This is a genomic window from Streptomyces sp. NPDC045695, assembly GCF_056432025.1.
Window position 1 is genome coordinate 170747 of sequence record NZ_JBWKJU010000011.1, and the last position, 46174, is coordinate 216920.

Here is a 46174-nt window from a genome sequence, read left to right on the forward strand (position 1 = left end):
GCGCCCACCTGCCCGCTGATCAACAGCGGGGCGGCGGCGCGCTGTTCGCCGTAACTGGGCGCGGTCAGGGCCCGGGCCTGCTGGATCAGCTCGCCGCGGCCCACCAAGGGGTGCGGCTCCATGGGCAGTTGCGCCGGAGGGGGCAGCAGGGCACGTACGTCGGCGGCGCGCAGTTCGTTCTCCTGGTGCTGCTGGACGGCCTTGGCCGCCGGGCGGGTGGTGCCGTCGTCCCCTTCGGCGCGCGCGGCCTCGTGCCAGCGGCGCTCCCAGGTGGCGCGGTCCCCACCGCAGGCCTCCGCGAAGGCGAGGGCCACTTGGAGGGTCGGGAGGCGGTAGCCGGCGGCCGCGTCGGAGAGCACCGACGCGGAGAACATGGCCCGGGTGGCCATGTCGCGGTAGCCGGGACTGCCGGCCGCGGTCCGCAGCCTGCGCAACTCCCGGGCGAACGCGGTGACTGGTCCGGCATCGGGGGCCAGCGGTCTCTCCAGTCTTCCCACACTCTGCTCCTTTGGCACTCGCTCTGTGTGCTGGCTGCTGTGGCCTGCCCGTGAACTGTCCGCCCGGCCCTTCCCGATCTGCTACCGGATGCTTACCGCGCGCGAGGGGAAGCCCCTATGATCCGATTGACATGGCCTGGCCAGGGGCCTTGTTTATTGGGGGTGGATGTCCGATGCCGGGGGCGGATACGGAATCCGGGGAGAGACGCAGGGTGGTTCCAGTGGGAGGTCACCTGCGCTTCAACGTCCTCGGATCTCTTGAGGGATGGGTGGACCAGTCGAGGCTCAGGCTGGGGGGAGCGATTCAGGAACGCGTCCTCTGCATGCTGCTGCTCGAATCGGGCCGGGTGGTGCCCGTCGCCCGGCTGGTGGAGGCGACCTGGGAGAAGGACCCGCCGGCGACCGCGGCGCACCAGGTGCGCAAGGCCGTCGCGGACCTGCGCCGGCGGATGCCGGCCGGCAGCGCGGTGATCGCCACCGACGGGCCCGGATACCGCGTGGTGGTGGCGGACGACCAGGTTGACCTCCTGGAGTTCGACGCCCTGACCAAGGCGGCCGCGCAGGCCGTGCGGGAGGGCCGGCCGGCCGAGGCCGCCGACGCCCTGCGGACCGCCCTCGCGCTGTGGCGCGGCTCCGTCCTGTCGGGCGCGGGGGGACCGGTGATCGAGGCAGCGGCGACCGCGCTGGAGGAGCGCCGGCTGGCCGCGGCCGAGCAGCTCTTCGACCTGTGCCTGTCCCTGGGCGAGAGCGGCGAGCTCATTTCCGGCCTGCGCGAACTGATCACCCAGCACCCGCTGCGGGAGACGCTGCGCGGCCAGCTGATGCTCGCCCTCTACCGCTCGGGACGGCAGGCCGAGGCCCTCAAGGAGTACGGGGAGGTGCGCGAGCTGCTCGTCGACGAGCTCGGCATCGACCCGGGGCCGCGGCTGGCCAGGCTGTACGAGGCGATCCTGCGGGACAGCCCCGAGCTGGCGGCTCCCGAGCGGCCGGCCGCCGTACACGCGACGCCTGTGGGAGCGGCGCCCGTACACCCGGCGCCGGCCGGACCGGCGCCCGTGCGTACGGCGTTCGCGGGCCCGGCGCCCGCAGGACCGGCGCCCGTGCGTACGGCACCCCGGCCCGGGACCCCCGTACGGCCGGCGCCCGGGCCCGGTGTTCCCGTACGGGAAGGGGGCGAGGGCGAGGATCCCGCGTCCTTCACCCAAGCCGTTCCCGGGCCGCCGCAGCGCGAGCGGCAGGAGCAGCGGGAGCCGGAGGCGTCGCAGCCGGCGGAGCCGCGGGCCGCGGCGGCCGCGCCGGCCGAGGCTCCGTGCACCCTGCCGTACGACCTGCCCGACTTCACCGGCCGCGCCAAGGAACTGGCCGAACTGTTCGACTACGTCCAGGACGAGAGCCGGGCCGGCGACCGGTACTCGCGGATCGTGGCCATCGACGGCATGGGCGGCATGGGCAAGACCACCCTCGCGGTGCGGGCCGCCCACCGGCTGGCCGGCTGGTATCCCGACGGCCAGCTCCACATCGACCTGCACGGGTTCACGCCGGGCGGCATGCCCGTCTCGCCCGCCGGCGCGCTCGACAGCCTGCTGCGGACCATGGGCACCCCCGGCGACCGCATCCCGGAGGACCTGGAGGGACGCACGGCCCTGTGGCGGGCGAAGCTGGACGGCCGGCGGGTGCTGCTCCTGCTCGACAACGCCGTCGACGCCGCGCAGATCCGGCCGCTGCTGCCGGCCTCCCCCGGCTGCCTCGTGCTGATCACGAGCCGGGGAAGGCTGCTGGACCTCGACGGCGTCGAGTGGGTGTCCATCGGGATGATGGAGCCCGAGGACAGCACCAGCCTGATGACCGAGACCCTCGGCCTGAACCGGGTGGCCGCCGAGCCGGCGGCGTCCGCCGAACTGGCCGAGCTGTGCGGTCACCTGCCGCTGGCCCTGCGGATCGCGACGGCCCGGCTGCGCAACCGGCCGCGCTGGACCGTCCGGTACCTGGTCGAGCGGCTGCGCGACGAGACGCGCCGGATGGACGAGCTGAGCTCGGGCGAGCGCAGCGTCGCGGCGACCCTGCGGCTGTCCTACCTGGCGATGGACGAGGAGTACCGCACCGCGTTCCGCATCCTGAGCCTGTACCCGTGCGCCGGTACCGACGTGTACGCGGCGGCCGCGCTCCTCGGCACCCCCCTGCGGGACGCCGAGGACGCCCTGGAGTTCCTGCTCGACGTCCACCTGGTCCAGCAGCCCGACATCGGCCTGTACACCTTCCACGACCTGGTGCGCAGTTTCGCCCAGAGCCTGCGGGGACCGGCGACGGCGGACGACGACGCGGCGGCGGTCGAACGGCTGCTCAGCTACTACATGACGACCTCGGACGAGGCGTGCGAGGTGCTGTTCCCCGGCCGCGAGCGCCGCCCCACCGGCATCTCGCGCTACCAGGGCGAACGGCCGTCCTTCAGGGACGCCGACCAGGCCGTGAGCTGGTTCGACCGGGAGCAGGCCGGGCTGCTGGCCGCGGTGTCCCTCGCCGAGCGCTGCGGCCACGACCGGTACGCGGCCTGCCTCAGCCGCAATCTCGGCTTCCACCTGCACGCGCAGGGACAGCTCGACGAGTTCTGGAGCGTGGGGCACCTCGCCGTCGCCGCCTCCCGCCGCCTCGACGATCCGGCCCTCCTCGGCATCAGCCTGGCCAATCTGGGCGCCGCCTGCTGGAAGCTCGGACGCTTCGAGGAGGGACTGGGGGTGGCCAGGGAGGCGCGGGACACGGCGATACGCGCCGGGGACCGCCACACCGAGGCGAACAGCGAATCGACCATCGGGCTGCTGCTGTCGATGCTCGGGCGGTACGGGGAGGCGCTCCCGCTCCTCCAGCGGTCCGTCGCCATGGCCAGGGAACTGGGCAACCCCCGTGCGGAGGCCGAGACCCTGACCACGCTCAGCACGTTGTACGAGCGGTGGGGGCGCTATCCGGAAGCGGCCGCCGCCGCCCGCCAGGCGCTGGAGATCGACCGCGACCTCGGCTACCGCAGCAACGAGATCGCGGCCCTGACCGACCTGGCCTTCGCCCAAGTCGGCCTCGGGGAGTTCACCGAGGCCCACGAGAGCCTCCAGCGCGCCCGTGTCCTGTGCGACGAGACCAGGTCGCCGGGGGACGTCGCCCTGGTCCTGGCCCTGTCCGCCCGGGTCGCGGAGCAGCGGGGCGACAGCGCGCAGGCGCGCGCGTTGGCGGAGCGGGCCCTGGCGCTGGGCCGTACGAGCGGCGCCCCGATCCGGCTCGCGAAGGTCGTGAACGTCCTCGGCCAACTCCACATGACCTGGGGGGAACACGAGGCGGCGCTGAACCTGCACGCCCACGCCTACAAGGTCGCGGCGCCGATGAGTTTCCGTGCCGAGGAGGCGTGCGCGCTGGTGGGGCTCGGCTGGGCGGCCGAAGCGCTCGGCGATGTGCAGGCGGCCGCCGGTCACCGCCGTGCGGCGGAGACGTTATTCGACTTCATGGGCCTGCCGGCGCACCGCCGGACGTACTGACCCGCCAACGCCACGTGCCCCGCACCGGACGGACGGTGCGGGGCACGTGCGCGTGGGTGCGCGGCGAGCAGCCGGACTACTGGGCGGTGGCCGGGGACGGGGCCGGGGAGGGGAGTCCCGGGCCCTTGTCGTCCGCGACCACCTGGTACCCGGCGGGCTGACCGGCGTCCGGCGCCTGGACCGTCACACCGACCCCGATCGCCAGGGCCGCCGCGACAATCCCAATCAGTCCAGCCAGCTTGCTGCGCATTGTGTGGAACCCCCTGGTCGTGTTTCCGCTGTGCGGCCCCGTGTGGTGCGGCGGCCGCTCTCGACAAGACACAGACTGGCCGAGGCCCTTACCGGACCGTTCCCCTCTCGATCCCGTCCGCGATCCCGCGGGTGTCGGGGGTGCCGGGGGTGGGGGAAGCGCCGCGGGCGTGCCGTTCCCGGTCCGGTTCCGTGGCCGCCGCGATCCGCGATCCCCGCGCGCTGACCAGCACGTCCGTCCGCGTGGTCCCCGACTTGTACCCGGCCAGATCCAGCAGGGCCCGCACCGTCGCACGGATCTGGGCCCGGTCCGCCTCGGGAAGCGGCGCCGCGTCCCGCTCGGGGGTGATGTCGGCCACCAGGTGCATGCCGTCGACCGTCAGCGTCTCCACACGGAACTTGGCTCCCGTCAAAAGCTCTTCGACGAGATAGGGGGCCGCGTGCCGGGCGGCGGCCACCTGGTGCGCCCACCGTTCGAGACCGGGACGGTCGTGCACGGGTACGGTCCACCAACAGCCCGTCGCGTCAGCCGACTTGATGACGACGGGCAAGGGGAAGTCCGCCGCCACCGCGAGCGCCTCCGCGACGGACCGCGCCTCCCGGGCGCGCACGGCCGAGGTCCGGCTCTCGTTGAGGATGCGCCGTACCGCCACCGCGTCCGGCAGCCGGCCCGCCGGCTCGTCGCCGCCCGGGGAGAGCTCCCGCAGCACCTCCTCGGCGGCCGCCGCCGCCCCTCTGCCGAGGCCCCTCCCGAGGTCCCGCGCGAGGTAGAGGACGTGCCCGATCCCGTGCCGGACGACCGTGTCCGTCAGCAGGGCGCGCAGCGCCGCCGCGTCGTCGAACTCCACCCGCAGGAGCCGCTGCGCGGGCAGCTCGGGGGGAAGCCGCGCCTCCGGCGGCCACCCGGCGGGATCGGACACCACCCAGACGTCCAGGCCCGCCACCACCGCGGCTCGTACGAGCCCGGGTCCGGGCCTGACCAGCACGACCCGCTCCGCGGCCTGTCTGATGTTCACAGCACTCTCCTCCATCGTGTCCCACGATGCTCGCGCCGCGCCTTCCCGGTTCCTTCCCGGCGCGATACCGGAAAGATGTACGGTCCCGGCATCCCCCGGATGGCCCGGTCGCGGGGCCGCCCGGCGCCCCGTGTCAGACAGTGGGGGAAGGCACCAGCCCAGGGGGGCGAGATCACGCCGGAGGCGCACTGACATGGGACTCTTCGACTTCCTGAAGTCCGACAAGAAGTCCGACAAGAAGAAGGCATACGAGGCCGCCGAGAAGGCGAAGGAGGAGATGCAGCAGCAGGCCGGAGGCGGGCGCACCGCCGCCTCGGCCCCCCGCGGCGCCGGCGAACGCGCGGCCGCCGCAGCCCCGCCGAGGCCCGCGAGTCCGACGCCCCGATCGGCCGCGCACAAGGCCGTGCCGGTGGCACCCAAGACCGCCCCCGGGCCGCCCAAGCCCGCCGCGGCCTCCCCGACGCCCGTCCTGCCGCACACCCCGTCCCCGGCGTCGGCCGCGCACAAGGCCGTTCCGGCGGCGCCGGCCCCCGGGCCCGGCGCCGCGGCCAAGAAGCGTACGTACAAGGTCAGGGCCGGCGACACGCTCGCCGCGATCGCGCGCAGCGAGCTGGGCAACGAGGCCCGCTGGCGGGAGCTCTACGCCGTCAACAGGCGCCTCATCGGCTCCAACCCCAACCTCATCCGGCCGGGCATGGTCCTGACCCTCCCGGGCTGAGCCGGCCTCACCGCACGCGAAGGGCCCGGATCCTGCCGGATCCGGGCCCTTCGCGCGGCGACGCGGGCGCGCCGCGTGCCGGGTCGCTCAATGGCGCGTCGCTCAGTGCGGCGTGCCGTCCGAAGAAGACGGACCGGGCTTCGGCTCGGCCTCGCGCTCCTTCTCCTCCAGCTCGTCCTCGAAGCTCGCCGGCGCGGCGTCGCGCGAGGACAGCTCCGTGGCCGCCGGCGGTTCGACCAGCCAGTCCGGGTTCGACTGCCGGTCCCACCACTTCCACGCCGCGAAGGCCGCGCCCGCCATCACGCCGACCACCGCGGTACCGCGCAGCACCCGGCCGAGGCGTGCGCGCCGCTCATGGCGCCGCACCAGCTTCTGGATCTCCTTGGCCGACACCTGGCCGCGCAGCGCGGCCAGCGCCGCGGCGGACCGCGACGCGGCCTCCCCCGCCATCGGGGTGGCGGCCGCGATCGCGCTCTCGATCCGCGGCTGCGTGTACTCGGCGGCCTGCCGCGCCGCCTGGCGCGTCTGCCTGACCGCCTTCGTCGCCGCACGGTCCACGTTCGGAGGCACGTGCGTGCGCGCGGCCCTGAGCCGCGGATGCAGGTGGCTGTCGTAGGTCGTACGGGCCTGGCGCGCGGCCTCGTTGGCCGCGTGCGAGAGCTTGGGGGCGAGCAGTCCGTTCATCTCGTGCGCGTAGTGCGCCATGGCGTCCTTGGCGGTCCCTGCGTACGGTGCCACCACTTCCGACGCGTGCCGCGCGGTCTCCTTGGCGCTTTCGGCTGCCGCGAGCACGCTGTCCTTGCGGGTCACAGGATTCCTCCTTCTCGGTGGCGGACACAGTTCACCTTTCCACCCTTTGTCGGATCATGCCTGCCACCGCGCTGAGCGGCATGCGTGACAGGGCATACGGGTGGACGATTTCTGTGCTGTGGAGCGCTCCGTGCGACCATCTGGACCGACAGTGATGACTATGGAAGGCAGATCCGTGGCCGAGAAGCTCTACGCCACCCTGAAGACGAGCCGAGGCGACATCCAGATCGAGCTTCTGGAGAACTTCGCTCCGAAGACCGTCCGGAACTTCGTCGAGCTCGCCACCGGCGCCCGCGAGTGGACCCGTCCCACCGACGGCCAGAAGACCACGGACCCGCTGTACGACGGCACCGTCTTCCACCGTGTCATCAGCGGCTTCATGATCCAGGGCGGCGACCCGCTCGGCAACGGCACCGGCGGTCCCGGCTACCGGTTCGCGGACGAGTTCCACCCCGACCTGGCCTTCACCAAGCCCTACCTGCTGGCCATGGCCAACGCCGGGCCGGGCACCAACGGCTCGCAGTTCTTCATCACCGTCGCCCCCACCGCCTGGCTGACGCGCAAGCACACCATCTTCGGCGAGGTCACCGACCCGGCCAGCCAGAAGGTCGTGGACGCCATCGCCGCCAGCGCCACCAACCCGCGCACCGAGCGCCCCGTCGACGACGTGACCATCCAGTCCGTCGTCATCGAGCGGCGCTGACGGACCCGGGACCGGTCCCGCGACCCGTCCGCGCGACCCGGCGCGGCGCCGGGACCCGACCCGGGAACCTTCCGCCCCGCCCGTCCGTCCTGCATGCGTACCCCGTGCGGGGCCGAGCCGGACCGGCGGGGCGCACCCTTTGCCGCGCCGCTGATCGAGGGGACCGATGGACACCGACCGTCTGCCGGGCTGCTACCGCCACCCGGACCGCGACACGGGGATCCGCTGCACCCGCTGCGAGCGCCCCATCTGCCCCGAGTGCATGATCAGCGCCTCGGTCGGCTTCCAGTGCCCCGAATGCGTCCGCGCGGGCTCCGGCACCGGGCACTCCCCGGCCGCCAACGCGCCGCGCACCCTCGCCGGCGGGGTGGTCGCCGCCGATCCGCACCTGGTCACCAAGACCCTGATCGGGATCAACGTCGCGGTGTTCCTCGCGGCCCTGGCGGCCCCGGCGCTCGCGGTCCGGCTGGCGCTGCTCGGCCGGTACGTCGAGTACCTCGGCGCCCCCGTCGAAGGGGTGTCCACAGGGGAGTACTACCGGCTCATTACCTCGGTGTTCCTGCACACCGAGTGGTGGCACATCATCAGCAACATGATCGGCCTGTGGGTGATCGGCGGCCCGCTGGAGGCGGCGCTCGGCCGGAGCCGCTACCTCGCCGTCTACCTGCTCTCGGGCCTGGGCGGCAGCGCCCTGGTCTATCTGCTGACCGAGCCGTACGCCGCGACCCTCGGCGCGTCCGGCGCCGTCTTCGGCCTGCTCGGGGCCACGGTCGTGCTGGCCCGGCGGCTGCGGTACGAGATGCGGCCGGTGATCACCATGGTCGTGCTGATGCTGGTGCTGACCTTCGTGCCGATCGGCGGCCACTTCACCGTGTCCTGGCAGGCCCACGTGGGCGGCCTGATCACCGGGGCCCTGGTGGGCCTGGGCATGCTCACGCCCGCCGCCGGCAGGAATCGCACAGTCATCCAAGGAGTGACCTGTGCGGGCGTGTTCCTGCTGGCAGCGGCGGTGATCGTGCTCCGTACGGCGGAACTCACCTGATCACACCGGCGTCAACTCTCCACAGAGTTATCCACAGATCTTCTGTCTTTTCCTCAGGTGTGGATGACGCTGTGGATAACTCATGGGGAGAGCTTCCGTCAGCCGCCGGAGCGTGCTACTTCCACTGCGTGGAAACGCCGAATCCCGCGGCGATGAAGCCGAAACCGACCACGATGTTCCAATTGCCCAGGGCCTCGATCGGCAGCTGGGTCTCGGTCACGTAGAAGACGACGATCCACGCGAGTCCGATCAGGAAGAACGCCAGCATGACCGGGGCCACCCAGCTGCGGGTCGTCAGCCGGATGGCCTGCGGCTGCCGCGTGGGCGGCGGCGTGTAGTCGTCCTTCTTGCGGATACGTGACTTCGGCACGAGGGGCTCTCCTGTCGATGCGCTGGGGACCTGGCCTGCCCCGGGCGTCCGTTAGCGTAGTGGACCTGTGGCGTAGAAGGAGAAGGGTACGTTGAGCGATTCCGACGACTCCTCCGCGGGTCCCCGTCGCCGGGCCAGACCGGTCCGGCTGCTGAGCGCCGCCGTCTTCGCCCTGGCCGGGCTGCTCTTCGTCACCAGTTTCAACACGTCCAAGGGTACGAACATCCGCACGGACGCCTCGCTCCTGAAGCTGTCGGACCTCATCGAGGAGCGCAGCCAGAACAACGCGGCGCTGGAGGAGAGCACCGGAGCGGTCCGCAGCCGGGTGGACGCCCTCGCCGAGCGCGACGACGGCAGCACCAAGGCCGAGGACGCCCGGCTGGCCGCCCTGCGCAAGGCCTCGGGCACGGAGGAGCTGTCCGGCAAGGGCCTGACGGTGACCCTCAACGACGCCCCGCCGAACGCCACCGCCCGCATCCCCAACGTGCCCGAGCCCCAGCCCAACGACCTGGTGATCCACCAGCAGGACCTCCAGGCCGTGGTGAACGCCCTCTGGCAGGGCGGCGCCCAGGGCATCCAGGTCATGGACCAGCGGCTGATCTCCACCAGCGCGGTCCGCTGCGTGGGCAACACCCTGATCCTCCAGGGCCGCGTCTACTCGCCGCCGTACAAGGTGTCGGCGGTCGGCGACCCGGGCGCGCTGCGCAGGGCCATGGCCGCCTCGACGGCCCTGCAGAACTACCAGCTGTACGTGAACGCGTACGGGCTCGGCTGGAAAGTGGACGAGCACAAGGCGCTGACACTTCCCGCCTACTCCGGCACAGTGGACCTCCACTATGCGAAGCCGGTGGCAGCCACCCCGTGAACGGGCCCGTCCCGATGACGTCCTGCGCCTGGTGGTACGGACGTTCAGCGAGGTGTGCCTGACGGCCGGCACACTGATCGTGCTGTTCGTGGCCTACGTCCTGCTGTGGACCGGGGTCAAGGCCGACCGGGCCATGGACGGCGAGATGGACCGGCTGCGCGACCGCTGGGCGGCGGCGGACCGGGCGAGCGCGCCGGGGTCCCCGCAGCCGGCGCCCCCGTCGGGGCCGGCGCCCGTGGAGCGCTACCCCGCGGGCCGCGCCTTCGCCGAGATGTACATCCCTCGCTTCGGCCCCGGCTGGAACAAGCCCGTCCTGGAGGGCACGGACCCCGAGGTGCTGAAGAAGGGTCTGGGCCACTACGTCGCCACCGCCCGCCCCGGCGCGCCCGGGAACTTCTCGGTGGCCGGCCACCGGCGCACCTACGGAGATCCCTTCAAGGACTTCCCGCAGCTGCGCGAGGGGGACGAGGTGATCCTCAAGGACGCGAGCGCCTGGTACACGTACACGGTCCGCGGCGGGCCCCTGCGCACGCTGCCGACCGACACCGGGGTGGTCGACCCGGTCCCGCGCAAGTCGCCGTTCACCGCTCCCGGTCGCTACCTGACCCTGACGACCTGTGACCCGGAGTGGGGCCACAGCCACCGGCTGGTCGTCTGGGCGGAGCTGACCGGCACGCGCACCGTGGGACAGGGCCGGCCGGACGGTTCGTCCGGGTGACCCACCCCGCCGGGCCGCTGGCTTTAGTCTGTTCGCGTACCGCTCCTGCGGTGCGTGGGACGATCGTGGACGGAAAAGGGAAACAGACGGCATGTACGGCTGGATCTGGCGGCATCTGCCGGGCAACGCGTGGGTACGCGCGCTGATCTCACTCGTACTGGTCCTCGCGGTGGTCTACGTGCTCTTCCAGTACGTCTTCCCGTGGGCCGAGCCGCTCCTTCCGTTCAATGACGTGACGGTGGACGAGGGATCGGGAGCCACTCCGTGAGCGCGCGCATTCTGGTCGTGGACAACTACGACAGCTTTGTCTTCAACCTGGTCCAGTACCTCTACCAGCTCGGCGCCGAATGCGAGGTGCTGCGCAACGACGAGGTCGAGCTGTCACACGCGCAGGACGGCTTCGACGGCGTGCTGCTGTCCCCCGGCCCCGGCACGCCGGAGGAGGCGGGCGTGTGCGTCGACATGGTCCGGCACTGCGCGCGGACGGGCGTCCCCGTCTTCGGCGTGTGCCTCGGCATGCAGTCGATGGCGGTCGCCTACGGAGGGGTCGTGGGCCGGGCGCCCGAGCTGCTGCACGGCAAGACCTCGCCGGTGGTCCACGAGGGCCTGGGCGTGTTCGAGGGCCTGCCCTCCCCCTTCACCGCGACCCGCTACCACTCCCTGGCGGCCGAGCCGCAGACCCTGCCCGACGTGCTGGAGGTCACGGCGCGGACCGAGGACGGGATCATCATGGGGCTGCGGCACCGGGAGCACGAGGTCGAGGGCGTGCAGTTCCACCCTGAGTCCGTGCTGACCGAGTGGGGCCACCGGATGCTCGCGAACTGGCTCGTCCGGTGCGGTGACGCGGGCGCCGTGGAACGCTCGGTGGGGCTGGCCCCGGTGGTGGGCAAGGCCGTCGCGTGACCGCGATCGCGCCGTCCGCGCCCACGGAGGGCCGGGCCGCGCGACGCAGGGCAGCTCAGGAGGCCGCGAAACGGGCCGCCAAGGCCAGCCGCAGACGGGGCGGCCGGCGGCGCAGGCGGCCCGCCTCCGGCGGCCCGGTGGTCATCGCGAGCCGGCTGGCCGGAGAACTGTTCATCACGCTGGGCCTGGTGATGCTGCTGTTCGTCGCCTACCAGCTCTGGTACACGAACCTGCTGGCGGAGCGGGCGGCGGACGGGGCGGCGGGCTCGCTGCGCCAGACGTGGGAGCGGGATCCCGGCGGCGGGAGCGCCGCGCCCGCCCCGACGGCCTTCGAACCGGGCCAGGGCTTCGCGATCCTCTACATCCCGAAGCTGGACGTGAAGGTGCCGGTCGCGGAGGGCATCAGCAAGCCGAAGGTGCTGGACCGGGGGATGGTCGGGCACTACGGCGAGGGCTCGCTGAAGACGGCGATGCCGGCCGACCCACAGGGCAACTTCGCGGTGGCGGGACACCGCAACACCCACGGCGAGCCGTTCCGCTTCATCAACCGGCTGGTGCCCGGGGATCCCGTGGTCGTCGAGACCCGCGACGCGTACTACACGTACGAGATGACCTCGGCGCTGGCGCAGACCTCGCCGGCGAACGTGTCGGTGATCAAGCCGGTGCCGGAGGGCTCGGGGTTCACCGGGCCCGGCCGGTACATCACGCTGACGACCTGCACCCCGGAGTTCACCAGCACCTACCGGATGATCGTATGGGGCAGGATGACCGATGAACGCCCCCGCAGCCAGGGCCCGCCGCCCGCGTTGACCAGCCCGTAGCCGCTCTAAGGACGCATCAGCAGTGTCTCGTTCCCGCCGCCGCGCTGCGGCCCCGCCCGCCGGCAGCCGCAGTGTGCTCGCCGGGTTCCTGAGCCTGTTGGGCGAGGTCCTGATCACCGTGGGCCTGGTCCTGGGCCTGTTCGTCGTCTACTCGCTGTGGTGGACCAACGTGCTCGCCGACCGGCAGGCGTCGGCGCGCGGCGACGAGATCCGCCAGCAGTGGCAGGCACCGGCGCCCGCTCCCGCGGAGCCGGGGGCGCTGGACACGGCGGGCGGCGTCGGCTTCCTGCACGTGCCGGCGATGAAGAACGGCGAGGTCCTGGTCAAGGCGGGGACGACGCCGGGGGTGCTCGACGACGGGGTGGCCGGGTACTACACGGAGCCGGTGAAGTCGGCCCTGCCGTGGGACCCGAAGGGCAACTTCTCGCTCGCGGCGCACCGGGACGGGCACGGGGCGAAGTTCCACAACATCGACAAGGTGAAGAAGGGCGACGCGATCGTCTTCGAGACGCGCGACACCTGGTACGTCTACAAGGTCTTCGCGGAGCTGCGCCAGACCTCGAAGTACAACACGGACGTGATCAACCCGGTCCCGAAGGAATCGGGCAGGACGGCCGAGGGCCGCTACATCACCCTGACCACGTGCACCCCGGTCTACACGTCGAAGTACCGGTACGTCGTATGGGGCGAGCTGGTCCGGACGCAGAAGGTGGACGCGAAGCGAACGCCTCCGGCGGAACTGCGCTAACGCAGCACCTGAAGCCGGACCCCCGCGCTCCACGCCTCAAGAAGCCCCCTGTGGACGGCCGTGACGCCTCCCTGGGCGGAGATGGCCAACGCCTCCCGGGTAAACGCGCACGTGGCCACGTAGAGGGCCACGTCGGCCCGGTGGAGGACCTTGGACGCGCCGAGGAACTTCTGCATCTCGCCGCTGAGCACGTGCCGGAAGGGCGCGAAGTTCTTGCACTGCACGGCGACCGAACGTCCGTCGGCGGTGCGGGCGGTGATGTCGACCCCCCGGTCGCCGCCGTGCCCGCCGTACACCTCCACGTCGGTGCACCCGTCGCGGCGCAGCAGCCCGGCGACGTGCTGCTCGAACTCCCGCCAGTTCATGGCGTCGATGGTCCCGATGACCCCGGTGAGGGCCTTCACGTCCTGGCCGCGCTGGAGCCGGCTGAGCTGGAGGTCGTGCTCGACGAGCCTCATCTGGATCTGCTCCACGTCATTGCGGAGGCTGAGGAGGTCTTTGCGCTGTTCGCCGGAGGCCTCGACGAGGGCGTTGAGCATCGGGACGACGGTCCTGCCCAGCAGCTTGGTGAAGCTCGCCTCGCTGAGCCGGGTGATCCGGTCGTCGAGCGATTCGATGTCGTGGGGGACGGGGCGAGGGCGGGACGACTCCTCGCGGTCCAGCAGGTAGGTGCGGACACTGCGGGCGATCTCGCTGTCGCGCAGCAGCATGGCCACGTTGAGGATGGTCCGGCGGGTGTAGACGGCCAGGTGAACCCGTCCACCACGCCCCTGTGGATAACTCTCGTTTGAAAGAGACAGGTTGTCTCTTTCAAAACTTTCCAGGTCAGCGCCTTTGAGGGTGCGCATGCCGTTCCCCGTGAGTTCCTCGCGGTGGCGCTGGCGCAGCCGGTTGACGACTTCCTCCGCTACCTCGAAGTACGCGGCCACCATCGCCGTCGTCACATGAAGCCCGTCCGGCAACAGCGAGAGGGCCTTCACCTTGTCCAGAACGTGTGACCGTTCCAGAACGCTCTCGCGCAGGGTCCTGGACTCCAGTAGCACGGTTTCGTCGATCACGGCTCGCCCCTCTCCGGCGGAGCACGCTGCCCCACCCCAATCGGGTCAACGACTCCCGACATATGAAGACACGATCGGGTTTCGTTGAAATGTGCGCTGGCGGGGGGCGCGAAAAAGGTCCGGCCCCTCTCCGAGGAGAGGGGCCGGACCTCGTTCTGGTCTGCGGGCCGGGCCGGAGGCTAGCGGCGGCCGCCGCCGCCCGTCAGGCCCGCGATGATGCCGCCGTCCTGCTGGCCCCCCGTGGTCCAGACGTTGACCGTCTGGCCCGAGACGCCGGGGGTGTTCGGCGGCGGGTCGGAGTTCACCACGAGCGCGTTGTCGTCCGTCGGGCCGCTGATGATCCCGAGCTTCAGGTTGGCGCGCTTGAGGTCGTCCTTGTACTGGCCCAGGGTCTTGCCGACGAAGCTCGGGACGACCGTCGCCTGCGCGACCTTGGCGATGGTGATGTTGACCGTCTTGCCCACTTCGAGCTGCTGGCCCGCCGCGTACTGCTGGAGGACGACCGTGCCGGGGGCCGCTCCGGGCTGCTCGGCCTCCGTCACACTGCCGAGCTTGAGCTTGGCGTCGGTGAGGGCCTTGGCCGCCTCGTCCCTGGTCTTGCCCTTGAGCTCGGGGACCTCCGCCTTGGACAGTTCCTTGGCGACGGTCAGCGTGATCATGCTGTTCTTCTCCGCCTCGCTGCCCGCCTTCGGGTTCTGGTCGATGACGGTCCCGGGCGTGCGGTCGGACTCCTGGAGCTTGCGGTCGACCTGGAAGCCCTTGTCCTTCAGCGCCCGTTCCGCGTCCTCGTACTTCATGTTGAGCACGTCGAGGACGGGGATCTTCTGGGCGCCCGAGGAGATCGTCACTGCGACCGTGGAACCCTCGTCGACCTTGGTGTCGGCCACGGGGTCCTGCTTGCAGACGGTGCCCTTGGGCTGGTCGTCGCAGGGTGCGTCGGCGCCCTTGACCACCTTCAGGCCCACGTTGTCGCCGCTCTTCTGCGCCTGCTCCAGGGTCTGACCGAGGAGCTTGGGCACGGAGGGCCGGTTGTCGGCGCCCCCGCTGAAGAGGGAGCGGCCGATGAGGATCGCGCCGACGAGGACGAGGACGCCGGCCGCCACGAGCAGGACCGTGGAGGCCTTGCTCTTCTTCTGCTGGCGGCGGTGCGGGCCCTGGTCGTAGCCGCCGTGCCCCTGGTCGCCGTAGCCGTAGCCACCGTCGCCCGGGGGCATCGGCGGCATCATCGAGGTCTGGCCGGCGTCGGTGGTGCGCAGGGCGGTGGTGGGCTGGTCATAGCCCGCCTGCCCGTAGCCGTGGTTCTGGTCGGGGTAGCCGTAGCCGCCCGTGCTCATGGTGGCGGCGACGGGCTGGCCGTCGAGGCAGGCCTCGATGTCGGCGCGCATCTCGTCGGCCGACTGGTAGCGGTAGTCGGGGTCCTTGACCAGTGCCTTGAGGACGATCGCGTCCATCTCGGGCGTGATCTCGGGGTCGAAGTTCGACGGCGGCTGCGGCTCTTCCCGTACGTGCTGGTAGGCGACGGCCACGGGGGAGTCGCCGACGAACGGGGGCCGGACGCTGAGGAGCTCGTAGAGCAGGCAGCCCGCGGAGTAGAGGTCGGAGCGCGCGTCGACCTGCTCGCCCTTGGCCTGCTCCGGGGAGAGGTACTGGGCGGTGCCGATGACGGCCGCGGTCTGCGTCATGGTCATGCCGGAGTCGCCCATGGCGCGGGCGATGCCGAAGTCCATGACCTTGACCTGGCCGGTGCGGGTCAGCATCACGTTGGCGGGCTTGATGTCGCGGTGCACGATGCCGGCGCGGTGCGAGTACTCAAGGGCCTGGAGGATGCCGATGCACATCTCCAGGGTGCGCTCGGGCAGCAGTTTGCGGCCCGAGTGCAGCAGCTCGCGCAGGGTTGATCCGTCGACGTACTCCATCACGATGTACGGGATGGAGATGTTGTCGACGTAGTCCTCGCCGGTGTCGTAGACGGCGACGATCGCCGGGTGGTTCAGCGACGCGGCCGACTGGGCCTCGCGCCGGAACCGGGCCTGGAAGGACGGGTCGCGGGCGAGATCGGCACGCAGGGTCTTGACGGCGACGGTACGGCCGAGCCGGGTGTCGTGGGCGAGGTAGACCTCGGCCATGCCACCACGGCCGAGCACGTGGCTCAGCTCGTACCGGCCGCCGAGGCGACGCGGCTCTTCCATAACGTTGCAGCCCTCTCCGTCAGTCCCGACCGCACCTGTGTGTGGTCCGGCGGTGTGCTGTTCGCGCAAAGGCTACCGGCCGATCGTCCGTGATCGGTTCGTGGCCACAGCCTGATACTGGACCGGTACCGTACGCTCGGATCCGGGCGGAATTCAGTGATGTGAGTCACTCCGCTCCGGTCCGTTATTCCCTGGTCACCCCTGGCTCTTGAGCACCGCTTCCATGACGGCCTTGGCCACGGGGGCGGCGAGACCGCCACCGCTGATGTCGTCACGGGCGGTGCCTTCGCTGTCCTCGATGACGACGGCGACGGCGACGGGCGAGGTGCCGTCGGCGTTCTCGGCATAGGAGATGAACCAGGCGTACGGGCGCTTCTTGTTGCCCTCGCCGTGCTGGGCGGTGCCGGTCTTGCCGCCGACCTTCACGTCCTTGATCTTGGCCTTCTCGCCGGTGCCCTTCTCGACGACGTTGACCATCATCTGCTGGACCTTCTGCGCGTTGGCAGCGGACAGCGGCCGGCTCATCTCCTGCGGCTCGTGCTTCTCGATGACGTCCAGGTTGGGCGCGGTGAGCTGGTCGACCATGTAAGGCTTCATCAGCTTGCCGTCGTTGGCGATCGCCGCCGTGACCATGGCCATCTGGAGCGGGGTGGCGGCGGTGTTGAACTGTCCGATGGCGCTCTGGGCGTTGCCGTCCTTGCCCATCTTCTTGTCGTAGATGCTGGCGAAGGCGCGGACCGGGATGTCGATCTTGTCGTTGTTGAAGCCGAACTTCTCCGCGGTCTCCACCATCTTGTCGCGGGTGACCTTGTCGCCCATGTTGGCGAAGACGGAGTTGCAGGAGATGCGCAGCGCCTCGTTGAGGCTGGCCTTCTCGCACCCGGCGTGGGAGTTGGGCAGCTGGGTCTTGGTGCCCGGCAGGATGTACGGCTCGGGGGTGTCCGTCGGGTCGTCGATCTCCTTGACGACGCCGTGTTCCAGGGCGGCCGCGGCGGTGAGCACCTTGAAGGTGGAGCCGGGCGGGTAGGTCTCGCGCAGGGCGCGGTTGACGAGGTTCTTGTCCTCGCTGTCCTTGAGCTCGACCCAGGCCTTCTCGTCGTCCTTGGAGTTGCCGGCGAAGCGGGAGGGGTCGTACGAGGGGGTGGAGACCAGGGCGAGGATGGCGCCGGTGCGCGGGTCGATCGCGGCGACCGCGCCCTTCTTGGTGCCGAGCTTCTCGAAGGCCGCCTTCTGGGCTTCGGGGTTGAGCGTGGTGACGACGTTGCCGCCGGCCTTCTTCTCCCCGGTGAACATGCCGATGGTGCGGTCGAAGAAGAGCCGGTCGTCGTTGCCGGTCAGGATGCCGTCTTCGAGGGATTCGAGCTGGGTGGAACCGAAGGCCTGCGAGGCGTACCCGGTGACGGGGGCCCACAGCTGGCCGTCCTTGTAGGTCCGCTTGTACTTGTAGTCGCTGCCGTTGGTGACCGCGGAGCCGGTGATCGGCTCGCCCGCGACGATGATGTTGCCGCGTTCGGTGGCGTACTGGGCGATCTGGACCCGGCGGTTCTCCTTGCGCGTGCTGAGTTCCTCGGCCTGGACGTACTGGAGCCAGTTGGTGCGGATCAGCAGGGCGAGGACGAGCAGCCCGCAGAACAGCGAGATGCGGCGCAGGGGCTTGTTCATGACGGGCGGACCACCTGGGTCATCTCGGAGTCGGGGGACGGGGCGGGGGCCGGGGCCGGGCGGCGTGCGGTGTCGCTGATCCGGATGAGGATGGCGATGAGGATCCAGTTCGCGAGGACGGAGGAGCCGCCGGACGCGAGGAAGGGCATGGTCATGCCGGTGAGGGGGATCAGGCCCATGACTCCGCCGGCGACGACGAAGATCTGGAGCGCGAAGGCTCCGGAGAGGCCGATGGCGAAGAGCTTGCCGAAGGGGTCGCGGGCGGCGAGGGCGGTGCGCACGCCCCGCTCGATGATGAGCCCGTAGATCAGCAGGAAGGCCATCACTCCGGCGAGGCCGAGTTCTTCGCCGACGGTGGAGAAGATGAAGTCGGAGTTGGCGGCGAAGCCGATCAGGTCGGAGTTGCCCTGGCCCCATCCGGCGCCCAGGACGCCGCCGGAGCCGAAGCTCATGATCGACTGGCCGACCTGCTCGCAGGCGCCCGAGGTGGTGTAGCAGGCGAAGGGGTCGAGCCAGGCGGTGACGCGGGCCTTGACGTGGCTGGCGGTGGCGCCGACGACGGTGGCGCCGCCGACCGACATGAGCAGGCCGATGACGATCCAGCTGGTGCGCTCGGTGGCCACGTACAGCATGATCACGAACATGCCGAAGAACAGCAGCGAGGTGCCGAGGTCGTTCTCGAAGACCAGGACGAGCAGGCTCATCGCCCAGATCATCAGGATCGGGCCGAGGTCGCGGCCGCGCGGCAGGTAGAGGCCCATGAAGCGGCGGCTGGCGAGCGCGAGCGCGTCCCGCTTCACCATCAGGTAGCCGGCGAAGAAGATCGCGATCACGATCTTCGCGAACTCTCCCGGCTGGATGGAGAAACCGCCCACGCTGATCCAGATCTTCGCGCCGAAGACGTCGGCGCCCAGACCCGGTACGACGGGCAGGATCAGCAGGATCAGTGCGCCGGCCATGGAGATGTACGTGAACCGCTGCAGGACGCGGTGGTCCTTGAGGACCAGCAGGACGGCGGCGAACAGCGCGACGGCCAGGGCCGTGTACATCATCTGGCGCGGCGCGGAGGGGGTGAACGCGCCGAAGGACCGCTTGGCGAGGTTCTGCAGCCGCTCGGACTGGTCCAGGCGCCAGATCAGGACGAGGCCCAGCCCGTTGAGGAGGGTGGCCAGCGGCAGCAGCAGCGGGTCGGCGTACTTGGCGTACCGGCGTACGACGGCGTGCGCGATCCCGGCGAGGGCGCCCAGGCCGAGGCCGTAGGTGAGCATGCCGGGGGGCAGCTTCCCGTGGATCGACAGGCCCACGTTGGCGTAGGCGAAGATCGGGATGACCACGGCGAAGACGAGCAGCAGGAGCTCGGTGTTCCGCCGGCTCGGCAGCTCGATGGCGCCGATGGTGGTCGTGTTGGTGACAACGCTCATGGTGTGGCAGGCCCCCTGTGCCCGCGGGTGTCTACTGCTTGCCGCACAGGCTGACCACTTGCTGCTCCGCGGGAGTCAGGGTGGAGCCCGGTGTCTGGTTCTGCGCCTCGGCGTTGCGGCGCTCTTCGTCCTTCTTGCAGGCGGACACCTGGACGCCGAGCTCGTCGATCTTCTCGCGGGCGGCGTCGAAGCTGCCTTCGCTGATGGTGGCCTCGACCAGCTTGCGCTTGAAGGGCGGCAGGTACTTCAGTTCGATGTCGGGGCGGTCGGTCTCCACCTTGGAGAGCTCCAGCGGGCCGAGCTTCTGGCTGATCCCGCGGAAGAGCGCCACGTGCTCGCCCTTGACGCCGACGTAGTACTGGGTCTGCGTCCAGCGCCAGCCCGCGTAGCAACCGCCGCCGATGACGCCGGCGACGAGGAGCAGGAGCAGCGTGCGGGTGGTCCACTTGCGCCCTTTGCCGCGGCGCCGGCGGGGGTGGTCGTACGTGTCCTCGTAGCCCGAGTCGCCGTCGTAGCCCTCGGCTTCGCCGAAGCTGCCGTACGCGCCGCCCTGGCCCTGGTCGCCGTACCCGTAGCCGGGCGCGTCGCCGCTGCCGGGGGGCCCGAAGGCGCCCGCGGGCGGGGGGGCCTGGCGGCCGAGGCCGGAGGCGCGGCCGGCCGGGGTCTGCATGGCGTTGCCGCCGTCGAAGAGCTGGTGCTGGTTCTCGGCGACCGCACCGACGACCACCGGGGTGTCGTTGACCTGGGCGGCGAGGGTGTCGCCGCTGTCGGTGTCGAGGACGTCGGCGACGATGCAGGTGATGTTGTCGGGTCCGCCGCCGCGCAGGGCGAGCTGGATCAGCGACTGCACGGTCTCGCGGGGGCCGTGGTAGTCGGCGAGGGTCTCCTCCAGGGTCTGGTGGGAGACGACGCCGGACAGCCCGTCGGAGCAGATCAGGTAGCGGTCGCCGGCGCGGACCTCCCGGATGGAGAGGTCGGGTTCGACGATGTCGCCGCTGCCGAGCGCGCGCATGAGGAGCGAGCGCTGCGGGTGGGTGGTGGCTTCCTCTTCGGTGATGCGGCCCTCGTCGACGAGGCGCTGCACCCAGGTGTGGTCCTGGGTGATCTGCGTGAGGACGCCGTCGCGGAGCAGGTAGGCACGGGAGTCGCCGACGTGGACGAGGCCGAGGCGCTGGCCGGTCCACAGCAGGGCGGTCAGGGTGGTGCCCATGCCTTCGAGCTGGGGGTCCTCCTCGACCATGACGCGCAGCTGGTCGTTGGCGCGCTGCACGGCCGTGGCGAGGGAGGTGAGGATGTCGGAGCCCGGGACGTCGTCGTCGAGCTGCACGAGGGTGGAGATCACCTCGGAGCTCGCGACCTCGCCGGCGGCCTGGCCTCCCATGCCGTCGGCGATCGCGAGGAGACGGGGACCGGCGTAACCGGAGTCCTCGTTCCCCTCACGGATCATGCCCTTGTGGGATCCGGCGGCGAACCGCAGGGACAGACTCATGCGCACCTGCCCTGTCGACGAAGCTTCCTCCGGGTACAACCGGTCTCGAGCCACACTGCCCACCCTCCGGTCGGGAGCGCGCTCGGGTCCGTGTCCTCGGTGGGACGGATCGCCGCCGCGCGCTCGCTCCGCTCGCTCATTCTCGTACTACTTCCGCAGCTCGATGACGGTCTTGCCGATGCGGATCGGTGCGCCCGGCGGAATGGGCGTCGGGGTGGTCAGCCGGGTCCGGTCGAGATACGTGCCGTTGGTGGACCCGAGATCCTCGACGATCCACTGCCCGTCACGGTCGGGATAGATCCTGGCATGGCGGCTGGACGCGTAGTCGTCGTCCAGCACGATCGTGGAGTCGTGGGCGCGGCCCAGCGTGATCGTCTGGCCGGCGAGGGCCACCGTGGTTCCCGTGAGGGTGCCCTCGGAGACGACGAGCTTGGTCGGCGCACCACGGCGCTGGCGCTGCTGCGGCGGAGCGGCCTGGCGGCCCGCCTGCTGCGGGGCGCCGGCGGCGCCGCCGCGGCGGGAGCCGCGCTGGGTCACTCGCGTCCCGAAGAGATCGCTGCGGATGACCTGGACGGCCACGATGACGAACAGCCACAGAACGGCTAGGAAACCCAACCGCATGACCGTCAGGGTCAGCTCTGACATTGCCCCCGCTTCACCCTTCGGCTTGCCGGTAAATGATGGTGGTACTGCCCACGACGATCCGCGAGCCGTCGCGGAGCGTAGCGCGGGTGGTGTGCTGCCCGTCCACCACGATGCCGTTGGTGGACCCGAGATCCTGGATCGTCGAGGGCGTTCCGGTCCGGATCTCACAGTGCCGGCGCGAGACGCCGGGGTCGTCGATCCGCACGTCGGCTTCCGTGCTTCGGCCGAGTACGAGCGTGGGGCGCGAGATCTGGTGGCGGGTGCCGTTGATCTCGATCCAGTGGCGCCGGGGCGCACCGGAGTTGGCCACGGGGGCCACGCCGACGGGTCCGCCGGGGGCGGGCCGCCGTGCGCCGGGACCGCCGGGCGGCGGGGCACTGGGCATGGGCGGGGCGGCGACAGCAGGGGTCCCCCCGCCGTAGGCAGGGGGTGGGTAGCCGTAGCCGCCCTGCGGCGGGCCCTGGGGGGCCTGGCCGTGCGGGGCGCCGCCCGCCTGGGGCTGGGAGGTGCTGGAGGCGAGGGTGCGACTGCGGACCCGGTAGAGCCCGGTGTCCAGGTCGTCCGCCTTCTCCAGGGTGACCTTGATGGGGCCCATGAAGCTGTAGCGCTGCTGCTTGGCGTAGTCGCGGACCAGGCCCGCGAGCTCGTCGCCGAGCTGCCCGGAGTACGGGCTCAGCCGGTCGTAGTCACCGGCGCTGAGCTCGACGATGAAGTCGTTGGGGACGACGGTCCGCTCGCGGTTCCAGATGGTGGCGTTGTTGTCGCACTCCCGCTGGAGGGCTCCGGCGATCTCCACCGGCTGCACCTCGGACTTGAACACCTTGGCGAAGGTGCCGTTCACCAGACCTTCGAGTCGCTGCTCGAATCGCTTCAGAACTCCCATGGGGCACCTCCTCCGTCGTTGTCGCCCTGTACTGCTTACTGATCGTATCCACGCGTGGCGGATTCGGGTGGTTCCCCATCGGTCCTGTGAGGACGAGTGTTGGTCCTCACAAGGGATCGTAGGGGCGCCCCAGGGACAGTGTCCCGCACCTGGGGCGGAGTGCGGGAGTGGCCGTCCGTGCCGGGGCGGCGGGGCGGCGGGAAAGCGATGTGAATCCACCCCGTCCGCCGTGCTAATGTTTCGACGTCGCCAGGGGAACGGCCCGAAAGGGAAGAACCACTGGGGCGCTGCTCGGGCGAGTGGCGGAACGGCAGACGCGCTGGCTTCAGGTGCCAGTGTCCTTCGGGACGTGGGGGTTCAAATCCCCCCTCGCCCACATCGACGAAACGGTCGTCATCGCGAAAGCGGTGGCGGCCGTTTCGCGTTTCCCCGATGCTCCCTGATGTTCCGTGATGTTCCGTGGTGATCCGGGGCAGGTGATCCAGGACACGTGCCCCGTCTCGCGGCCGCCGTCCGACTTTCGTCGTACGGGCCGCGACGAAAGAGGGCGGCCCGGCGGGGGTGCGGGTGTCTAGGGTCGGTCGCGTGGATGTGAAGGCGAAGACGCGTGCGGGCTGGGACTGGCTGAAGGGGCCGGAGCCGTGGACCGGGCGGATGCTGGCGGGGGACCTGCTGCTCGCCTCGGTACTGGCCCTGCTCGGGCTGGGGGTCGAGGAGCTCGACCACGGCTCCGGGAAGCGGATGCTGGTGAGCGCCGCGGCCGTGCTGGTGCTGACCTTGCTGCGGCGCAGGCTGCCCGCGACGACGCTGGTGATCGCATCGGCGGTGAGCCCGTACCTGCCCGGGTCCTTCCTGGTCACGGGCCTGCTGGGCTGGTCGGCGGGGCGCCGGGTCGTCGGGGTGGGCCGGGCGCTGGCCGCGTTCACGATCGCCTTCCTCGCGGCGGTCGGCTTCAGCGTCCTGCACGAGTGGTCGCAGATGAAGCTGCTCCTGGTGATCGTCTTCTCGACCCTGATGTTCCTGGCGATGACGGTCATGCCGGGCCTGGCCAGCCGGTACTGGCACCAGCGCCGTACGCTGCTGCGCGCCCTCCAGGAACGCAACGGTCAGCTGCTGCGCGAGCGCGCCATGGTCGCCGGACAGGCCAGACTGCGCGAGCGGCAGCGGATCGCCCAGGACATGCACGACAGCCTCGGTCACCAACTGGCGCTGATCTCGGTGCACACCGGCGCGCTGGAGGTGGATCCCAAGCTCACCGACCGCCAGCGCGAGGCGGTGGGCGTGCTGCGCCAGGCCTCGGTGGCGGCCATGCACGAGCTGCGCGAGGTGGTGGGCATCCTGCGCGACGGGGTCGAGGCGCCGCTGCCCGCGGAGGAGGCGGCGCAGCCCGCCGCGCGGGGGGTGGCCGGGATCCCGGGGGTCGTGGAGGCGGCGCGGGGTGCGGGGACCGACGTACGGCTGACCGCGTCGGGGCACCCGCGGCCGCTGGTGGCGGCCTGCGACCACGCGGCGTACAGGATCGTGCAGGAGGCCCTGACGAACGCGTACAAGCACGCCCCGGGGGCGCCGATCGCGGTGGAACTGCGCTACGAGGACGACTCGTTGGTGGTGGAGATCTCCAACGGGCCGGCGGCGGGGCCGGGCGCGGGCGAGGTGGTCTCCGGCGGCCAGGGGCTGACGGGGCTGCGCGAGCGGGCCCGCCTGGTCGGCGGGATGGTGCACGCCGGGGCGACCGAGGGCGGCGGGTTCCGCGTGGCCGGGGTGCTGCCGTACGGGACCGAGCCGGCCGGGGTGGCGGACGTCGCGGACGACTTCGGGCAGCAGGCGCAGGCCCAGCCGCCGCTCGGGGCGCCGCCGATGGACTGGGCGGCGGTGGACCGGGAGCTGGCGGTCCGGGGGCGCAACCGGACCGGCGGGGTCGCGCTGGGCTGCGGGATCGCGGTGGCGGCGGTGGTGCTCCTGGTCATCGTGATCGGGGCTTTCGCCGTCATGGTGATCGGCTCGGTCGACGACGCGATGCTCGACAGGGACGAGTTCGACGCCGTCCAGGTGGGGGACTCGGAGCAGGAGGTCCGCGGCCGGCTGCCCTCCGGGGAGAGCATCCTGACGTCGGGCATGGACCGCAAGGGGCCGCCGAGGCCGCCGCGTTCGAGCTGTGTGACCCTGCTCTCGACGGAGGAGACGGAGCTGACCACCGACAGGGTTTTCCGGTTCTGTTTCCGGGACGGCAAGCTCGTGGACAAGCAGGCGTACGAGGTCAAGCAGTAGGAGCACGGGTGACAGCCGAAGTGATCCGCGTGGTGATCGCCGATGACGAACCGCTGATCCGGGCCGGGATCAGGATGATCTTGACCTCGGCGGCGGACATCGAGGTCGTCGCGGAGGCGGCGAACGGCCGCGAGGCGGTGGAGCTGGCCCGCTCGCACGCCCCGGACGTGATGCTGCTGGACATCCAGATGCCGGTGATGGACGGGCTGAGCGCCCTGGGTGAACTGCGGCGGGCGGCGCCGGAGGTGCGGGCGCTGATCCTGACCACCTTCGGGGAGAAGGAGAACGTGCTGCGGGCGCTGGGCCAGGGCGGTGCGGGCTTCCTGCTGAAGGACTCGGCGCCGGGCGAGCTGATCGGGGCCGTGCGCGCGGCCGCGGCCGGGGACGCGTACCTCTCGCCGGGGGCGACCCGGCACGTGGTGGACCAGCTGGCGTCGGGGACGGCCGCCGCGCGCGGCGAGGAGGCCCGGCGCCGGGTGGCGGAGCTGAGCGAGCGCGAGTGCGGGGTGCTGGCCCTCCTGGGCGAGGGCCTGTCCAACGCGGACGCGGGCCGGCGGCTGCACATGAGCGAGGCGACCGTGAAGACGTACGTGAGCCGGATCCTGGCGAAGCTGGGCTGCGAGAACCGGGTCCAGGCGGCGTTGCTGGCCAGGGACGCCGGGCTGTAGATACGGTCAGCCCGTTCTGGAAGCGATCAGTGAACGGGTGGGGGCGGCGCCGATGGCGGCGGTAGCGGGGCAGCGGATTGCGGACGTGGCGGGCTTCGCGCCGCGGGTGGCGGCGGATTCGCCCAAGGCGGAGGGCCGGGCGCTGCGCACCCGCGTGCCGCGCGCGGCCCACGCCGCCTTCGTGGCGCCGGCCGGGCGGCCGGACGCCGTGCGGGCGGTGGAGGAGTCCAACGTCGGGCGGGTCGCCGAGCTGGCTCCCATACGGGTGGGCCGGATGGCGGCGAACCCCTTCGCCTTCCTGCGCGGGGCGGCCGGCCTGATGGCCCACGACCTGTCCGGCGGCCCGGTGACCGGGATCGGCGCGCAGATCTGCGGCGACGCGCACGCGGCGAACTTCGGCCTGTACGGCGATGCGCGCGGGCGCCTGGTCATCGACCTGAACGACTTCGACGAGACCGTGTTCGGTCCGTGGGAGTGGGACGTGAAGCGGCTGGCCACCTCGCTGGTGCTGGCCGGCCGGGTGGCCGGCGCGGACGAGGACACCTGTCGGGCGGCCGCGCTGGACGCGGTCGGCGCCTACCGGCGGACCCTGCGGCTGCTGGCCAGACTGCCCGCGCTCGACGCGTGGAACGCCATCGCGGACGAGGAGCTGGTCTCGCACGCCGACGCCCACGACCTGCTGGGCACGCTGGAGCGGGTCTCGTACAAGGCCCGCAACAACACCTCCGCGCGGTTCGCCGCCAAGTCGACGGAGATCGGGGAGGACGGGGGCCGCCGCTTCGTCGACGCGCTGCCCGTGCTGCGGCGGGTCGGGGACGCGGAGGCGGCGGCCGTGTCGGCCTCGCTGGGCCCCTACCTGCAGACGCTCCAGGGGGACCGGCTGGCGCTGCTGGCCCGGTACGCGATCCACGACGTGGCCTTCCGCGTGGTGGGCACCGGGAGCGTCGGCACCCGCTCGTACGTGGTGCTGCTGCTGGACCACCGGGGCGAGCCGCTGGTGCTCCAGGTGAAGGAGGCGCGGCCCTCGGTGCTGCTGCCGCACCTTCCCGGGCTGGGCTTCGCCCCGCCGGCGCAGGAGCACGAGGGCCGCCGGGTGGTGGCCGGGCAGAAGCGGATGCAGGTGGTCTCGGACATCATGCTGGGCTGTACCACCGTGGAGGGCCGGCCGTTCCAGGTGCGGCAGTTCCGCAACCGCAAGGGCAGCGTGGACCCGGCGGCGCTGGCCGTCGGCGAGCTCGACGACTACGGGCGGATGACCGGGGCCCTGCTGGCCCGGGCGCACGCGCACAGCGCGGATCCGCGGCTGCTGGCCGGGTACTGCGGGAAGAACGAGGAGCTGGACGAGGCGATGGCGGCCTTCGCGGTGGCCTACGCCGACCGGACCGAGGCCGACCACGCGGACCTGGTGTCGGCGGTGCGCGGCGGCCGGATCGCCGCGGAGTCCGGGGTCTGATCGGGGCGGCGGCCGGTCGGGGCGGGGCCTTCGCGGCTCGGATCCGGGCGGGCGTGGCGCAGGCGCGGTTGCCGCCCGGCCGGTGGCGCCCGGCCGGTGGCGCGCCCCGGTTCGGCGCCGCCCGCGCGGGCGGGCCGTAGGCTGGCCGGGTGAGCGAGCACACCGAGCAGAACGTCCCCGACGATTCCGCCGTCACCGAGGAAGAGCGCCCCGAGGCGCGCCTGGAGCGGGCCGTGCGGGCCGCCGAGCAGGCCCTGATCGAGTTCGAGATCGCGGTGGAGACCTTCCGGGTGGAGGTGGAGAACTTCTCCCGCCTGCACCACCAGAAGCTCGGCCCGATGTACTCGCGGCTCGACGAGCTGGACGCGCTGATCGCCGAGGCGAAGGCGGCCCGCACCGGGGATCCCGAGGACCTCCAGCGGGCGAAGGACGCGCGGGCGCTGGTCATGCCGATGCCGGGGGTGGAGGAGCTGTTCCACGACTGGCTGGGCTCGGACGGGATCTCCGACGACGCCTCCGCGATGCTCACCGACCGGCCCGTGCGGCCGCCGGAGCGGGTGCGCCCCTCGGAGGAGGTACGCCGCCTCTACCGCGAGCTGGTCCGCCGGGCCCACCCCGACCTCGCCCAGGAGGACGGCGAGCGGCAGCGGCGCGACGCGTTCATCGCGCGGGTCAACGCCGCGTACGGGCGGGGCGACGAGACGCTGCTGCGCGAGCTGGCCGAGGAGTGGGCGGCCGGGCCGGCGCCCGAGGCGGCCGCGCCGGGCGAGAGCGAGGAGCTGTACGCCCGGCTGGAGTGGCTCTCGCGCCGCAAGGAGCTGCTGGCGCTGGTGGCGCGGGAGCTGGAGGAGAGCGCGATCGGGTCGATGCTGAGGATGGCGCCCGACGACCCGGACCGGCTGCTGGAGGAGATCGCCGAGCAGCTGCTGGCCCAGGTCGGCGAGCGGGAGGCGGAGCTGGCCGCCGCGCTCGCCGCCGGGTGACGCGGGCCACCGGGCGGTGCGGGCCGTCGGCTAGGTTGGACGCACCATCTGCGAGGAGAGAAGGCGACGTATGAACTTCGGACCGCTTCCCTCGGTGGACGCCGCCGCGGTGCCCTCCGAAGGCTTTGTGCTTGACGTCCGCGAGGACGACGAATGGGCGGCCGGTCACGTCGAGGGCGCTCTGCACATCCCCATGAGCGACTTCGTGGCGCGCTTCGGTGAGCTGACCGAGGCCATCGAGGACGGCCGCCGCGTGTACGTGATGTGCCGGGTCGGCGGGCGTTCCGCGCAGGTCACCCAGTACCTGGTGCGCCAGGAGATCGACGCCGTGAACGTCGACGGCGGGATGCAGGCCTGGGAGGGTGCCGGACGCCCGATGGTGACGGACAGCGGGAGCCCGGCCTTCGTCCTGTAACCGCGGCTCAGGCGAGGGGGTGGGCGGCCAGCAGGTCGCCCAGGGCCTCCTCGTGCGCGGCGGCCGGGCCGAGCTGGAGTTCCAGCTGCTTGGCCCAGGCGTGGTAGCGGTGGAGTGGGTAGTCGGTGTCGGCGCCGAAGCCGCCGTGCAGGTGCTGGGCGGTCTGCACGACCCGGCGTACGCCCTCCGAGGCCCAGATCTTGGCGACCGCCACGTCACCGGAGCTCGGCAGCGGACCGCCGGCGGCGCCGGTCGCGGCGTCGAGCCGCCAGGCGGCCTGCCAGAGGGTGACCTCCATGGCGCGCAGGTCGATGTAGCGGTCGGCGGCCTGGACGGCGACGGCCTGGAAGGTGGCCACCGGGAAGCCGAACTGCTCGCGCTTGCTCGTGTACCGGCTGGTCATGGCGAGGACGCCCTCGCCGAGCCCCAGGGCCAGTGCGCAGGTCCCGGTGGCGAGGAGCTGGCGCAGCCGCTCCCAGGCTCCCGGGGCCTCGATGAGGTGGGCCCGGTCCACCCGTACGCCGTCCAGGGCCAGTTCGGCGAGCCGTTCCCCGCTGGTGGAGACCTGCTCGGCGAGGGCGAGGCCCTCGGCGGTGCGCGCGACGAGCGCGAGGACGGCCTCACCCTCGCCGGTGTGGGCCGGTACGGCGATCCAGTCGGCGCTCTGCGCCCACGGGACGGCGGTCTGCGTGCCGTCCAGGATCCAGGCCTCGCCGTCGCGGCGGGCCATGACGGCGAGTTCGGCCGGATCGTGGCCGGAGCGGCCGTGCGCGGCGGCGGTGAGCACGAGCGTGCCGCGCCCGGCGCCGGGCAGCAGGGCGGCGGCCAGTGCGGGGCTGCCGTGGGCCTGGACGGCCATGGCGGTGGCGCAGTGCTCCAGGAGCGGCACGCGCGCCAGTACCCGGGCGGCCTCGCGCAGCACCAGGCACAGGGCGATGGCGTCCAGGCCGGCGCCGCCGTGCTCGGGCGCGAGGACCAGGCTCAGCAGGTCGGACCCGGCGAGCCTGGCCCACAGCGGGCGGTCGAAGTCGTCGGCGACGGCCCCCGGGGTGAGCGCGGGACTGGGGACGCCGTCGGGTGCGACGTCCGCGAACACCGCCCTGGCCGCCTCGACGGCGGCCCGCTGCTCCTCGGTGAAGGTGAAGTCCACTGCCTGTCCTCCCGCGCGCGTTCAGATCTGACGGTGCGTCAAGATAGAACAGCTTCTGGGAATTGGACAGAGGAGCTCCACCGCTCCGGACGAGCGTCCGGCTCCGGCCACCGCCTAGCGGTCGAAGTCGATCTCCACTTCCTCGGTGACGGGGTGCGACTGGCAGGCCAGCACGAACCCGGCCTCCGTCTCCTCGGCCTCCAGGGCGAAGTTGCGGTCCATCCGGACCTCACCCGACACCAGGAACGCCCGGCAGGTGCCGCAGACCCCGCCCTTGCAGGCGTACGGGGCGTCCGCGCGGTTGCGCAGCACCGCGTCCAGCAGGGATTCGCCGTCCTGGACGGGCCAGGTGCCCGAGCGTCCGTCGAGCCGCGCGGTGACCCGGCCGTGCGAGGCGGCCGCCGAGGTCGCCCTGCGGACCGGCGCCGCGGTGTCCTCGACGTGGAAGATCTCCTCGTGCACCCGGGTCCGTGCGACGCCGAGCGCGCCGAGGGCCCGCTCCGCGCCCTGTACGAGGCCGTAGGGCCCGCACAGGAACCAGCCCGTCACCTCCGTCACCGGCAGCAGCGCGGGCAGCAGGGCGGTCAGCCGCTCCTCGTCGAGCCGTCCGGAGGGCAGCCCGGACTCCTGCTCCTCGCGGGAGAGGACCGTCACCAGCTGGAACCGCGCCGGATAGCGGTCCTTGAGGTCGGCGACCTCCTCCAGGAACATCGTCGAGGCCGCCGTACGGTCGCTGCGCACGAGGCAGAAGCGGACGTCGGGCCGGGCGGCCAGCACGGTCGCGGCGATCGACAGCACGGGGGTGATGCCGCTGCCGCCGACGATCGCCGCATAGTGCGCCGAGGCCGGTGCGGCGGCGGGGTCCAGCACGAACCGCCCGGCCGGGACCATGACGTCCAGCACGTCCCCGGCGGCGATCTCCTTGTGCGCGAAGGTGGAGAACTCCCCGCCCTCCACCAGCCGCACGCCGACCCGCAGCGCCGCCGGGCCCGGGCCGTCCGCCGCCGGGGCGGGGGAGCAGATCGAGTAGGTGCGCCGGACCTCGCCGGCCGTATCGGGGGCGGTACGGCGCAGGGTGAGGTGCTGGCCGGGGGCGTGCCGGTATTCCTCGCGCAGTTCCTCGGCGACCCGGAGGGTCAGTGCCACCGAGTCGTCGGTGAGCCGGTCGACTGCCGCCACCGTCAGCGGGTGGAACGCGCCGTGGCGGGGTGCGGCCATCTACAGCTCCTTGAAGTGGTCGAACGGTTCGCGGCAGGCGGTGCAGCGGCGCAGCGCCTTGCACGCGGTGGAGGAGAACCGGCTGAGCAGCTCGGTCTCGGTCGATCCGCAGTGCGGGCAGCGGACGGACAGGGTCAGCGGGACCGGCCCGCCGGCCGCGTGCGGGCGCGGCGGGGCGATGCCGAACTCGGCCAGCTTGCGCCGGCCTTCGGCGCTGATGTCGTCGGTGGACCATGCGGGGGCCAGCACGGTGGTCACCCGCACCTCGGGTATGCCGTGGCCGGTCAGGACCCGCTCGATGTCGGCCGACATCGCCTCGATGGCCGGGCAGCCGGTGTAGGTGGGGGTGAGGGTCACCTCGGCGTGGCCGTCCTCGTGCATCCGCACTCCGCGCACCACGCCGAGCTCGCCGAGGGTCAGCACGGGCAGCTCGGGGTCCGGGACGGAACCGGCCAGCTCGGCCAGCTCCGCCTCCAGGCGGGTCGTCCCGGCGTCGGCGGTCACCACGACGCCCCCGGGTGGCTGCGGTGCAGGTGCTGCATCTCGGCGAGCATCCGTCCGAAGGACTCGGTGTGCAGGCCCTGCCGGCCGGCTCCGGCCGCCCAGGCGCCGGTGCGCGGCCCCTCGGGAAGGGTGAGCCCGGCCTGCTCCAGTACGCCGGTCAGCGTGGCCAGCCAGCGCCCTTCCAGGGCGGCCCAGTCCAGGCCGTCGAGGCCTTCCACCGGCTGGAACATCTCCCCGGTGTACTTCCACAGCGCGTCCAGGGCGGCCTGCATGCGGCCGTGGCTCTCCTCGGTGCCGTCGCCGAGCCGCAGGGTCCACTGCTCGGCGTGGTCGCGGTGGTACGCGGTCTCCTTGACGGCCTTGGCCGCCAGGGGCGCGAACGGGCCGTCGCCGCGGGCGAGTTCCCCGTAGAGCTCGTGCTGGTGGAGGGAGAAGAAGAGCTGGCGGGCGATGGTGTGGGCGAAGTCGCCGTTCGGCTGCTCGACCAGCTGGAGGTTGCGGAAGGACCGCTCCTCGCGCAGGAACGCCAGCTCGTCCTCGTCGCCGGCCATGGACAGCAGGATGCGGGCCTGGCCGAGCAGGTCGAGCGCGATGTTGGCGAGGGCGACCTCCTCCTCCAGGACGGGGGCGTGCCCCGCCCATTCGCCGAGGCGGTGGGAGAGCACCAGGGCGTCGTCGCCGAGGGCGAGGGCGGCCGACAGGGTGACATCGGTGCTGGTCACAGGTGGCTCACCCCCTCCGGGATGTCGTAGAAGGTGGGGTGGCGGTAGGGCTTGTCGGCGGACGGGGCGAAGAACGGGTCCCGCTCGTCCGGCGAGGACGCGGTGATCTCGGTGGAGGGCACCACCCAGATGGAGATGCCCTCGCCGCGCCGGGTGTACAGGTCGCGGGCGTTGCGCAGGGCCATCTCCGCGTCGGGGGCGTGCAGGCTTCCCGCGTGCGTGTGCGAGAGGCCGCGCCGCGAGCGCACGAACACCTCCCACAGGGGCCAGTTCTGCGTCATACCCGTGCCTCCTCGTTCTTCTTGTTCACGTGCTTGTCCGCATACGCCGCGGCCGCGTCCCGCACCCACGCGCCGTCCTCGTGGGCCTTGCGCCGCTGGCTGATCCGCTGGTCGTTGCAGGGGCCGTTGCCCTTGAGCACGTTCCAGAACTCGGACCAGTCGATGGCGCCGAAGTCGTGGTGCCCGCGCTCCTCGTTCCACTTGAGGTCGGGGTCGGGCAGCGTCAGGCCGAGGGACTCTGCCTGCGGGACGGCGATGTCCACGAACCGCTGGCGCAGCTCGTCGTTCGAGTGGCGCTTGATCCGCCAGGCCATCGACTGCGCCGAGTGCGCCGACTCGTCGTCCGGCGGGCCGAACATCATCAGCGACGGCCACCACCACCGGTCGACGGCGTCCTGGGCCATCGCGTGCTGGGCCTCGGTGCCCTTGGAGAGGGCCATGAGGAGCTCGAAGCCCTGGCGCTGGTGGAAGGACTCCTCCTTGCAGATGCGGACCATGGCGCGGGCGTAGGGACCGTAGGAGCAGCGGCAGATCGGCACCTGGTTGGTGATCGCGGCGCCGTCCACGAGCCAGCCGATGGCGCCGACGTCCGCCCAGGTCAGCGTGGGGTAGTTGAAGATCGAGGAGTACTTCTGCTTCCCCGAGTGGAGCTTGTCGAGCAGCTCGTCGCGGCTCGTGCCCAGCGTTTCGGCGGCGCTGTAGAGGTACAGCCCATGGCCCGCCTCGTCCTGGACCTTGGCCATCAGGATCGCCTTGCGGCGCAGCGAGGGCGCGCGGGTGATCCAGTTCGCCTCGGGCTGCATGCCGATGATCTCGGAGTGCGCGTGCTGGGCCATCTGGCGCACCAGCGAGGCGCGGTACTCGTCGGGCATCCAGTCGCGCGGCTCCACGCGCTCTTCGGCCGCCACGGCCGCGTCGAATGCCGCCAGGAGCTGTGCGCCCAGGTCAGCGGTCATGCCTGTGCCGTCCGTCCCGTCTGTCCCGAGGGCCGCGTCCGGTCCCGTTTCCGGTGTCACTGCCACCATTGCGGCCCCCTGTGAGAGTCTGCCGTCCGCCCGACCGACCGATCGTTCGGTTCATCCGCTTCAATGGTCGGTCGACGGCCCGTAGGGTGTCAACCTCTGTGGTCAACCCTGTGGACGCCGGACGGTCGGGGGCGGGATGGATTCGAACACGCGCGAGCCCGCCGAAGGGGCTGCCGCGCCGCCCCCGCGGGCGCCCGGAATCGCCGGCCTGTCCACCCCGTACCGCGTGGTCGCGGCCCTGGCCCTGGGCGCGGTCGCCGTGGCGGCCTGCACCCACCTGGCCCTCGTCTTCCTGCACGTCGCCCCGTCGAACACGGTCAGCAAGCAGCACGCGCGGACCGTCGACGGCTGGATCTACCCCGAGTTCGAACAGAACTGGAAGCTCTTCGCCCCGAACCCGCTCCAGCAGAACATCGCGGTCGAGGCGCGCGCGCAGCTGCGGACCGACGACGGAGCGCTGGTCACCACCGACTGGCGCGACCTGAGCGCCGAGGACGCCGCCGCCATCCGTCACAGCCTGCTGCCGAGCCACACCGAGCAGAACGAGCTGCGCCGGGCCTGGGACTTCTTCACCGGCTCCCACGACGAGGACAACAAGCCGAACGGCGAGCGCGGCGAGCTGTCCGAGGAGTACCTGCGGCGGATCGCGGTGGCCCGGCTGTCCCCGGAGCAGCGCGCCGGGCGCGTCCTTCGGATCCAGCTGCGCTCGGCCACGACGGCGCTCGCCGCCCCGGAGTGGAGCACCGAGACCACCGACACCGAGACCTACTACCGGGAGCTGCCGTGGTGGACGGTGTGAGGCGGGCCCGTGAGGCGCTCGGGCGGGCGGCCGCGCAGGTCACCGGGCGGGCGCTGGGCCCGTACCAGAGCGCGGTGGTCCGCATCGGCTTCGCCGGTACCTGGCTGTTCTTCCTGCTGCGCGAGTTCCCCCACCGCGCCGAGCTGTACGGGCCGGACGGCCCCTGGAGCTGGGGGATGGCGGAGCGGCTGACGGCCTCCAACGGGGCCTTCACGGTGCTGATGTGGTCGGACTCGACGCTGTGGTTCGAGATCGTCTACGCGGTGGCGGTGCTGGCCGCCGCGGGCCTGCTGCTGGGCTGGCGGACGCGGGCGACCTCCGTGGTCTTCATGATCGGAGTCCTGTCGCTGCAGAACCGCAGCGTGTTCATGGGTGACGGCGGGGACAACGTCATCCACCTGATGGCGATCTACCTGGTGCTGACCCGGTGCGGGCAGGTGTGGTCGCTGGACGCGCGCAGGGCCCGTACCTGCGGCTCGGCGACGGCAGGGGCGGCCGGCCCGGTGCTGTGGGGCGTGCTGGGGCTGTTCTTCGCGTGCGGGGCGGCGACCGGGCGGTTCGGCGCGGGCTGGCTGACGGCGTTCGCGGCGGTCTGGGTGGGCTGCGGCCTGTGGTGGATGGCCGACCGCTACGAGCCCGGGGGCCAGGGGCGGGCCCTGCTGGACGTGCTGGCCAACGTGCTGCACAACGCGGGAATGCTGGTGATCATGGCCGAGGTCTGCCTGATCTACGCGACGGCGGGCTGGTACAAGATCCAGGGCTCGCGGTGGCAGGACGGGACGGCCCTGTACTACCCGCTGGGGCTGGACTACTTCACGCCGTGGCCGGCGCTGTCCGCGCTGCTGGCGGGCAGCGGGACGCTGGTGATGCTGCTGTCGTACGGGACGGTCGCGGTCCAGGTGGCGTTCCCCTTCACGCTGTTCAACCGCCGGATCAAGAACGTGCTGCTCGGCGTGATGATGCTGGAGCACGCCGGGATCGCGGTGCTGCTGGGCCTGCCCTTCTTCTCCCTGGCGATGATCGCCGCTGACGCCGTCTTCCTGCCGACGGTGTTCCTGGTGTGGCTGGGCGCGCGGGTGGGCGCGCTGCGGCCCGGGGCGCGAGCGGTGGCCGCGGACCCGGTCCCGGTGGCCGCGGAGCCGAGCCCGGTCGCGCTGACCGTGCCGCGCGACGCCGTTGCCCGGGGCGGGGGCCCCCGAGGCCCTCGCGCCTCGACGGCCGGCGGGGCCGAAAACGCCCCTTAGGCTCGTCGCATGAGCGAGGACGACAGCCCCGAGGAGATCGCGCGGCAGTGGCAGGAGGCCGCCGGGGCGGGGGACCTCGTTCTGCTGGACGGGTTCCACGCGCTGAAGCACGCCCTGCGCTTCGGGGCCGGCGTGCGCATGGCCGTCGCCGGTGATCCGGGCGCGGTACGGGCCCTCGCGCGCGAGCTGGCCCCGGACGTCGAGGCCGATGTGGTGCGGCTGGTGCGGCGGGCCGTGCTGAAGGACTTCCTGCCCCGGGTGCATCCCACCGGCGTCGCGGCCCTCGCCGTGCGGCCGGACCGGGCCGCGGGTCTCGCGGGGCTCGCCCGGATGCCCAGGTCCGCGCCGGTCGTCGTGCTCGACAACCCCCGCAACCTCGGCAACGTCGGAGCCGTCGTCCGGCTCGCCGCCGGCTTCGGCGCCACCGGCGTGGTGACCCGCGGCGACCTCGACCCCTGGCACCCGAACGTGGTCCGGGCGGGGGCCGGGCTGCACTACGCCACCACCGTCGAACGCCTCGCCCTGGACGAACTGCCGCCCGGGCCGCTCTACGCGCTCGACCCGGAGGGCGAGGACATCCGCGCCCTCACCCTCCCGGACGACGCCCTGCTCGCCTTCGGCTCGGAACGCCACGGCATCTCGCCCGAGCTGCGCGCCCGCGCCGACCACCTGGTGTCCCTGCCGATGCGCCCGCAGGTCTCCAGCTACAACCTGGCCACCAGCGTGGCCATGACCCTCTTCCACTGGGGCCGGCCCGACCCCTCGCGGTGACGGGTGAAGGCCGTCCCTTCCGGATCTTGCCGGGCCGACAAGATCCGAAAGAGACGACCTACGCCTGGCGGCGGACCTCCACCACGCGGAAGCGGTTCGCGACGAAGGCGCCGTCGCAGAGGGCCGCGTTGGCCGCCGGGTTGCCGCCCGAGCCGTGGAAGTCGGAGAACGCCGCGGTCTGGTTGACGTAGACCCCGCCGGTCAGGTTCAGGGAGAGCTGCGCGGACTCCTCCAGGCAGACCTCCTCGATCGCCCGCTCGGTGTCCGCCGACGTCGTGTACGCGCCCACCGTCATGGCGCCCTTCTCCCGCACCGTGCGGCGCAGCAGGTCGAGCGCGTCGGCCGTGGTGTCCACGGCCACCGCGAAGGAGACCGGGCCGAAGCACTCCGAGAGGTACGGCGCGTCCGCGTCCGCCGCCTCCCAGTACTTGCGCGCCGCGTCCAGCTTGACCATCACCGGGGTGCGGACCACCGCGTCCGGGAACTCCGGGTTCGGGACCTCGCGGGAGGCCAGCGCGACCTCGCCGAGGGCGGCCGCCGCCTCCAGGCGGCTCTTGACGTCCGGGTTGACCAGCGCGCCCAGCAGCGCGTTGGCCCGGGCGTCGTCGCCGAGCAGGCCGCCGACCGAGGCGGCGAGGTCGGCGACGACCTCGTCGTACGTCTTGTGGCCGGCGTCGGTGTCGATGCCGTCGCGCGGGATCAGCAGGTTCTGCGGGGTGGTGCACATCTGGCCGCTGTAGAGGGAGAGCGAGAAGGCCAGGTTGGACAGCATGCCCTTGTAGTCGGAGGTCGAGTCGATGACGACGGTGTTGACCCCCGCCTTCTCCGTGTAGACCTGCGCCTGGCGGGCGTGGGACTCCAGCCAGTCCCCGAACTCCGTCGACCCGGTGTAGTCGATCACCTTGATCTCGGGTCGGACGGCGAGGGTCTTGGCGATGCCCTCTCCCGGGCGCTCGACGGCGAGCGCGACCAGGTTCGGGTCGAAGCCCGTCTCGGTGAGGACCTCGCGGGCCACCTGGACCGTGAGGGCCAGCGGGAGGACGGCCCGCGGGTGCGGCTTGACCAGCACCGCGTTGCCCGTGGCGAGGGAGGCGAACAGGCCCGGGTAGCCGTTCCACGTCGGGAAGGTGTTGCAGCCGATCATGAGCGCGATGCCGCGCGGGACCGCCGTGAAGCTCTTGCCGAGCGCCAGCGGGTCCTTCTTGCCCTGAGGCTTGGACCAATCGGCCTGCGCCGGGACCCGGGTCTGCTCCTCGTACGCATACGCCACGGCCTCCAGGCCGCGGTCCTGTGCGTGCGGGCCGCCCGCCTGGAACGCCATCATGAAGGCCTGGCCGCTGGTGTGCATGACCGCGTGCGCGAACTCGTGCGTGCGGGCGGAGATGCGGGCCAGGATCTCGATGCAGACCAGGGCGCGCGCCTCGGGTCCCGCGTCGCGCCAGGCGGCCATGCCGGCCTTCATCGCGGGCAGCAGCACGTCCGGGTCCGCGTGCGGGTACTCCACGCCGAGCTCGGGGCCGTACGGGGACACCTCGCCGCCCGTCCAGCCGTCGGTGCCGGGCTGCCCCAGGTCCAGCCGCGTCCCGCGCAGGGCCTCGAAGGCGGCGAGCCCGTCGGCCGGGGCGTTCTCCCCGTAGGCCTTGGGGTGCTCGGGGTGCGGGGACCAGTAGGCACGGCTGCGGATCGCCGACAGGGCCTGGTCCAGGGTGGGCCGGTGCTTGGCGGAGAGGGCGGACAGCTGGGGGACGGTGAGATCGGCGGCCATCAGGGACCAACTCCTCGTTGAGCCGGGCGAAGGAGAGCAGACTGGAGTTAGAGTAACCGAACGATCGGTCGGGACAAGAGGGCCCGGCGGACCTGTGGATAAGTCGGTGCGGGAGGATCAGGACATGACAGCAATCGAGCGGTCCCGCACAGTGGCGGTCGTCGGCGCGGGCACCATGGGGCAGGGCATCGCCCAGGTCGCCCTTCTCGCAGGTCACCGGGTGCTGATCTACGACATCAACGCCTCCCTCGCCGCCGACGGGGTCTCCTTCGTGCAGGACCGCGTCGAGCGGATGGCCGCCAAGGGCCGTCTCGATCACGCCGAGGCGGAGTCCGCGATCGGCCGGATCGCTGCGGCCGACGGTCTGCCGAGCCTGGCCGGCGCCGCCCTGGTGATCGAGGCGGTCGTCGAGGACGCCGGCGTCAAGCGCGCTCTGTTCACCGCCCTCGAAGAGGTGGTGGGGCCGGACGCGCTGCTGGCCACCAACACCTCCTCCCTCTCCGTCACCGAGCTCGCGGCCGGGCTCGCGCACCCCGGCCGCTTCCTCGGCCTGCACTTCTTCAACCCGGCCCCGCTGCTCCCGCTCGTCGAGGTGGTCAGCGGCTCCGCGACCGACCCGGCCGCCGCCGAGTCCGCGTACCGCACCGTCCTCGGCTGGGGCAAGACGCCGGTCCGCTGCGCCGACACCCCCGGCTTCATCGTCAACCGGATCGCCCGCCCCTTCTACGCCGAGGCCTTCGCGGTGTACGAGGAGCAGGGCGCCGACCCGGCCACCATCGACGCCGTGCTGCGCGAGAGCGGCGGCTTCAAGATGGGCCCGTTCCAGCTGACCGACCTGATCGGCCAGGACGTCAACGAGGCCGTGACCCGCTCCGTGTGGGACTCCTTCTTCCGCAGCCCCAAGTTCACCCCCTCGCTCGCCCAGCGCCGGCTGGTCCAGTCGGGCCGCCTCGGCCGCAAGTCGGGGCACGGCTGGTTCCCGTACGGCCCGCAGGCCGCCGCCCCGCAGCCCCACACGGCCGGCCCCGAGGAGGCCCCGGACAAGGTCACCGTCGTCGGCGACCTCGGGCCCGCGGCGGAGCTGGCCGCGCTGCTGGAGGAGGCCGGGATCGCGGTCACCGCCACCGAGCACGGGGGCCCGTACATCCAGCTGCCCGGTGAGGGCCAGCTGGTCCTCGCGGACGGCAAGACCTCCGTCGAGTTCGCGGACGTCGTCTACTTCGACCTCGCGCTCGACTACCGGGGCGCCACCCGCATCGCGCTCTCCGCCAGCGAGGACACCAGCGAGCGGACCCTGTCGGAGGCGATCGGCCTCTTCCAGAAGCTGGGCAAGGCGGTCTCCGTCATCGGTGACGTCCCTGGCATGATCGTCGCCCGCACCGTCGCGATGCTGATCGACCTCACGGCCGACGCCGTCGCGCGCGGCGTCGCCTCCCGCGAGGACATCGACACCGCGATGAAGCTCGGCGTCAACTACCCGCTCGGCCCGGCCGAATGGCACGACCGGCTCGGCCGGGACTGGGCCTACGACCTGCTGCACCACCTCGACGAGCGGGTCCCCGGCGGTCGCTACGCGCCCTCGCTGGCCCTGTTCAAGCTGGGCTACGCCGCGGGCGACGACGAGGAGGAGGGGCGGTGACCACGGTCAAGCGGGACACGTACACCCCCGAGACGCTGCTGTCCGTCGCCGTCCAGGTCTTCAACGAGCGCGGTTACGACGGCACCTCGATGGAGCACCTCTCCAAGGCCGCGGGCATCTCGAAGTCATCGATCTACCACCACGTCGCGGGCAAGGAGGAACTGCTGCGGCGGGCCGTCAGCCGCGCCCTCGACGGGCTCTTCGCGGTCCTGGAGGAGCCGGGCGCGGTCCGCGGCCGGGCGGTCGACCGCGTCGAGTACGTCACGCGCCGCACGGTGGAGGTGCTGGTCGCCGAGCTGCCGTACGTGACGCTGCTGCTGCGCGTGCGCGGCAACACGCGGACCGAGCGCTGGGCGCTGGAACGCCGCCGCGAGTTCGACCACCAGGTCGCCGAGCTGCTCAAGGCCGCCGCGGCCGAGGGCGACCTCCGCGCGGACGTGGACATCCGGCTGGCCACCCGCCTGCTCTTCGGCATGGTGAACTCCCTGGTCGAGTGGTACCGCCCCCACCCGGCCACGGGCCCCGACCAACTCGCCGACGCGGTGGTGCACATGGCCCTGGACGGCCTGCGGACGGTGCGCCGGGATCCGGGGGGACCGGCCTGAGAGGCCGGTGAGCGGCTCTGTACGCTGAGTGGGATTTCCATCCTGAGCGCGTTCAAAAAGCCGCGTCTTAACAGAAAATGGGGGGCCGGTGCGCCACCGCAACCGCCGTCTCACGATGTCCGCCGCCGCTGTCGTCATCGCGGCCGGAGTCTGTTTCATACCGGCCGTGGCATCGGCCGCGGATCCGTCCGCGCCTGCCGCCCGCCGCGCGGCCACGACCACCGACCCGGCCAAGGCCGCGGCGGCCGGCTTCACGACCTACACGAGCCCGGCCGACAAGACGACCCGCCGCACCCTGCCCGCCGCGAAGGACAAGGCGGCCGCGGCCCCGACGGGCCAGGGCACGCTCTCCGCCGCCGGCAACCCGGACCTCGCGCTCTCGCTCAACGCCAAGAGCCACAGCGCGCACGGCCTGGAGGTGAAGACCACCATCACGAGCGCGCCCGCCTCGCTCAAGGTCGTCGTCGACTGGGGCGACGGGAACACGGAGACGGCGGACGCCGCCGGTTCCGCCGTCTTGAACCACGCGCACACCTATGCCGAGGTCGGCGAATACATCCTCAAGGTGACCGTGACGGACGCCGCGAACAACGTCACCGCCGAGAACGAGATCTACTACACCACTCCGGGCTCGGACTTCACCCCGTACACCCCCACCCGCCTCCTGGACACCCGGGACGGCACCGGCGCCGTGCAGGGCAAGGTCCCCGCTTACGGCACGACGCGCGTCCAGGTCGAGGGCAGCGGCTCGATCCCGGACAACGTCACCGCCGTGGTTCTCAACGTCACCGTCACCAACGCCACGAGTGCCGGGCACATCACCGCCTACGCCAAGGGCGACGAGCGGCCGACCACGTCGAACGTGAACTACGAGGCGGGTCAGACCGTCCCGAACCTGGTGATCGTGCCCGTCAGCCTGGACGGTTACGTGGAGCTCGCCAACCGCGGCTCGCAGTCGGTCGATCTGATCGCCGACATCACCGGCTACTTCACGCGGACCGAGTCCAGCGGCTACACCCCGATGACCCCGGCGCGCTTCGTCGACACCCGTGAGGGCCTCGGCGCCGCCCGGGGACCGCTGGCCGGGCGGACATCCTTCTCCACCCAGATCAGCGGCCTGCGCGGCGTGCCCCAGGACATCAAGGCCGTTGCGCTGAACGTGACGGTCACCAACCCGAAGCAGGCCGGCCATCTGTCGGTCTCCCCGAGCGGCGCGGCGACCCCCACCGCGTCCAACCTGAACTTCACCGCGGGCCAGACGATCGCCAACTCGGTCATCGTGCCCGTCGGCGCCGACGGCAAGATCAACGTCTTCAACGGCGCGTGGTCCTCGACCGACGTCATCGTCGACGTCGTGGGCTACTACAGCCCCGCCGGCAAGGGCGCCTACCTTCCGCTCAGGCCGCAGCGCCTGGTCGACACCCGCGACCCCGACGGCGCTCTGTACGGGCCGCTGGCGGGCCGCAGCTACGTCTACATCCCGCTCGGCTACGACGAGCCCGGGGTATCCGGCTTCGTGCTGAACACCACGGTCACCAACACGAACGGGGACGGGTACCTCACGGTCGCCCCGGACCCGAACACGCTGGACCAGTACCACCAGGGCACCGAGGCCAGGCCGACCCCGCCGAACTCCTCGAACCTGAACTGGACGAAGGGCAAGACCGTCCCGAACCTGGTCCAGGCGAGCACCGGGAACAACGGCATCATCGACTTCTGGAACCAGGGCTACAACCCCATCGATCTGGTCGTCGACCTCTTCGGGCTCTACGACACCAAGTGACGCGCGGGTAGCCCCCGCGCTCCCACGCTCCGCGCACGCACGCAGCGCCCCGGGAACGGCCTCCAGGCCCGTCCCGGGGCGCTGTCGCCCGTACGGCCTATTCCTCCGTGAGCGGCGGGGCGCCGTTCGGGCCCGGGACGCCCAGGACGGCCGTGCCGGAGTCCAGGAGGTCCGTTTCCTCGAAGACCAGCAGCGTGCGCGTGGACAGCACCTCCGGGATGGCCTGGAGGCGGGTCAGGACCAGCTCGCGCAGGGTCCGGTTGTCCGGGGTGTGGACCAGGAGCAGTACGTCGAAGTCCCCGCTGACCAGGGCGATGTGGGCGGCGCCGGGGAGCTCGCGCAGCTGTTCGCGGACCGTGCGCCAGGAGTTCTGGACGATCTTCAAGGTGATGTAGGCGGAGGCGCCCTGGCCCGCGCGTTCGTGGTTGACGCGGGCCGTGAACCCGCGGATCACACCGTCGTCGATGAGCCGGTTGATGCGCGCGTAGGCGTTCGCCCGCGAGACGTGGACCTGCTCCGCCACCGACCGTATCGACGCGCGGCCGTCCGCCTGGAGCAGCCGCATGATCGACCGGTCGATCGGGTCCAGGGGACGGGGCGCCGCGGCTGGGACTCCGGGGGCCGCCGGTGCACCCGGTGCTCCCCCCGACGGGACCGGCGCCGAACCCGCTCCGGCCATTTGTTCATCCGGCATTGCCCGATGCCTCCCTCTCCTGGACGTCCTGCATCCATCCCAGGGCCCCGACGCCCGTTTGTCCACAGCCTGGAGTCGCCTGTAGCCAAATTGCGCGGACAACCGAACAATCGGTAGGTGAGGGGCCTCACACTCCCCCAGCCACCGCTGGGGTCACCCCGGGGTCCCCCCGACTACTTCCCACGAGGAGGTGTACGCCGCCATGACGGTCCAAGAGCTGCCCGGTGCCGGTGCGTCCCACCGTTCCACCCCGCCGCCCGCCTGGAGGCCCCGCACGGACGCGGCCCCGCTGCTGCCGGACGCCGAGCCCTACCGGGTCCTGGGCACCGGGGCCGCCGACCGGCTCGACCCCGCGCTGATGCTGCGCTGCTACGCGGAGCTGGTGCGCGGCCGTCGGTACAACGCCCAGGCCACCGCACTGACCCGGCAGGGCCGGCTCGCCGTCTACCCGTCCACCGTCGGCCAGGAGGCCTGCGAGATCGCGGCCGCCATGGTCCTGGAGGACCAGGACTGGCTCTTCCCGAGCTACCGCGACACCCTGGCGGCCGTGGCGCGCGGCCTGGACCCCGTCCAGGCGCTGACCCTGCTGCGCGGCGACTGGCACACCGGGTACGACCCGCGCGAGCACCGCATCGCCCCCCTGTCCACCCCGCTCGCCACCCAGCTGCCGCACGCGGTGGGCCTGGCGCACGCGGCCCGGCTGCGCGGCGACGACGTCGTGGCCCTCGCCATGGTCGGCGACGGCGGCACCAGCGAGGGCGACTTCCACGAGGCGCTGAACTTCGCCGCCGTGTGGCAGGCCCCGGTGGTCTTCCTCGTCCAGAACAACGGCTTCGCGATATCCGTCCCGCTCGCCAAGCAGACCGCCGCCCCGACGCTGGCCCACAAGGCCGTGGGGTACGGCATGCCCGGCCGGCTGGTCGACGGCAACGACATCGCAGCGGTGCACGAGGTGCTGGCAGAAGCGGTCCGGCGGGCCCGGTCCGGTGGTGGTCCGACCCTGATCGAGGCCGTCACCTACCGGATGGAGGCCCACACGAACGCCGACGACGCGACCCGCTACCGCGGTGACGCCGAGGTCGAGGCCTGGAGGGCGCACGACCCGATCGACCTCCTGGAGCGCGAGCTGACCGCCCGCGGGATCCTCGACGAGGCTGGCATCCAGGCGGCGCGCGACGACGCCGAGGTGATGGCGGCGGCGCTGCGCGAGGGGATGAACGCGGATCCGGTGGTGGATCCGATGGACCTGTTCGCGCACGTCTTCGCGGAGCAGACCGACAGACTGCGCGAGCAGGCGGCGATGCTGCGCGCCGAGCTGGTGGCGCAGGACGACGCGGAGAACGAAGCGGAGAACGGCGGATGACCACGGTGGCGGCGAAGACCGCGAAGTCGGGGGTCAAGCCCGCGACGATGGCGCAGGCCCTGACCCGGGCGATGCGCGACGCGATGGCCGAGGACCCGACGGTCCACGTCATGGGCGAGGACGTCGGGACGCTGGGCGGTGTCTTCCGGATCACGGACGGGCTCGCGAAGGAGTTCGGCGAGGAGCGCTGCACGGACACCCCGCTCGCCGAGGCCGGGATCCTGGGCGCGGCGGTCGGCATGGCGATGTACGGGCTGCGGCCGGTGGTCGAGATGCAGTTCGACGCCTTCGCGTACCCGGCCTTCGAGCAGCTGATCTCGCACGTGGCGAAGATGCGCAACCGCACGCGCGGCGCGATGCCGCTGCCGATCACCATCCGCGTGCCGTACGGCGGCGGGATCGGCGGTGTGGAGCACCACTGCGACTCCTCCGAGGCGTACTACATCGCCACGCCCGGCCTGCACGTGGTGACCCCGGCGACGGTCGAGGACGCGTACGGGCTGCTGCGCGCGTCCATCGCCAGCGACGACCCCGTGGTCTTCCTGGAGCCCAAGCGGCTGTACTGGTCGAAGGCCGACTGGTCGCCGCAGGCGCCGACGGCGGTGCCGGGCATCGGAAAGGCCCTGGTCCGGCGCACGGGCACGAGCGCGACCCTGATCACCTACGGGCCCTCGCTTCCGGTGTGCCTTGAGGCGGCCGAGGCGGCGCGCGAGGAGGGCTGGGACCTGGAGGTCGTGGACCTGCGCTCGCTGGTCCCCTTCGACGAGGACACCGTCGTGGAGTCCGTACGCCGCACCGGGCGCGCGGTGGTCGTCCACGAGGCCGGCGGCTTCGGCGGACCGGGCGCGGAGATCGCCGCCCGCGTCACTGAGCGGTGCTTCCACCACCTGGAGGCGCCGGTGCTGCGGGTGACGGGCTTCGACATCCCCTACCCGCCGCCGATGCTGGAGAAGCACCACCTGCCCGGTGTGGACCGGATCCTGGACACCGTGGCCCGCCTGCAGTGGGAGAACTGATGCCGCAGGTCATGGAATTCAAGCTGCCGGACCTCGGCGAGGGACTGACCGAGGCCGAGATCGTGCGCTGGCTCGTGGCGGTGGGCGACGTCGTCGCCATCGACCAGCCGGTCGTCGAGGTCGAGACGGCCAAGGCGATGGTGGAGGTGCCCTGCCCGTACGGCGGCGTGGTCACCGCCCGGTTCGGCGAAGAGGGCCAGGAGCTGCCGGTCGGGGCTCCGCTGATCACCGTCGCGGTGGGCGTGGAGTCGGCGCCCGCCGCGGAGCCCGAGGCGCAGGCCACGGGCTCCGGCAATGTCCTGGTGGGCTACGGGACGGACGCTTCGCGCCCGGCGCGACGGCGACGGGTGCGACCCGTCTCCGCAGCGGTGTCGGCGCCGGTGGCCGTACCCGTGGCCGCGCCCGTGGCCGCGCCCGCGCCGGTGCCCGCGCCCGCGCCGGCTGCGGCGGGGCCGGTGCCCGTGATCTCGCCGCTGGTGCGCAAGCTGGCGCGCGACGGCGGGGTCGACCTGCGCGCGCTGACGGGATCGGGGCCGGAGGGGCTGATCCTGCGGGCGGACGTGGAGGCGGCGCTGGCCGCGCTGCGGGCGCCCGAGCCGGCGCCGGTCGCGTCCCCGGTCGCGGCGGGCGAGCGGATCCCGCTCAAGGGCGTGCGTGGGGCGGTCGCCGAGAAGCTGTCGCGCAGCCGGCGCGAGATCCCGGACGCCACCTGCTGGGTCGATGCGGACGCCACCGAGCTGATGGCCGCCCGGACCGCCATGAACGCGGTGGGCGGGCCCAAGATCTCGGTGCTCGCGCTGCTGGCACGGATCTGCACGGCCGCGCTGGCCAAGTACCCCGAGCTGAACTCCACCGTGGACCTCGCGGCCAAGGAGATCGTCCGGCTCCCGTCGGTGCACCTGGGCTTCGCCGCGCAGACCGAGCGGGGCCTGGTGGTCCCGGTGGTCCGGGACGCGCAGCACCGCAACCCGGAGTCCCTGTCGGCGGAGTTCGCCCGGCTGACCGAGCTGGCGCGGGCCGGGAAGCTGGCTCCGTCCGACCTGACCGGCGGGACGTTCACCCTGAACAACTACGGGGTGTTCGGGGTCGACGGCTCCACGCCGATCATCAACCACCCGGAGGCGGCGATGCTCGGGGTCGGCCGGATCATGCCGAAGCCGTGGGTCCACGGCGGCGAGCTGGCCGTACGGCAGGTCGTCCAGCTGTCGCTGACGTTCGACCACCGGGTCTGCGACGGCGGCACGGCGGGCGGGTTCCTGCGCTACGTCGCGGACTGCGTCGAGTCCCCGGCGGTCCTGCTGCGCAGCCTGTAGCGCGAGCCGGGCCAGGCTGAAGCGCGTGGCGGGGGGGGGGGGGGGGGCGGCCCCCCCCCCCCCCCCCCCCCCCCCCCTCCCACCCTCAGGCCAGAAATTTCCCCCCTAGCAGGTCACCCCAACACCCACGAGGAGTACTGCCCCCCCCCCCACGCGCAAACCCCCCCCCC

At 72.2% G+C, this 46174-nt stretch carries 43 protein-coding genes, 1 tRNA gene and 1 pseudogene (1 of these 45 only partly in view); 25 read left to right on the top strand and 20 right to left on the bottom strand.

What is annotated here, in order from left to right:
* Nucleotides 1–497, bottom strand: the start of a protein-coding gene (locus tag AC07DU_RS20800; RefSeq protein WP_479112807.1) for an NB-ARC domain-containing protein. 958 nt of this gene lie to the left of the window's left edge; only the first 497 of its 1455 coding nucleotides appear in the window; its start codon is at nt 495–497; its stop codon lies beyond the left edge, outside the window.
* A gap of 173 nt (nt 498–670) precedes the next feature.
* Between AC07DU_RS20800 and AC07DU_RS20805 the strand changes: the two genes are divergently transcribed.
* Nucleotides 671–4015: an AfsR/SARP family transcriptional regulator gene (locus tag AC07DU_RS20805; RefSeq protein WP_479112809.1), complete on the top strand. Its 3345-nt coding sequence runs from the start codon at nt 671–673 to the stop codon at nt 4013–4015.
* A 76-nt stretch (nt 4016–4091) separates the two neighbouring features.
* On the opposite strand, the gene AC07DU_RS20810 is transcribed toward AC07DU_RS20805, so the two are convergent.
* On the bottom strand, nt 4092–4265 hold the full coding sequence (locus AC07DU_RS20810) for a hypothetical protein (RefSeq protein ID WP_479029371.1): 174 nt from the start codon (nt 4263–4265) through the stop codon (nt 4092–4094).
* An 88-nt stretch (nt 4266–4353) separates the two neighbouring features.
* Nucleotides 4354–5280, bottom strand: a complete 927-nt coding sequence (locus AC07DU_RS20815; protein WP_479112811.1) for an ATP-grasp domain-containing protein — start codon at nt 5278–5280, stop codon at nt 4354–4356.
* A gap of 193 nt (nt 5281–5473) precedes the next feature.
* On the opposite strand from AC07DU_RS20815, the gene AC07DU_RS20820 reads away from it, so the two are divergent.
* Nucleotides 5474–5998, top strand: coding sequence for a LysM peptidoglycan-binding domain-containing protein (locus tag AC07DU_RS20820; protein WP_479029374.1), 525 nt, complete (start codon nt 5474–5476; stop codon nt 5996–5998).
* Nucleotides 5999–6100: 102 nt separating this feature from the next.
* Here AC07DU_RS20820 and AC07DU_RS20825 read toward each other — a convergent pair whose 3' ends face one another.
* Nucleotides 6101–6808 carry a DUF5324 family protein gene (locus AC07DU_RS20825; protein ID WP_479029376.1) on the bottom strand — a complete coding sequence of 236 codons (708 nt, stop codon included), beginning with the start codon at nt 6806–6808 and terminating at the stop codon, nt 6101–6103.
* 175 nt (nt 6809–6983) lie between these two features.
* Between AC07DU_RS20825 and AC07DU_RS20830 the strand changes: the two genes are divergently transcribed.
* Both AC07DU_RS20830 and AC07DU_RS20835 read left to right on the top strand, forming a co-directional pair.
* Nucleotides 6984–7511 (top strand): peptidylprolyl isomerase, encoded by a 528-nt coding sequence (locus AC07DU_RS20830; protein ID WP_360897272.1) that lies wholly within the window; start codon nt 6984–6986, stop codon nt 7509–7511.
* 166 nt (nt 7512–7677) lie between these two features.
* A complete protein-coding gene (locus tag AC07DU_RS20835; protein ID WP_479112813.1) occupies nt 7678–8553 on the top strand; it encodes a rhomboid family intramembrane serine protease in 876 nt (291 codons plus the stop codon).
* A gap of 115 nt (nt 8554–8668) precedes the next feature.
* Here the strand turns inward: AC07DU_RS20835 and crgA are convergent, their stop codons facing one another.
* Nucleotides 8669–8923, bottom strand: coding sequence for a cell division protein CrgA (gene crgA, locus AC07DU_RS20840; protein WP_360897172.1), 255 nt, complete (start codon nt 8921–8923; stop codon nt 8669–8671).
* 91 nt (nt 8924–9014) lie between these two features.
* Here crgA and AC07DU_RS20845 point away from each other — a divergent pair, with 91 nt between their 5' ends.
* The 6 genes and pseudogenes from AC07DU_RS20845 to AC07DU_RS20870 all read left to right on the top strand — a co-directional run bounded on the left by AC07DU_RS20845 (nt 9015) and on the right by AC07DU_RS20870 (nt 12978).
* Nucleotides 9015–9788: a DUF881 domain-containing protein gene (locus AC07DU_RS20845; RefSeq protein WP_360897174.1), complete on the top strand. Its 774-nt coding sequence runs from the start codon at nt 9015–9017 to the stop codon at nt 9786–9788.
* Complete coding sequence (locus AC07DU_RS20850; protein ID WP_479112815.1) at nt 9760–10506, top strand: class E sortase; 747 nt, start codon at nt 9760–9762, stop codon at nt 10504–10506. Before AC07DU_RS20845 ends, AC07DU_RS20850 begins: the two co-directional genes overlap by 29 nt.
* Nucleotides 10507–10597: 91 nt before the next feature.
* Entirely contained in the window at nt 10598–10774 is a 177-nt protein-coding gene (locus AC07DU_RS20855) for a hypothetical protein (protein WP_185902496.1), read from the top strand.
* Nucleotides 10771–11409: an aminodeoxychorismate/anthranilate synthase component II gene (locus AC07DU_RS20860; RefSeq protein WP_360897178.1), complete on the top strand. Its 639-nt coding sequence runs from the start codon at nt 10771–10773 to the stop codon at nt 11407–11409. Before AC07DU_RS20855 ends, AC07DU_RS20860 begins: the two co-directional genes overlap by 4 nt.
* Nucleotides 11391–12230 (top strand): annotated as a pseudogene (locus AC07DU_RS20865) (class E sortase); the annotation flags it as partial. The gene AC07DU_RS20860 and the pseudogene AC07DU_RS20865, both read left to right, overlap by 19 nt.
* A 22-nt stretch (nt 12231–12252) precedes the next feature.
* Nucleotides 12253–12978 carry a class E sortase gene (locus AC07DU_RS20870; RefSeq protein WP_479112817.1) on the top strand — a complete coding sequence of 242 codons (726 nt, stop codon included), beginning with the start codon at nt 12253–12255 and terminating at the stop codon, nt 12976–12978.
* On the opposite strand, the gene AC07DU_RS20875 is transcribed toward AC07DU_RS20870, so the two are convergent.
* The 7 genes from AC07DU_RS20875 to AC07DU_RS20905 all read right to left on the bottom strand — a co-directional run bounded on the left by AC07DU_RS20875 (nt 12975) and on the right by AC07DU_RS20905 (nt 22325).
* Complete coding sequence (locus AC07DU_RS20875; RefSeq protein ID WP_453373297.1) at nt 12975–14036, bottom strand: restriction endonuclease; 1062 nt, start codon at nt 14034–14036, stop codon at nt 12975–12977. The two genes, AC07DU_RS20870 and AC07DU_RS20875, sit on opposite strands and share 4 nt — an antisense overlap.
* Nucleotides 14037–14215: 179 nt before the next feature.
* Nucleotides 14216–16225, bottom strand: coding sequence for a Stk1 family PASTA domain-containing Ser/Thr kinase (gene pknB, locus AC07DU_RS20880; protein WP_479029387.1), 2010 nt, complete (start codon nt 16223–16225; stop codon nt 14216–14218).
* A 195-nt stretch (nt 16226–16420) separates the two neighbouring features.
* Complete coding sequence (locus AC07DU_RS20885; RefSeq protein WP_479112820.1) at nt 16421–17887, bottom strand: peptidoglycan D,D-transpeptidase FtsI family protein; 1467 nt, start codon at nt 17885–17887, stop codon at nt 16421–16423.
* A complete protein-coding gene (locus tag AC07DU_RS20890; protein ID WP_360897188.1) occupies nt 17884–19308 on the bottom strand; it encodes an FtsW/RodA/SpoVE family cell cycle protein in 1425 nt (474 codons plus the stop codon). Before AC07DU_RS20890 ends, AC07DU_RS20885 begins: the two co-directional genes overlap by 4 nt.
* Nucleotides 19309–19339: 31 nt before the next feature.
* Nucleotides 19340–20797: a PP2C family protein-serine/threonine phosphatase gene (locus tag AC07DU_RS20895; RefSeq protein ID WP_360897189.1), complete on the bottom strand. Its 1458-nt coding sequence runs from the start codon at nt 20795–20797 to the stop codon at nt 19340–19342.
* Nucleotides 20798–20944: 147 nt separating this feature from the next.
* The gene (locus AC07DU_RS20900; RefSeq protein WP_360897191.1) at nt 20945–21442 is read right to left on the bottom strand and encodes an FHA domain-containing protein FhaB/FipA; all 498 of its coding nucleotides are present in this window, start codon (nt 21440–21442) and stop codon (nt 20945–20947) included.
* Between the two features lie 10 nt (nt 21443–21452).
* On the bottom strand, nt 21453–22325 hold the full coding sequence (locus AC07DU_RS20905; protein ID WP_479112822.1) for an FhaA domain-containing protein: 873 nt from the start codon (nt 22323–22325) through the stop codon (nt 21453–21455).
* Between the two features lie 293 nt (nt 22326–22618).
* Here AC07DU_RS20905 and AC07DU_RS20910 point away from each other — a divergent pair.
* From AC07DU_RS20910 to AC07DU_RS20935, 6 genes are all read left to right on the top strand, one after another.
* A tRNA-Leu gene (locus AC07DU_RS20910) sits at nt 22619–22701 on the top strand.
* Nucleotides 22702–22910: 209 nt separating this feature from the next.
* Nucleotides 22911–24593 (top strand): sensor histidine kinase, encoded by a 1683-nt coding sequence (locus AC07DU_RS20915; RefSeq protein WP_479112824.1) that lies wholly within the window; start codon nt 22911–22913, stop codon nt 24591–24593.
* 8 nt (nt 24594–24601) lie between these two features.
* Nucleotides 24602–25261: a response regulator transcription factor gene (locus tag AC07DU_RS20920; RefSeq protein WP_360897198.1), complete on the top strand. Its 660-nt coding sequence runs from the start codon at nt 24602–24604 to the stop codon at nt 25259–25261.
* Between the two features lie 52 nt (nt 25262–25313).
* Entirely contained in the window at nt 25314–26714 is a 1401-nt protein-coding gene (locus AC07DU_RS20925) for a DUF2252 domain-containing protein (protein WP_479112826.1), read from the top strand.
* Between the two features lie 149 nt (nt 26715–26863).
* Complete coding sequence (locus tag AC07DU_RS20930) at nt 26864–27697, top strand: hypothetical protein (protein ID WP_479029396.1); 834 nt, start codon at nt 26864–26866, stop codon at nt 27695–27697.
* A 70-nt stretch (nt 27698–27767) separates the two neighbouring features.
* Nucleotides 27768–28112, top strand: coding sequence for a rhodanese-like domain-containing protein (locus tag AC07DU_RS20935; RefSeq protein ID WP_453373290.1), 345 nt, complete (start codon nt 27768–27770; stop codon nt 28110–28112).
* A gap of 7 nt (nt 28113–28119) precedes the next feature.
* Here the strand turns inward: AC07DU_RS20935 and AC07DU_RS20940 are convergent, their stop codons facing one another.
* The 6 genes from AC07DU_RS20940 to paaA form a co-directional block, all read right to left on the bottom strand.
* Entirely contained in the window at nt 28120–29262 is a 1143-nt protein-coding gene (locus AC07DU_RS20940) for an acyl-CoA dehydrogenase family protein (protein ID WP_479112828.1), read from the bottom strand.
* A 114-nt stretch (nt 29263–29376) separates the two neighbouring features.
* Nucleotides 29377–30480, bottom strand: a complete 1104-nt coding sequence (locus AC07DU_RS20945) for a 2Fe-2S iron-sulfur cluster-binding protein (protein WP_479029399.1) — start codon at nt 30478–30480, stop codon at nt 29377–29379.
* Nucleotides 30481–30987: a 1,2-phenylacetyl-CoA epoxidase subunit PaaD gene (paaD, locus tag AC07DU_RS20950; RefSeq protein ID WP_361949295.1), complete on the bottom strand. Its 507-nt coding sequence runs from the start codon at nt 30985–30987 to the stop codon at nt 30481–30483. It lies immediately after the preceding gene.
* Nucleotides 30981–31685, bottom strand: a complete 705-nt coding sequence (gene paaC, locus AC07DU_RS20955) for a 1,2-phenylacetyl-CoA epoxidase subunit PaaC (protein WP_360897274.1) — start codon at nt 31683–31685, stop codon at nt 30981–30983. The genes paaD and paaC overlap by 7 nt, the downstream gene beginning before the upstream one ends.
* Before the next feature lie 17 nt (nt 31686–31702).
* On the bottom strand, nt 31703–31987 hold the full coding sequence (gene paaB / locus AC07DU_RS20960) for a 1,2-phenylacetyl-CoA epoxidase subunit PaaB (RefSeq protein ID WP_030009045.1): 285 nt from the start codon (nt 31985–31987) through the stop codon (nt 31703–31705).
* Nucleotides 31984–33012, bottom strand: a complete 1029-nt coding sequence (gene paaA / locus AC07DU_RS20965; protein WP_479112830.1) for a 1,2-phenylacetyl-CoA epoxidase subunit PaaA — start codon at nt 33010–33012, stop codon at nt 31984–31986. Before paaA ends, paaB begins: the two co-directional genes overlap by 4 nt.
* A gap of 136 nt (nt 33013–33148) precedes the next feature.
* Between paaA and AC07DU_RS20970 the strand changes: the two genes are divergently transcribed.
* Genes AC07DU_RS20970 through AC07DU_RS20980 form a run of 3 tightly spaced genes read left to right on the top strand, consistent with a single transcriptional unit; the run spans nt 33149 to nt 35826 of the window.
* On the top strand, nt 33149–33811 hold the full coding sequence (locus AC07DU_RS20970; RefSeq protein WP_360897214.1) for a DUF5819 family protein: 663 nt from the start codon (nt 33149–33151) through the stop codon (nt 33809–33811).
* Entirely contained in the window at nt 33808–35055 is a 1248-nt protein-coding gene (locus AC07DU_RS20975; protein ID WP_479112850.1) for an HTTM domain-containing protein, read from the top strand. The genes AC07DU_RS20970 and AC07DU_RS20975 overlap by 4 nt, the downstream gene beginning before the upstream one ends.
* 9 nt (nt 35056–35064) lie before the next feature.
* Nucleotides 35065–35826: a TrmH family RNA methyltransferase gene (locus AC07DU_RS20980; RefSeq protein WP_479112832.1), complete on the top strand. Its 762-nt coding sequence runs from the start codon at nt 35065–35067 to the stop codon at nt 35824–35826.
* A 58-nt stretch (nt 35827–35884) separates the two neighbouring features.
* Here the strand turns inward: AC07DU_RS20980 and paaN are convergent, their stop codons facing one another.
* Entirely contained in the window at nt 35885–37591 is a 1707-nt protein-coding gene (gene paaN / locus AC07DU_RS20985; protein WP_479029407.1) for a phenylacetic acid degradation protein PaaN, read from the bottom strand.
* Nucleotides 37592–37715: 124 nt separating this feature from the next.
* Between paaN and AC07DU_RS20990 the strand changes: the two genes are divergently transcribed.
* From AC07DU_RS20990 to AC07DU_RS21000, 3 genes are all read left to right on the top strand, one after another.
* Nucleotides 37716–39230 (top strand): 3-hydroxyacyl-CoA dehydrogenase, encoded by a 1515-nt coding sequence (locus AC07DU_RS20990; RefSeq protein ID WP_479112834.1) that lies wholly within the window; start codon nt 37716–37718, stop codon nt 39228–39230.
* Nucleotides 39227–39835, top strand: a complete 609-nt coding sequence (locus AC07DU_RS20995) for a TetR/AcrR family transcriptional regulator (RefSeq protein WP_479112836.1) — start codon at nt 39227–39229, stop codon at nt 39833–39835. Before AC07DU_RS20990 ends, AC07DU_RS20995 begins: the two co-directional genes overlap by 4 nt.
* A 115-nt stretch (nt 39836–39950) precedes the next feature.
* Complete coding sequence (locus tag AC07DU_RS21000) at nt 39951–41618, top strand: hypothetical protein (protein WP_479112838.1); 1668 nt, start codon at nt 39951–39953, stop codon at nt 41616–41618.
* 97 nt (nt 41619–41715) lie between these two features.
* Here the strand turns inward: AC07DU_RS21000 and AC07DU_RS21005 are convergent, their stop codons facing one another.
* A complete protein-coding gene (locus tag AC07DU_RS21005) occupies nt 41716–42312 on the bottom strand; it encodes an Lrp/AsnC family transcriptional regulator (RefSeq protein ID WP_479112840.1) in 597 nt (198 codons plus the stop codon).
* Nucleotides 42313–42514: 202 nt separating this feature from the next.
* Here AC07DU_RS21005 and pdhA point away from each other — a divergent pair, with 202 nt between their 5' ends.
* Genes pdhA through AC07DU_RS21020 form a run of 3 tightly spaced genes read left to right on the top strand, consistent with a single transcriptional unit; the run spans nt 42515 to nt 46004 of the window.
* Nucleotides 42515–43675, top strand: a complete 1161-nt coding sequence (pdhA, locus tag AC07DU_RS21010) for a pyruvate dehydrogenase (acetyl-transferring) E1 component subunit alpha (RefSeq protein ID WP_479112842.1) — start codon at nt 42515–42517, stop codon at nt 43673–43675.
* Nucleotides 43672–44691: an alpha-ketoacid dehydrogenase subunit beta gene (locus AC07DU_RS21015; protein WP_360897230.1), complete on the top strand. Its 1020-nt coding sequence runs from the start codon at nt 43672–43674 to the stop codon at nt 44689–44691. The genes pdhA and AC07DU_RS21015 overlap by 4 nt, the downstream gene beginning before the upstream one ends.
* A complete protein-coding gene (locus tag AC07DU_RS21020) occupies nt 44691–46004 on the top strand; it encodes a dihydrolipoamide acetyltransferase family protein (protein WP_479112844.1) in 1314 nt (437 codons plus the stop codon). Before AC07DU_RS21015 ends, AC07DU_RS21020 begins: the two co-directional genes overlap by 1 nt.
* Nucleotides 46005–46174: the final 170 nt, after the last annotated feature.

Bases quoted from the DNA above. Each gene is read 5' to 3' on its own strand.
- AC07DU_RS20895 (WP_360897189.1), bottom strand. From the start codon at position 20,797: ATGAGTCTGTCCCTGCGGTTCGCCGCCGGATCCCACAAGGGCATGATC.
- AC07DU_RS20805 (WP_479112809.1), top strand. From the start codon at position 671: ATGCCGGGGGCGGATACGGAATCCGGGGAGAGACGCAGGGTGGTTCCA.
- AC07DU_RS20900 (WP_360897191.1), bottom strand. From the start codon at position 21,442: ATGTCAGAGCTGACCCTGACGGTCATGCGGTTGGGTTTCCTAGCCGTT.
- paaA (WP_479112830.1), bottom strand. From the start codon at position 33,012: ATGGTGGCAGTGACACCGGAAACGGGACCGGACGCGGCCCTCGGGACA.
- AC07DU_RS20905 (WP_479112822.1), bottom strand. From the start codon at position 22,325: ATGGGAGTTCTGAAGCGATTCGAGCAGCGACTCGAAGGTCTGGTGAAC.
- AC07DU_RS20970 (WP_360897214.1), top strand. From the start codon at position 33,149: ATGGATTCGAACACGCGCGAGCCCGCCGAAGGGGCTGCCGCGCCGCCC.
- AC07DU_RS20885 (WP_479112820.1), bottom strand. From the start codon at position 17,887: ATGAACAAGCCCCTGCGCCGCATCTCGCTGTTCTGCGGGCTGCTCGTC.
- AC07DU_RS20990 (WP_479112834.1), top strand. From the start codon at position 37,716: ATGACAGCAATCGAGCGGTCCCGCACAGTGGCGGTCGTCGGCGCGGGC.
- AC07DU_RS20835 (WP_479112813.1), top strand. From the start codon at position 7,678: ATGGACACCGACCGTCTGCCGGGCTGCTACCGCCACCCGGACCGCGAC.
- AC07DU_RS20810 (WP_479029371.1), bottom strand. From the start codon at position 4,265: ATGCGCAGCAAGCTGGCTGGACTGATTGGGATTGTCGCGGCGGCCCTG.
- AC07DU_RS20945 (WP_479029399.1), bottom strand. From the start codon at position 30,480: ATGGCCGCACCCCGCCACGGCGCGTTCCACCCGCTGACGGTGGCGGCA.
- AC07DU_RS20980 (WP_479112832.1), top strand. From the start codon at position 35,065: ATGAGCGAGGACGACAGCCCCGAGGAGATCGCGCGGCAGTGGCAGGAG.
- AC07DU_RS20935 (WP_453373290.1), top strand. From the start codon at position 27,768: ATGAACTTCGGACCGCTTCCCTCGGTGGACGCCGCCGCGGTGCCCTCC.
- AC07DU_RS20925 (WP_479112826.1), top strand. From the start codon at position 25,314: ATGGCGGCGGTAGCGGGGCAGCGGATTGCGGACGTGGCGGGCTTCGCG.
- paaN (WP_479029407.1), bottom strand. From the start codon at position 37,591: ATGGCCGCCGATCTCACCGTCCCCCAGCTGTCCGCCCTCTCCGCCAAG.
- AC07DU_RS20890 (WP_360897188.1), bottom strand. From the start codon at position 19,308: ATGAGCGTTGTCACCAACACGACCACCATCGGCGCCATCGAGCTGCCG.
- pknB (WP_479029387.1), bottom strand. From the start codon at position 16,225: ATGGAAGAGCCGCGTCGCCTCGGCGGCCGGTACGAGCTGAGCCACGTG.
- AC07DU_RS20855 (WP_185902496.1), top strand. From the start codon at position 10,598: ATGTACGGCTGGATCTGGCGGCATCTGCCGGGCAACGCGTGGGTACGC.
- AC07DU_RS21000 (WP_479112838.1), top strand. From the start codon at position 39,951: ATGTCCGCCGCCGCTGTCGTCATCGCGGCCGGAGTCTGTTTCATACCG.
- AC07DU_RS21005 (WP_479112840.1), bottom strand. From the start codon at position 42,312: ATGCCGGATGAACAAATGGCCGGAGCGGGTTCGGCGCCGGTCCCGTCG.
- AC07DU_RS20850 (WP_479112815.1), top strand. From the start codon at position 9,760: ATGCGAAGCCGGTGGCAGCCACCCCGTGAACGGGCCCGTCCCGATGAC.
- paaB (WP_030009045.1), bottom strand. From the start codon at position 31,987: ATGACGCAGAACTGGCCCCTGTGGGAGGTGTTCGTGCGCTCGCGGCGC.
- AC07DU_RS20820 (WP_479029374.1), top strand. From the start codon at position 5,474: ATGGGACTCTTCGACTTCCTGAAGTCCGACAAGAAGTCCGACAAGAAG.
- AC07DU_RS21015 (WP_360897230.1), top strand. From the start codon at position 43,672: ATGACCACGGTGGCGGCGAAGACCGCGAAGTCGGGGGTCAAGCCCGCG.
- pdhA (WP_479112842.1), top strand. From the start codon at position 42,515: ATGACGGTCCAAGAGCTGCCCGGTGCCGGTGCGTCCCACCGTTCCACC.
- AC07DU_RS21020 (WP_479112844.1), top strand. From the start codon at position 44,691: ATGCCGCAGGTCATGGAATTCAAGCTGCCGGACCTCGGCGAGGGACTG.